This window comes from Paraburkholderia agricolaris (assembly GCF_009455635.1).
Classification (GTDB): Bacteria; Pseudomonadota; Gammaproteobacteria; order Burkholderiales; family Burkholderiaceae; genus Paraburkholderia; species Paraburkholderia agricolaris.
Map to the genome: position 1 here is coordinate 2,064,249 of NZ_QPER01000001.1, position 57,418 is coordinate 2,121,666.

The window sequence follows — 57,418 nt, forward strand, 5'->3', positions numbered from 1 at the left end:
CACGCCCGGCGGCGTTGGCGTGTTTGAAGCCGCCATGGTGTTCACGCTGAACGGCAGCGTGCAAACGCATCAGATGGTCGCGGCGCTGCTCGCCTATCGCGCAATTTACTTCGGTGTCCCGCTGATCGTCTCGGCGGCGCTGCTTGCCGGTTTCGAAGGCCGCGCGTTGAAAAGCCGTTTTTCGCTGCAGCATGCGGCGGCCGCGTCGAAACTCGCACCGCTGTTTCTGAGCCTCGTGACGTTTGTGGTCGGCAGCATGCTGGTGATTTCCAGCGCCACGCCCGCGTTCTGGCACCGCATCCGGATTCTGCGCGACGTGCTGCCGCTGTGGGTGCTCGAAAGCTCGCAGATGCTGTGCAGCGTGCTCGGCGTGCTGCTGCTGTTCGTCGCGCGCGGCTTGCTGCGGCGTCTGGATGCCGCGTGGTGGATGACGTTGCTGCTGGCGGTGTTGAGCCTCGCGCTGTCGTTGACCAAAGGACTTGCGTTTGTGGAAGCGGGCGTGCTCGGTATGCTGATCGCGCTGCTGCTGTCTACCCGTCGCCGCTTCAATCGTCATTCGTCGCTGTTCGCCGAACGCTTTACGATGAGCTGGCTGGTGTCGGTGGCGATGGTGCTCGCGCTCGCGGTGTGGGTGATGCTGTTTGCGTTCCGCGACGTGCCCTATACGCGCGACCTGTGGTGGCAATTCGCTTTCGACGAACGCGCCCCGCGTGCGCTGCGTGCGACGCTGGCCGCCAGCCTGTTCGCCGCGACGTTCGCGTTCTGGCAGTTGCTGCGTCCCGCGGCCGGCCGTTTCGTCATGCCCCCGGCGCAAGATCTGCAGGATGCGGCGCGTATTGTGCGGGCGCAGGAGCGCAGCGACGCCGGTCTCGCGCTGATGGGCGACAAGAGCTTCCTCTTTTCCGAATCGCGCCAGGCGTTCCTGATGTACGCGAAAAATGGCCGCACGTGGGCCGCGCTTCACGATCCGGTCGGTCCGCGCGAGGAGTGGGCCGGCTTGATCAGCAAGTTTGTCGCGCTTGCACACACACATGGCGGCCGCGCCGCGTTCTATCAGGTGCGCGCCAACGCGTTGCCGCTTTACCTCGACGCCGGCCTCACGCTGATGAAACTGGGCGAAGAGGCTCACGTGGTGCTCGACGATTTCGACCTGAAGGGCTCGCATCGTGCGCATTTGCGCTATGCGCTCAAGCGTGGCGAGCGTGACGGTTTTGCCGTCGAAGTGATCGATCAGGCCGACGTGCCGGCGTCGCTCGAAACGCTGCGCGAGATTTCCGACGGCTGGCTCGACAGCCGCGACGCGCGCGAAAAGAGCTTCTCCGTAGCCGCGTTTACCGACGAATACCTCGCCGCGCAATCCGTGATGCTGGTGCGCCAGAACGGCGAACCGGTGGCTTTCGTGACCTACATGACGACCGATCTGAACACCGAGGCGACGGTCGGCGTGATGCGCCACGTGGAAAGCGCGTCGCCGTATGCGATGGAGTATCTGTTCACCCAACTGGCGCTGCATCTGAAGCAGGCGGGTTTCCGTTCGCTCAGTCTCGGCATCGCGCCGCTCTCTGGCATGCAGCCGACGCCACTCGCGTCGCGCTGGCATCGGCTGGCGGGCATCGTGTGGCGCTTCGGCGGCCGCTTCTATAACTTCCGCGGACTGCGAGCTTTCAAGAGCAAGTTCCAGCCGCATTGGGAGCCGCGCTATCTCGCGGCGTCGGGTTCGATGAGCGTGTTCTTCACGCTCGCGGACCTGTCATTGCTGGCAGGAGGCCGGCGTTCATGACATTGCAATCGTTTTTCAGGCGCGCCATTGCGGCGAGCCTCGTTGCTGGCAGCACCGCTGCTTGCGCCGCAACCACCACCACTACCGCCACCGTGCCCGGCGGCCGTTATGGCGACGTAACGGTGACGCAGCCGGCCGGCCCCTTGCGCGGTCTGGTGGTGCTGTACTCGCCGGCTAGCGGCTGGAGTGCCGCCGACCAGCAAACCGCCGATGCGCTCGCCAAGGCAGGCGCGATGACCGTCGGCGTGGATACGGCGCGCTATGCGGCCAATCTGAGCGAGAAAAAAGAAACCTGTCATCAACTGGTGGGCGATGCTGAAGCGCTGAGCCATCAACTCGAACGGCAATCGCAATCGAGCCGCTATTTCGCGCCGATCGTCGCCGGTACGGGGCAGGGCGCGACGCTGGCGATGCATGTGCTGGAACAGGCGCCGTCGAATACGGTGGCCGGCGCGGTTTCGGTGGACGCCGAGCGCAATCTGGATCCGCGCTTTCAACCGTGCCCGCCGGACCCGACGATCATCCGCGACAAAGTACCGGGCTTCGTCGAAAAGGCGACGCCTGGCAACGGCGATCGCACGCAACTCGTAGCGTTGGTGACGCGGCATTTGCAGACGACCTCGGCGAGCGATGACGACGTCTCCGATCTGCCGCTGATCGAATTGCCGGCGGCGCATCCGAATGGCTTGATGGCGATTGTGATTTCCGGCGACGGCGGTTGGCGCGATCTCGACAAGACCATCTCGCTCGCGTTGCAGAGAGACGGCGTTTCAGTGGTTGGCATCGACAGTCTGCGTTACTTCTGGAGCGAGAAAACCCCGGCGCAGACGAGCCGCGATCTCGCGCGCGTGATGCAAACCTACGGCGCGCGCTGGCATGCGGAGCATATTGCGCTCGTCGGCTATTCGTTTGGCGCCGACGTGATGCCGTTCGCCTATAACCGCTTGCCCGAGGCGCTGCGCGCGAAAGTGTCGCTGATTGCGCTGCTGGGCTTTGCGCCCGACGCCGATTTCCAGATCCGTGTGGGCGGCTGGCTCGGTATGCCGGCAAGCGACAAGGCCTTGAAGGTGCAGCCCGAACTGACGCGTGTGCCGCCTGCGATCGTGCAATGCTTCTACGGTGAAGAAGAGAAGGACACCTTGTGTCCGGCGCTGGCCCTTACCGGCGTCACGGTGATTCGCACGTCGGGCGATCATCACTTTGGGCGCGACTACAACGCGCTGGAACGGCGCATTCTGGACGCCTTCAAGAAACAAAGCGGCGTGCGGTGATGCGTCCATGCGCATGACGCGTGTCGCTGGCGGCGCACGTCATACAGGCTCAGGCGGCGTTGCCCGATCTGGCTAGCAGGGATTGACAAAGGGCGCCAAGTCAACGAAGATCATTCGCATGAACTGCCTCGACATCCGTATTGCGCTGATTATTAGCACCATTCATCGAATGGTGGGTTAGCGCGCGTCTGATCGCAGTGACAATAACCCGCCCCACGAGGCGGGTTTTTTTATGTCCGCTTGCTGCCTGCCTCCTGGTGATCTCTCTGCTGATTTGTCCTTGCCGCCCAGGAGCTTGCCTTGCCGTTACACGAACTCAATCAGGTTGCCGACGCCGCCGACAGCGTGGCCTTGCGTCACGACTACCTGAAGAAAATCCTGACCGCGCGCGTCTACGACGTAGCCCGCGAGACCGAACTCGAACGCGCGCCGAATCTGTCGGCGCGCCTGTCCAATCCGGTTTATCTGAAGCGCGAGGACAACCAGCCGGTGTTCTCCTTCAAGGTGCGCGGCGCGTACAACAAGATGGCGCATATCCCGGCAGACGCGCTCGAGCGCGGCGTGATTACCGCGTCGGCGGGCAATCATGCGCAGGGCGTCGCGCTGTCGGCGGCCCGCATGGGCGTGAAGGCAATCATCGTCGTGCCGGTAACCACGCCGCAGGTGAAGGTCGACGCCGTGCGTGCGCATGGCGGAGCAACGGTCGAAGTCGTGCAGTTTGGCGAGTCCTATAGCGATGCGTACGGGCATGCGGTGAAGCTGCAGGAAGAGCGCGGCCTGACCTTCGTTCACCCGTTCGACGATCCGTATGTGATTGCCGGCCAGGGCACGGTTGCGATGGAGATCCTCAGCCAGCATCAGGGCCCGATCCACGCGATCTTTGTGCCGATCGGCGGCGGCGGACTCGCGGCAGGCGTTGCGGCATACGTGAAATCGGTACGCCCGGAGATCAAGGTGATCGGCGTACAGACCGACGACTCGTGCGCGATGGCCGCCTCGCTGAAAGCGGGTGAACGGGTCACATTGAACGAAGTCGGGCTATTCTCGGACGGCACGGCAGTCAAGCTGGTGGGCGAAGAAACCTTCCGACTGTGCCGTGACTATCTCGACGACGTGCTGCTCGTGAATACCGACGCGCTGTGCGCGGCGATCAAGGATGTGTTCCAGGACACCCGCAGCGTACTGGAGCCGGCCGGCGCGCTGGCCGTGGCCGGCGCCAAACAGTACGCCGAGCGCGAGGGCCTCGAGAACCAGACGCTGATCGCGATCACGTCGGGCGCGAACATGAACTTCGACCGCATGCGTTTCGTGGCCGAGCGTGCCGAAGTCGGTGAAGCGCGCGAGGCGGTATTCGCGGTGACGATTCCCGAGGAACGCGGCAGCTTCCGCCGCTTCTGCGAGCTGGTGGGCACCCGCAGCGTCACCGAGTTCAACTACCGGATTGCGGATGCCAGCTCCGCCCATATCTTTGTCGGCGTGCAGATCCGCAATCGCAGCGAATCGGCGCAGATTGCCGCGGCCTTCGAAGCACACGGCTTCGCCACCGTCGATCTGACTTTCGACGAACTGTCGAAGCAGCATATCCGCTACATGGTCGGTGGCCGCTCGCCGCTGGCGCATGACGAACGCCTGTTCCGCTTCGAGTTTCCGGAGCGGCCGGGCGCGTTGATGAAGTTCCTGTCGTCGATGGCGCCGAACTGGAATATCAGCCTGTTTCACTACCGTAATCAGGGCGCGGACTACAGTTCGATCCTGGTCGGCATCCAGGTGCCAGAGAGCGAGAACCGCGAGTTCGACCGTTTTCTCGCGACACTGGGTTATCCGTACTGGGAAGAGACGCAGAACTCGGCGTACCGCTTTTTCCTCGCGTAAGCCGACGTGGTGAAGGGGCGCAGGAACGGATCGGGGTTTACCTCAATGCCTCGCAAAACCATGTGCCTGGTCGCCGCTCAGCCGGCCAGGCGCGATCGCCGTCTGGGCAACGCCAGAGCGCATTTGCGCGCCATAGGACTGCCCAAACCGATGCGTTCAATATCTCCAAACTAGATAACGCATATCCGCCATATCGCGTTGCGCGATACAGCGCATGATTGTCAAACTGCGTGCAAATCAATCGCCGCATTCAGGAGACAACTCATGCGCACCCAAGTTGGCATCATCGGTGCCGGGCCTGCGGGCCTGCTTCTTTCCCACCTTCTTCATTTGCGCGGCATCGACTCCGTCGTGCTCGAATCGCGTACCCGCGAACAGATCGAATCCACCATCCGCGCCGGTGTGCTCGAACAGGGCACGATGGACCTGCTCACCGAAGCCGGCGTCGGCGCGCGCATGAAGGCCGAGGGCGCGTTGCATCACGGCTTCGAACTGGCTTTCGAAGGCAAGCGCCGCCGCATCGATCTGACCGGACTCACCGGCCATTCGATTACGGTCTACGCGCAGCACGAGGTCATCAAGGATCTGGTCGCCGCGCGCATGGCTGCCGGCGGCGCTTTGCGCTTCGGGGTGACGGATACCTCGCTGCACGGCATCGATACCGACACGCCGTCGATCCGCTATCACCACGAAGGCGAGGCATGCGAACTGCAATGCGACTTCGTGATCGGTTGCGACGGTTCGCAAGGTATCTCGCGTGCATCGATTCCGCAGGCTTTGCGCAAAGACTTCGAACGCGTGTACCCGTTTGGCTGGTTCGGCATTCTGTGCGAAGGGCCGCCGTCGTCGGATGAATTGATCTATGCACGGCACGAGCGCGGTTTTGCGCTGATCAGCACGCGCTCGCAGAACGTGCAGCGCATGTATTTCCAATGCAATCCTAAGGATTCCGTCGACAACTGGTCCGACGACCGCATCTGGACCGAATTGCACGCACGCGTCGATTCGCACGATGGTCAGAAAATCGTGGACGGCAAGATATTCCAGAAGAACATTGTCGGCATGCGCAGTTTCGTGTCGGCCACGATGCAGCATGGCCGGCTCTTTCTCGCCGGCGACGCCGCGCATATCGTGCCGCCTACCGGCGCGAAGGGCATGAACCTCGCTGTCGCCGACGTGCGTGTGTTGACCCAGGCGCTGAACGCGTTCTACGTCGAAAATCGCACGGACCTGCTGGACGGTTACAGCGAAACCGCGCTCAAGCGGATCTGGCGCGCCGAGCATTTCTCGTACTGGATGACGAGCATGATGCACCGTATTGAAGGCGCGTCGCCGTTCGAACAGCAGTTGCAGGTGGCCGAACTCGAATACGTGACCACGTCGCGCGCGGCGGCTACCGCGATGGCAGAGAACTACGTGGGCGTCGCGGCGGTATAGGGCGAATTGATAGCCAGCGTTTATAGAACACGCACCGATGTTTTTTCAGTCAGAGGAGCTGCGCAGCGCCGGAGAAATTCCGGCAAACCCTTGATGGGCAGGCTTTCGCCATTGTAGTGTCAAAAGCAACAGTGAATTCAGGATTGGGGGATTTATCCGTACCCGATCCGCTCCTAGACTTGTTTCATCCGCTGCACTACACGTCATGTTTGCAGCGCGTGCAAGTCAATCTCTGGAGGTGGTTTCATGAAATCGCTCATCAAAGCTGTTGCGTTCGCTGTTGTTTTCGGTGCCCCGATCGCTTCGTTCGCGCAATCGAATCAATCGGTCCCGCAAAACGCGCAGGGCGCGCAAGCGCAGGTTTCCGCACAGCAAGGCGCTCGTCAGGCCGATACCAGCGGTTACGGTTCGGGCAGTCACGGCACATGGCAAGCCGGTCGCGGCAACGATACGACGGTCAGTTCCTATTCGCCGCCGATTTATAACGCGCGCTAAGGGAAAAACGCAGGAACAAGCGAAGGGAATAACGAAATACCTGATTTATCGCAGCGCCGCTGGACACATTCAGCATCTGCGAGTCGACTATAAAAAGCCGGTCATCGAACCTGTTTCGATGACCGGCTTTTTTGCGTGCTCATCGTGCTCATCGTGCGCTTATTGCGCGCGCAACAGGGTCATCTCGTTGCGTAGTAAAGCGCGAAGGTCGTCGTCAGTGGGCCGCGTGCCCCAGTGGCGCGCGCCGGCCACCGATGCAATCGCGATCCACGAGTGAGGTGGAAACCATTCGCGAAGCACGGTGCCGTCCTGACGCAAACACAATTGACCGGTCTGTTCGCTGTATTCGGCGGAAATGACCGCGCCGTCGATGTGTGTGGTTACACGCCTTGGATCGTTGCGTAGCAAATCTTCGCTCCTGCAAAAGATTGGGCGCGAATGCAGGCGTGGGCCAGCCGCGTCAGCGACGCCGCTACGGCCCATGCCTTAGTGATCGCCCCGGCCGTGATCGTCGCCATGGCCGTGCCAATCGCCGTGGTCGCCGCCATGACCGTGCCAATCGCCGTGCGGGCCTTCACGATAGCCGCGTGCGTCGTGCCATTCGCGGTCGCGATGGCGCTCTTCCCACTCGCGTCGCTCCCAGTAGCGGTGGCCGTCGTAATAACGCTCGCCGTACCAGCCAGGACTCACCACGACCACCGGCGGAGCGGGCGCGTAGACCGGCGGCGGGGCATAGACCGGCGCGGGGGCGTAGGCCGCACCTGGAATACCGATGTTCACGCCTACATCGACGTGTGCCAGTGCGACAGAAGATGCGCCGACCCCCAGACCTGCAACGACAGCCATGGACAGCCAGCGGCTTCGTGAATTGCTCATGTTTTATTCTCGGTTTTTAAGATTGAGTGTGGAGTGCGCCACATCGCCGGCGCTTAGGGCGCTTAGGGTGCTTAGTAATGGTCGTGATAGTGGTCGTGATCGTGATAACCGCCCTCGGGGACGACGATGCAGCCGCCCAATGCACTGCCGAGGGTGATCGCCAGCAGGACCAGCGCGAAAATTCGTTTCATGACGATGCTCTCCCTTTTACGTGTGATCGAACTCTACTGAGCAGCGGGATTACCGGTGTGTTCGTGTGTAACAGGACGTGTCGATTTCTTTGCACGTCGGCGTCGTTCATGACAAGGGCAGGGGAAGGGGCGCGGCATGGCGATTAGCCGTTCTGATGGCGAGACGTTGGCGGGCAACCCGTTGAGCACGCTATGGAAAATGTTGAACCCGTGTGCATCCCGCCCACTCGGGCGGCCCGATGCGCGTGCGTATGAACAATTGAAGCAGGCGCGACGGAGCCTGTCTTCGAGCGTATGCAGAGCGGATACATTCAGTTGCAGACTCGCGATGCATCGCGGCATCAGCTTCTCTTAAGGTTTGATCCGTAGCATCCCGCGGGAGTACGCTTGGAACGTGTGCGTACCCTGCACAAATGCGCTCCCCATTCAATCGCTTCACTGCGGCTACATCATTTTCATGACCATGCGATCGGACCCGGCCAGTTTCTCGCGCTATGCATCAGGCTATGACGGCGTAGCCAGGTTTCTCCACTGGCTGGTGGTCTTGCTGATTGCCGCGCAGTTCGTGATCGGTTGGACCATGCCGGATATCCATAAGGGCACGCGGCCCGACGGCCTGATCGCGTGGCACCTCGGTGTGGGTGCAACACTGATTGCAGCGGTGCTGGTGAGAATCGTCTGGCGTCTTACGCACACGCCAGCACCTGCATCGCTTTCGCCTTTTTTCCGTGTCGTTTCAAACATCACGCACGGTCTTCTTTATCTCGCGCTTGTGGTTGTGCCCGTGCTGGGATGGGCCAATGCGTCTTCGCGCGGATGGTCCGTCAAGCTGCTCGGTGTGTTGCCATACCCCGGCATCGCGCCGGTCGGCTCGTCAGTCGGACATGAAATGGGCGATATCCATGGCTATCTGGCCTGGGTGTTGTTCGCGCTGATCGCGCTGCATATCGCGGCAGCGCTGTTTCATCGCCTGGTGCTCAAGGATCAGACGTTGCAGCGCATGCTGCCGTGATTCTGCCGTGATTGTGGCGATTTTGACGTCATCGCATCCGCGCGCGATCGTCATGCCCGAATGCGTGATAAGCACAGAAAAAACAAGTGTTTTACGTGCGCCGTCAACACTGGTTAGATCGAGGCATCGTCCTTGAACCCAGGAGTTGCCTCGCATGTCGAATCTCAGTCTCGCGACGTCCAACGCGTTGGACATTCATCCTGTCACCGGCCGCATTGGCGCGGAAATTCGCGGCGTGCGCCTGTCGGGCCAACTCGAACCGGCAACCGTCGAAGCGATTCGCGCCGCACTGGTGCGCCACAAGGTGATCTTTTTTCGCGGCCAGGCGCACTTGCAGGACGCGGATCAGGAAGCCTTCGCGAGGCTGCTCGGCGACCCGGTTTCGCATCCCACGGTGCCGGTGGTGGATGGCACCGACCACCTGCTCGAACTCGATTCACATCGCGGTGGCCGCGCGAATTCGTGGCATACGGACGTGACGTTCGTCGATGCGTATCCGCAGGCGTCGATCCTGCGCGGCGTGACGATTCCGGAGGTGGGTGGCGACACCGTCTGGGCCAACACCGCCACGGCTTACGACGATCTGCCGCCGCCGCTCAAAGCGCTCGCCGAGCAACTGTGGGCGGTGCACAGCAATGAATACGACTACGCGAGCTATGGCAACGTCGGAGACCGTGGCCGGGATGCCGAAGCGCTCAAACGCTATCGCGAAGTGTTCGTGTCGACGCGCTACGAGACCGAGCATCCGGTCGTGCGTGTCCATCCGGAAACCGGCGAAAAGACGCTGATACTCGGCCATTTCGTGAAGAATTTCGTCGGCCTCACGCCGGCTGCGTCGGCGCATGTGCTGGAATTGCTGCAAGCCTACGTGACGCGACTCGAGAACATTGTGCGCTGGCGCTGGCAGGCAGGCGACGTTGCGATCTGGGACAACCGCGCGACCCAGCACTATGCCGTCAACGACTACGGCGATGCTCACCGCGTGGTGCGTCGCGTGACGCTGAAGGGGGACGTACCGGTCAGTGTCGACGGACGCCGCAGTTTTACGCGCAGCGTCGAGCCGAATCCGGCTGTGAAGGCCGCTTGAATCTCGCGAGGCGTTTCGCGGTTTTAGCTCAAGCCTTCGATAGCGGCTTGCTCATCTGTCGCCGCCTCGCGATAGCCAAGCCGCGCCGAGATCGCGAGCCCCGATTGCTTGAGTAGGGCGACGTAGTGCGATTTCGTGTCGGCGCCGCAGCGCATGGTTGGAAACGAAATCGACAGGCCGGCGATCACGCGGCCAAAGCGGTCGAACACCGGCACCGCGAGACATTGCAGGCCTTCTTCCTGCTCCTCGTTGTCCTCGCCATAGCCTTGCTCACGCACCCGCGGCAGGATGCTGAGCACGGCGTCGGCGCAGGCGAGCGTCTTTTGCGTCGACTTGCGGAATTCCACGTGCGAGAGGACTTCGCGTGCTTCGGCCGGCGGCATCCACGCAAGCAGCACCTTGCCGATTGCCGTACTGTGCAGCGGATTGCGGCGGCCGATTCGCGATTGCATGCGCAGCCCGTAATCGGCGTCGATCTTGTGGATGTAAATGATGGCGTCTTCATCGAACGCGCCGAGGTGGACTGCCTCGCGCGTGACCTGGCCGATATGGCGCATCTCGATGTCGGCCTCGCGCACCAGGTCGACGCTCTCCAGCGCTTTCGCGCCGAGTTCGAACAGGCGAATGGTTAGCCGGTAACGCTCGGTTTCGACTTCCTGGGTCACATAGCCGAGCGCTTTCAGTGTCTGAATTACGCGGTGCACGGTGGTCTTCGACATATCGAGCCGCTGCGACAATTCGCTGATGCCGATCTGTCCGCTGTCGCCGATCGCGCCGAGAATCGCAAAGACCCTGCCGATCGACGAGGCCGACTCGCCCTTGTCGTTGGCGAGGCCACCCGCGCCACCCGCGCCGTCCCCATCTTGCGCGTACGCGCTGTCGTCGCCTCTGCGCTGTTTGCCCATTGCTGCCATTTCCGTCCTTCCCCTGTTGATGCCAACCTGATCAAAAATCGATCATGGCCCTGGCCGAGCGTTCTTCGGCGCCGAGAGGATACCGTGTCCCGCGATCCGTGCAACCCGTGCTCGACCCGTGCTGCTGTCACGCTAGCGCGCAAGCCAGCCGCCGTCTACGGCAAGCGTATGCCCGTGCACGTAGTCCGACGCCGATGAAGCGAGGAATACAACCGGTCCCGCGAGATCCTCCGGCGTGCCCAGCGGCCTGCCGGCACGCGGCTGAGAATTTCTTCGTTACGCTGCGTGTCGCCGCGCAGCGCTGCTGTGTTCGCGGTCGCCATGTAGCCCGGAGCGATCGCGTTCACGTTGATGCCGTGCGCGGCCCATTCATTCGCGAGCAGCCGCGTAAGACCGAGCACGCCGCTTTTCGACGCCGTGTAGGACGCCACGCGTATGCCGCCCTGGAACGACAGCATCGACGCGACGTTGATGATCTTGCCGCCGCTTTGCTGTTGCACGAACTGCCGCGCCACGGCCTGTGAAAGAAAGAACACGCTCTTCAGGTTGACGTCCATGACGGCGTCCCAGTCGGCCTCGCTGAAGTCGAGTGCGTCCTCGCGGCGGATGATGCCCGCGTTGTTCACGAGCACGTCGACGCGGCCAAATGCTTCGACGGCGGCGCGCACGATGTCCTCGACCGGGGCGATCGACGCGAGGTCGGCGCGCACATCCGCGAAGCGGCGGCCGGCCGCCTTGACATGTGCGGGCGTGGCGCCGGCGTCCGCGCGGCTCACGCCGACGATATCGCAGCCGGCCGTGGCAAGCGCGACGGCCATGCCGGCACCGAGGCCCGCATTGCTGCCGGTGACGATAGCGACCTTGCCGGTCAGATCGAAGGTGTTCACTGTGCGTGGGCTCCTATGGTGCTGAGGGTGCCGAGGGTGCCAATGGTGCCTTTCCTGCCGGTCGTATCCGGAGTGGCCAGCATGCCGCGCATCAACGCAGATCGCGCACGGCGAGGTGATCCATATCGCTGAACACCTGATTTTCGCCAACCATGCCCCAGATGAAGGTGTACGCGCGCGTGCCGACGCCCGAGTGAATCGACCAGCTCGGCGAGATCACGGCTTGCTCGTTGTGCACGAGAATGTGCCGTGTCTGGCTCGGCTCGCCCATCATGTGGAAAACGGCTGCGTCGTCGGCGATATTGAAATAGAAATACACCTCCATGCGGCGCTCGTGCGTGTGGCACGGCATCGTGTTCCAGAGGTTGCCCGGCTCGAGTTTGGTCATGCCCATCGAGAGCTGGAAGGTGGGCAATACCTCGGGGACGATGAACTTGTAGATGGTGCGGCGGTTGCTTGTTTCGGGCGCGCCGAGCGTTTCGGGCGAGGCCTGTGCGAGTGAGATCGTGCGGGTGGGATACGTCTCGTGGGCGGGCGCGCAGTTCAGATAGAACTTCGCGGGGCGCGCCGCATCGTCGCTGCCGAATGCAACGGCCTGCGCGCCCTTGCCGATATAGATGGCTTCTTCATTGCGCACCGTGTGGCGCGTGCCGTTCACGTCGACCCAGCCATCGCCGCCGATATTGATCGCGCCGAGTTCGCGGCGTTCCAGCAAGTAGTTGACGCCGATTGCCTTGCCAAGCGAGGCGGGCAGTTCGACCGCGCGCGAGGCCGGCCATACGCCGCCGACGATGATGCGGTCGATGTGACTGTAGGTGAGTTGCAGCGCGTCGCGTTCGAACACCTGCTCGACGAGAAACTGCTTGCGCAATCCCGCGGTATCCAGCGTCTTCGCGTACTCGCTATTGATGCTCTGTCTCACTTCCATTGTTGTGTTCTCCGATCGGATTGGGCGCCCTGGCAGGCCGTATTGCGGTGCCGGTCTGTTCTCGACTGTAGCGCAGATTTTAAATTATGGAACGCTGGTCCGAAAATATTGCAACGCCGCATCAAGAGTAGCAAGGCTTTCAGGCTAACAGCGGGTAAACGATGAGCGGGAAGCTTATCAAAATCGGAACGTTGTTCCTATCGCGGTGCTATATTGCGCCGAAAGGGAGTCGCCCGGCGCAAGAACGGGACATCACCCCGGGTGATCCACCCGATAACTGGACGGAAAGTCCATGGAGGAGGCATGAAGCTCAAGAAGGCCATCGACCGCATTCCAGGCGGCCTGATGCTGGTGCCATTGCTGCTCGGCGCCTGTGTTCATACGTTTGCACCGGGCGCGGGGAAATACCTCGGGTCGTTCACGAATGGCCTGATTAGCGGCACCGTGCCGATTCTGGCGGTGTGGTTCTTCTGCATGGGCGCGACCATCGACCTGCGGGCGACAGGCGTTGTGCTGCGCAAGTCGGGCACGCTGCTCGTGACCAAAATGGTGGTGGCGTGGATTGCCACGATCGTTGCTTCGCACTTCATTCCGATCGACGGTGTCAAGGCGGGCCTGTTCGCCGGCCTCTCAGTGCTCGCGATCACGACGTCGATGGACATGACCAACGGCGGCCTCTACGCGGCGGTGATGCAGCAATACGGCAGCAAGGAGGAGGCGGGTGCGTTCGTCCTGATGTCGATCGAGTCGGGGCCGCTCGTCAGCATGATCATTCTCGGCGCGACCGGTGTCGCGTTCTTCGAGCCGCGGCTGTTCGTGGGCGCGGTGCTGCCGTTCCTGATCGGCTTCGCACTGGGCAATCTGGACAGTGACCTGCGCGAGTTCTTTGGCCGCTGCGTGCATCCGCTGATTCCGTTTTTCGGCTTCGCGCTCGGCAACGGTATCGACCTTAACGTGATCGTCACGAGCGGCTTGCCAGGCATCGTGCTGGGCCTCGGGGTGATCGTCGTGACAGGCATTCCGCTGATCCTCGCGGATCGCTGGATCGCGGGCGGAAATGGGGCGGCGGGGTTGGCGGCTTCGTCGACGGCGGGGGCCGCGGTAGCGAACCCCGCGATCATCGGCGAGATGATTCCGCGCTTCAAGCCGCTGGTGCCGGCCGCGACGGCGATGGTCGCGACGGCTTGTCTCGTGACGGCGATTCTCGTGCCGATTCTGACGGCGCTATGGGTGCGCCGGCATCATGCGCGGGATGCGTTGCGCGAAGAGTTCGCGGCGGCGACAACGCCACCGCAGCCGCTGGGTGAGCGGGACGTGCACGTTTGAAGGTGGCGGGGGCGGCGGGTTCTCACCGCCCCAGCTTTTTCTCCAGCATGGCCTTCACCTCCGTCCATTCTTCATCGATGATGCTAAAGCGCACCGAGTTGCGCTTGCGGCCGTCCGGCATGATCCGTTCATGCCGGACAACGCCTTCCTGTTTCGCGCCGATCCGCAAAATCGCCGCTCGCGATTTCTCGTTGAGTTCGTCCGTAGTGAACTGCACGCGCACGCATTGCATCGCTTCGAACGCGTGACTCAGCAGCAGGTACTTCGCCTCGGTATTCACCACCGAGCGCTGCATCGATGCGCTCAGCCACGTGTGCCCGATTTCCAGCTTCCGGTTCACCCGGTCGATCTTCCAGAAGCGGGTGCTGCCGACAATCGCGCCGGTATCGCGCTTCACGATCACAAACGGCATCACCGTGCCTGCCGCGCGCCCATCGAGTGCGGTGGCAATGTAGCTGCCGACGGTTTCCGGCCCCGGCACGACCGTCAGCTTCATGTTCCACAACTGGCCGTCCGCGGCGGCGTCGAGCAGGCCCTGCGTGTGTTCCTGCTGAAGCGGCTGGAGTTCGACGCTTTGTCCGGTCAGCGTAGGTTGCATGAGGTGCGGGGCGATGTCGTTCATGAGCAGGCAGAATTTCTTTGCAAGAAAAAAGTCCGCGAACGAACGCTCGCGGACCTGGCACTACGATCAAAGCGGCGGACGAGGTCGGCAACCTCGCCCTGAGGCCTCGCGGCCTCGATGTCTTAAGCCGCCGTCACCGAAACGGATTTGGTGACCAGATAGCCTTCCATCGCTTCCGGACCGCCTTCCGACCCGTAGCCCGAATCCTTCACGCCGCCAAACGGCATTTCCGGCCAGGGCGTGGCAGGCTGGTTGATCCACAACATGCCGACTTCCATCCGTTGCGACAGCAGGTGCACGTTACTGAACGACTTCGTGAACGCATAGCCGGCCAGACCGTACGGCAGGCGATTCGCCTCGGTGATCGCTTCTTCGAGCGTGTCGAAACCGCGGATCGCGGCGATCGGGCCAAACGGCTCGTTGTTGAACACGTCCGATTCGAGCGATACGTTGGTCAGCACGGTCGGCGCGAAGAAGTTGCCCTCCGAGCCTACGCGTTCGCCGCCCGTCTCGACCTTGGCACCGGTCTTGCGCGCGTCGTCAAGCACCTTGCTCATGGCGGTGAGACGGCGCGCATTGGCGAGCGGCCCGAGGGTCGTGCCTTCGGCCAGACCGTCGCCGAGCTTGAGGCTTTCAGCATGTTTGACGAGCGCCGCGGCGAATTCTTCGCGGATGCTGTTGTGCACCAGAAAGCGGGTCGGCGAAATACAGACCTGGCCGGCATTGCGGAACTTCGCACCCCCTGCGGCCCTGACGGCCAGCGCTACGTCGGCATCTTCTGCCACGATGACGGGCGCGTGACCGCCCAATTCCATCGTCGCGCGCTTCATGTGCGCGCCCGCCAGTGCGGCCAGTTGCTTGCCGACCGGGGTCGAACCCGTGAACGTGACCTTGCGGATCACCGGGTGCGGAATCAGGTAGCTGGAAATCTCGGCCGGATCGCCGAACACCAGGCCGACCGTGCCGGCCGGCACGCCGGCTTCAACGAATGCCTGCAGCAGCGCCGCCGGCGACGCCGGGGTTTCTTCCGGCGCCTTGACGAGGAACGAGCAGCCGCACGCGAGCGCCGCGCTCAGCTTGCGCACGACCTGATTGACCGGGAAATTCCACGGCGTGAACGCGGCTACCGGACCGATCGGCTCCTTGAGCACCGTTTGCTGCACTGCCAGATTGCGTGAGGGTACGATCCGGCCGTAGACGCGGCGGCCCTCGTCGGCGAACCATTCGATGATGTCCGCGGCGGACAGCATTTCGACGCGTGCCTCGGCGAACGGCTTGCCCTGTTCCTGGGTCATCAGACGGGCGATGTCGGAAGCGCGTTCGCGCACCAGCGCGGCAGCTTTGCGCATGGTGGTGGCACGTTCGTTGGCCGGAATTTTGCGCCAGGCTTCGAAGCCGCGTTGCGCGGCGGCCAGCGCCCGGTCGAGATCGGCGATGCCGGCGTGGGCCACCTTGCCGATAGCCTTGCCGGTGGCAGGATTGATGACGTCGAGGGTTTTGCCGCTGGCGGCGTCGCACCACTCGCCGTTAATCAGAAGACGGGTATCGGTATAGCTCGAGGTGGCCATGCTGGGTTCCTGTAAGTGGGAAAACGACAGGCCGCGCGGTTGGGGTACTGGCTGAACCTGCGCGGCCAAGGCTGGACTGCCGATAGCAAACATCTTATCTGATTGCGCGCGATTGCATCGGCAGCACGCCTATCAGGCGTGCGCGGCACGGGCCTTGCTACTCCGGTTGCCGCGGCAGACAAACGCCTGTCTGAGCGTTGCCGCGCAAACAGGCGTAAAGTCAAGCAGCAGTCGCAGGAACCGGCGGGAGCCAGCAGCGTGGAATGGTGCGGCGAGTGAGCAAAAAGCGGCACTCGATGCAGCGATCGAAAGCAGCAGGTAAAAGACGGCGAATGCAACCCGTTCAACCAAGGTGCAAACGAGGAATCGACATGCCAACCGGTACAGTGAAGTGGTTCAATGACGCGAAGGGCTTTGGCTTTATCACACCGGACGACGGTGGCGAGGATCTGTTTGCCCATTTCTCGGAAATTCGCAGCGAAGGTTTCAAATCGCTGCAGGAAAACCAGAAGGTCAGCTTCGAAATCAAGCAGGGACCGAAGGGCAAGCAGGCGGCGGACATCAAGCCGGTGTGAAGCAGTAGCGCAGTAGAAGGTCCGCACGCGCCAAGGTGTGCGGACCGGCGGGTTTTGACGGGGCGCGGGCGATTCGCTCGCGCTCGTCATGCGAATTCGCCTGAATTCACCCGATTTCGCTTAAATTCGCTTACGTTCGCTTAAATTCGCGCAACGCGGGAATGTCCGTTTATGCGTAGGCGTTTCGCGCCGCGCCAATCCCCTCGAGCAATTCGTTTCGCACGCCGGCGAGCGCGTTATCACGCCGGTCGCGCGGATGCGATGCGGCAATGCCGAGGTCGCGCACCAGCCGCCCGGCGCCATGCGGGCCCGCCGTGTTGAGCAGCAGGACGCGATCGGACAGATAAAGCGCCTCATCCAGATCGTGCGTGACGATCAGCGCCGCCGTGCCGTGGGCGCGCGTCAGCGATAACAGCAGGTCCTGCAGACGCATGCGGGTCATGGCGTCCACCGCGCTGAACGGTTCGTCGAGCAGCAGCAGGTCGGGTTGCGGGAACAAGCCACGCGCGAGCGCCACCCGTTGCGCCATGCCGCCCGAAAGCTGCTTGGGCAGCGCCGCACCGGTGCCGGCCAAACCGACCTCGCCGAGCAGTTGAGCCACGCGCGGGTCCGCGCCTTGCCGTGGACCGGCGGAAAACGCGACGTTGTCGGCCACGCTCAGCCATGGCAGCAGGCGAGGTTCCTGAAAGATCACGCCGAGGCGTGGCGACGGCCCGTGCTGCGCCACGCCGTCGAGCACAATCTCGCCCTCGAAATCGCGATCGAGACCGGCCAGCACGCGCAGCAGCGTGCTCTTGCCGCATCCGCTCGGGCCGACCAGACTCACGATCTCCCCACGTGCAATCTCGAAGCTCACGCGTTCGAGTACCGCGCGCGCTTCGTAGCGCTTGCTGACGGCGCGAACCTGGAGCAGGGGTGCCTGATTCAAAAGCGCTGCGGCGTTCAACGCATACCTCGCGAAGAAGAGCGGTCGTTCGCGGTATCGCGCCATGACAGGACGTGCGCTTCGACCGCTTTCAGGATGCTGTCGCTGAGCTTGCCGAGCAGCGCGAGCAGCAGAATCGCGCCGAACACGAGATCGGGCCGGCCGGTTTCCCGGCCGTCGCTCAGCAGATAGCCGAGGCCGCGGGTGGCGGCAATCAGTTCGGCGGCGACCATGAACATCCAGGCGAGGCTCAGGCCGGTGCGCAGTCCGGTGAAGATGTGCGGCAAGGACGCGGGCAAGAGGATGCGTGTGAATAGCGCCCGCCGGCTCAAACGGTTGACTTCGCCGAGTTCGATCAGTTTTCGGTCGACGCCGCGAATGCCGGCCACAACGCTCAATTGCACCGGAAAAAACGCACCGATGGCGATGAGTGTGATCTTCGGCGCTTCGTCAATGCCCATCCACAGCAGCAGTATCGGCACCCAGGCGAGCGAGGGGATTGCACGCAGCGCCTGAAACACCGGGTCGAGCAGGGCGTCGAGCCGGCGGCTCAAGCCCATTGCCGCACCGAGCAAAAGGGCGAGTGCGGAGCCGATGCCGAAGCCCGCGAGGACCCGTATCGTGCTTGCACCGATGTGGCGGCCGAGGCGCTCGCCGCCCAGTTGCCACAGCGTCCCGGCAATCGTGCTCGGCGCCGGCACCAGGTGTTCCGGCAATACCGACGCACGCACCAGCGCTTCGATCGCCGCAAGAAAGGCAAGCGGCAGGATCAAGCCGGCAATGCGCCAGCGTTTGAGCGGGTCGCGCGGGCGTGGTGCGCGTTCCCCCTTTGCCTGCGATGGGTGATGAAGCGCGAGCGATTCGTCGTTAGCCATGGGAGTCGGTCGAATAGTTCGCAGGCACTGGGCGCGGCGGCTTATTTATCACTGATGGATCGCACTGATTGATCGCGCAGACGGGTCGCACAGATTGATCGTTTACTGGCCGCTGTTCGCGGCGATAACCGGCTGCGCTGTCTTTACGTCGATCAAGGCGTCGATTACCTGATTCAGATCCGTACCCGGCTTCACCAGTTGCTCCTGCAGGAGAATCGGTGCGGCGGCCTTGAGCGCGGCGAGTTGCTGCGTGCCCGGCTGCGGACGGCTGAAGTCGTTGCGGCTCAGTTGCAGCTTCGCGACCGGCAGCGACAGCTTCGATTCTTCCGCGACGATCTTTGCGGTTTCGTCCGGATGCGCGGCGATCCACAAGCGCGCCTTTTCGTAGACCTTGAGCACCTGCGCGAGCGTCTCCGGATGGTCGCGAATGAAATCCTCGCGAGCGTCGAGCAGGCCCCACGTATTGAAGTCGACGTTGCGATACAGCAGCTTCGCGCCGTCGTCGATCTGGGCGGCGGCCATGTGCGGATCGAGGCCGGCCCAGGCGTCCACCTGGCCGTTGGCGAGCGCGGTGCGCCCATCCGGATGCTGGAGATTGACGATCTCCACATCGTCGCGCGAAAGGCCCGCGGTGTGCAGCGCGCGCAAGGTGAAGAGGAACGGATCCGTGCCCTTGGTCGCGGCGATCTTCTTGCCCTTCAGGTCCGCGAGGGTTTTGATCGGCGAGTCCTTGCGCACGACGAGCGCGGTCCATTCAGGGCGCGAGAAAACGTACACCGCGCGAATCGGATTGCCGTTGGCTTTGGCGAGCACGGCGGCCAGACCCGCTGTCGAACCGATATCGATCGCGCCGCTATTCAGATATTCGAGCGCGCGATTGCTGCCGAGGCTCAGCACCCATTTGACCTGGGTGTGCTGCGGCGCGAGTTCCTGCTCGAGCCAGCCGTTACGCTTGATGACGAGGCTTTCCGGCGAGTAATAGGCGTAGTCGAGTTTCAGTTCGGCAGGCGGCGCGGCATACGCGATACCCGCTGCAAGAAGGCTGAAGGTGAGCGCGAGCGCGGTCGCTGCCGCCGTCAGCAGCGCGCCGCGGCCGGCTTGCAGGCGTTTCGTATGTCGTGCGTGTGACGAGATCGAAACAAGCGAAGAGAGAAAAAAGCGTGCCGTGCCCCGCGGGATGTTCATTGACTGATCCTGAGATGGTCGTTTAGTTGTGACCGGTCAATGTAGTCAATGCGCGTGCCGAACTGAACGAATAAAAACTCACAATCAAAGCAGATCGGGCGCTATGGCGGAAGTGAGCAGCGCATCGTTGCTTGCCGCCAGACGAGCCGTTGGCGGCGTGTGGTCCGTCATACGCCGCGATTGTGGCTGCAACATTGTTTCGCTATAAAGTACTCAAGCGCACCTGAGGCGAAGGCTGGGATTAACCATTTAGAACGGCCTGAACCGGGATACTTTCCTTAAGGTTTCCTTCAGCTTTGCTCCGTAGTATTTGCGCGATCCTATGTGCCCGCTTGCATTCTTGCGGGCAATCGTTCCGATAGTTTTCTGACAGAAAACTGAAAGCGCCGATCAAAGGCTTGCTGGAGCATTCATGAAAACCCTGTTCTTACAGGCGCCGTCGTACGACGGCTTCGACGGTGGCGCAGGTTCGCGCTACCAGGCCAAGCGTGAAGTGCGCTCGTTCTGGTATCCGACGTGGCTCGCGCAGCCCGCCGCGCTCGTCCCCGATAGCCGCGTACTCGATGCCCCCGCCGACGGTCTGTCCGTCGAAGCATCGCTCGACATAGCACAGCAATATGACCTGGTGGTGATCCACACCAGCACACCATCCTTCCCCACCGACGCGCTGTTTGCCGAAGACCTGAAGAAGCGCAAGCCTTCGGTGCTGATCGGCATGGTCGGCGCGAAGGTCGCGGTCGATCCGCACAATTCGCTAACCGCGAGCGAGGCGATCGATTTCGTCTGCCGTGAAGAATTCGACTTCACCTGCCAGGAAGTTGCCGAGGGCAAACCGTTCGCCGGCATCAAAGGTCTGAGCTATCGCGCGGCAGACGGTTCGATCGAGCACAACGAAGCGCGCCCGATCCTCGAGAACATGGACGAACTGCCGTTCGTGGCGCCCGTGTACAAGCGCGATCTGAAGATCGACAACTATTTCATCGGCTATCTGAAGCACCCGTACGTATCGATCTACACGGGCCGCGGCTGCCGTTCGAAATGCACGTTCTGCCTGTGGCCGCAAACGGTGGGCGGACATCGCTACCGCACGCGTTCGACCGAGAACGTGCTCGAAGAAGTGAAGTGGATTCGCGACAACATGCCTGAAGTCAAGGAGATCATGTTCGACGACGATACCTTCACCGACTTCAAGCCGCGCGTCGAGGAAATCGCTCGCGGTCTCGGCAAACTGGGCGTGACGTGGTCGTGCAACGCGAAGGCGAACGTGCCGTACGCAACGCTGAAGATCATGAAGGAAAATGGCCTGCGCCTGCTGCTGGTGGGCTACGAATCGGGCGACGACCAGATCCTGCTGAACATCAAGAAGGGGCTGCGTACCGACATCGCGCGCCGCTTCAGCGAAGATTGCCGCAAGCTCGGCATCAAGATTCACGGCACCTTCATTCTTGGTTTGCCCGGCGAGACGCAGGACACGATCCAGAAGACCATCGAGTATGCGAAGGAAATCAATCCGCATACGATCCAGGTGTCGCTCGCAGCGCCTTATCCCGGCACGACGCTCTACAACCAGGCGGTCGAGAACGGCTGGCTGGAAGAGAACAAGGTCATCAACCTCGTCAGCAAGTCAGGGGTGCAGCTTGCGGCGATCGGCTACCCGCATCTGTCGCGCGACGAGATCTATCACCAGCTCGAGAATTTCTACAAGCGCTTCTATTTCCGGCCGTCGAAGATCTGGGAAATTCTGCGTGAGATGCTCACGAGCTGGGACATGATGAAACGGCGTCTGCGTGAAGGCGTCGAATTCTTCCGCTTCCTGCGCGCCCACCAAGCGTGAGCGCCTTGCATCTGCTCGCCGTCACGCTTGCCTATGCGTGTGCGGCGAGTGCGGTTTTCGGCATCGCCTACACGGTGCTGGCGGGCGCCCTGATCGGCCGGTTTTTCGCGCGAGCGGTATCCGAGCCGAGCAGTTTTCCGCCAGTCACCGTCGTCAAACCATTGCACGGCAACGAGTGGGCGTTGCTCGACAACCTGTCGGGCTTCTGCCAGCAGGACTATCCGGGCCCTGTGCAATTCCTGTTCGGTGTGCACGATTCAGCCGACCCCGCTTTGCAAACCGTCGACGTTCTGCGGCGGCTGTATCCGCAAGCGGACATCACCGTGGTTGCGGATGCGCGCCTCTACGGTCCGAATCGTAAGATCAGCAACATCCTCAATATGCTGCCGCAGGCCCGGCACGACGTGCTGGTGTTTGCTGACAGCGACGTGGGGGTTGGGCCGGATTATTTACGCAATGTGATCGGCGAATTGCAGAAGCCCGACGTCGGTCTCGTCACCTGTGTGTATCGCGGTGCGCCCGATCCCGGCTTCTGGCCGCGCATGTCGGCCAAGGCCACCAACTACCAATTCCTGCCTGGCGTGGTCACAGGGCTCGCACTCGGTCTCGCGCGCCCATGCTTTGGGCAGACCATCGCCATGCGCCGCGACACCCTCGAAAAAATCGGCGGCTTCACCCCGTTCGTGAAGCATCTGGCCGAAGACCATGCAATCGGCGAAGCCGTGCGCATGATCGGCGAGAAAGTGGTGATCCCGCCGTTCACGATCTCGCATGCCTGCGTGGAATCGAGCGCGACACAACTGATCGCGCACGAACTACGCTGGAGCCGGACGATTCGCAGCATCGATCCGCTTGGCCATCTCGGCTCGGCGCTGATTCATCCGCTCGCTTTCGCGCTGCTCGCGATTGCCTTCTCGGGCGGTGCGGTGTGGTCGTGGCCGCTCGCGCTGCTTGCCGTATGTGCGCGGCTCGCGCTGAAACTGCTGGCTGATCGCGCGTTGCAGCAGGCGCGTCGCGACCTGTGGCTGTTGCCGTTATGGGATATCGTATCGTTTTGCATTTTTGTGGCGAGCTTCTGGTCCTCGCACGTGATCTGGCGTGGTTTCAGTTTCAAGGTGGATGGCGACGGCCTGTTGTCGGCCGTGCAGGACGGATTGACGGATGAGCAGCAGGCTGGATAAGCAATGACGCGTGGATATCTGGAAGAGGGCGGCGAAGATCATGTGGCGTGCCTGAAGCGCGCGCCAGGAGTTGCCGCGCGATGATGAAGCATCTCGGGCGCATCGCCGCGCTTGCCGGCCTGCTGGTGTCACTGTGGCTGGTCTGGCAGGACAACCCCGGTGCGGTGTTCTCCGCCTTGCGCGCGGCGGGCGTGGGCCTCCTGCTGGCGGCGATCGCGCACGTGCTGCCGATGATCGCCAATGCCTGCGACTGGCGCTCGCTGATTCGCGGCGCGAACCGGCCGGGTTTCGCCAATATGCTGCATCTGGTGTGGGTGCGCGAATCCGTGAATAGCATGTTGCCGGTGGCGCGGATCGGCGGCGAAGTGGTGTCGTTCCGCATGCTTCGGCGCTGGGGCGTGCGGCCATCGACGGCGGTGGGCAGCATTATTGTCGACATGCAGCTCACGGTGATCAGTCAGCTGCTGTTCACGATGGTCGGTATCGGCTTTCTGTTCGCGCATGCGCAGTCCGACACGCTGCGGCTCGCTGGGCAACTGGCGTGGGGCGTGGTGGTACTGACACCGCTCCTGGTACTGTTTGCACTCGTGCAGCATGCCAGCCCGTTCGAGCGCATCACGCGCATGCTCAATCGTATGACGAGCGGCAAGCTTGCCGCGCTGGTCGGACAATCGGCGCAGATCGACCAGGCCATCAAGCTGATCTGGCGCCGCCGCGGCGTGGTGTTGCGCTATCTGTTTTTCTGGCAACCGCTGCAGTGCTTCCTGACCTCGCTCGAAATCTGGCTCGCGCTGTATTTTCTGGGCGTGCACGTCACGCTCGTTGAAGCGGTGGTGATCGAATCGCTGATTCAGGCGATCAGCAGCGCGGCGTTCTTCGTGCCGGGCGGGCTGGGGGTGCAGGAGGGCGGGTTCATTCTGATCGGCGGCGCGTTCGGCCTCGATCCGTCCATCTGCCTCGCGCTTGCCGGCGCGCGGCGCATTCGCGATCTGCTGATCTTCGTGCCCGGACTCATTGCGTGGCAGTTTGCCGAGTCGTCGAATCGTGAGCCGAAGCCGGTGGCGCAGGGGGCACAGGTAACACAAACGGGGCGGACGGCCGTGGGCGAGGTAAGCGGGCGCTAGGCCGGCGCGCGCATGGCGCGCTCAGTCCTCATCTCCCGTGTAGGCGGGGAACGAAACTGCCACGGCGAGACCTTGCTCGCCGATACCCGAGCCTAGATGCAGGCTTGCTCCGAAATGCTCGGCGATTCGCGCGACGATCGAGAGCCCCAGTCCGCTGCCGGTCGCCTGATTGCCGGTCGCACGGAAAAACCGGTTCGTGAGACGAGTGAGATCGCCCGGCGCGACACCGGGGCCGTCGTCGCGCACTGTGAGCTGCACCCGGCCGACTTCATAGCGCACCGCCACTTCGACGCTGCCGCCGGCGCGCCCGTACTTGATCGCGTTATCCAGCAGATTGTCAAGCAGGATACCCATCAGAACGGGTTCCGCGTTGATCTCCGCACGCATGTCGCCGGTGAGCGTGACATGAATGTTTTTCTGCTGCGCGTTGCGTTCGTTGGCGAGCAGCGCATCTTTCGCGACCGCCGCGGGTTTGAGCGGCGCGGTGGAGAGTTTCTCGTGCACGTCCAGACGTGCGAGCAGCAGCAACTGCTCCGCGAGCCGCGCGCTGCGATCGACGCCTTGCACCACCCGCTCCATCGCCACGCGCTGTAACGCCGCGTCCGGCTCGGCCAGCGCGACTTGTGCCTGCACCTTGATGGCGGCCAGCGGCGTCTTCAGTTCATGGGCCGCGTCGGCGGTGAACGCACGTTCGCGTTCGATGGAGTGCTGCAGGCGCGACAGCACCAGATTGATCGCGTCGACGAGCGGCCGTACCTCGGTCGGCGCCCGGCCAATGTCGACCGGTTCCAGCCGGTTGATGTCGCGTGCGCGAATAGCGCCCGAGAGCACCTTGAGCGGCGCGAGGCTCCAGCCGATGCTGAACCACACCAGCAGCGCCAGCACCGGCAGCGCGATGAGCGTGGGGCGCGCGATCCGGCTCGCGACTCCGCTCACCAGGTCGCTGCGCGTATTGGCCGGTTCGAATACCCGGACCGTATGGCCGAGCGCGGTGTCGCGCAAGGTGAACGTGTGCCATGCCTGACCGCCGAGCGTCATGTTTTGCGCACCGCTTGCGAGTGGCACGGGCAGATCCCACGCGTGCAGGGCGCGCAGTTGCGGGCTGCCCGCCAAGATCTCGCCGTTTGCGCTGCGCACCTGAAAGAGCGCGTCGCGGGGCAACGCATCGTCGTCGTCGCTATCGTTCGCGCCGGCTTCGCCGCCTTGTTCTTCCTCGCGCAAATCGATGCGCGCATTGGCCAATGTGGTCAGATTCCGCTGATCGAGCAGCGCGAGAATTTGCGCGATCTCCGCGAGGCGCGCCTCTTCCCATTCACTGACTTCGCGCTTGGCCTGACGATAGCTCGAGATTAGCGCGATACCCCAGATCAGCACGATGCTGGTGAGGATCAGCAGCATCAGGCGGCGGCGTATCGATGCCGGCATCAAGCTTTCTCCACCACGTAGCCGATATTGCGCACGGTTCTGATCAGCTTGGCACCGAGTTTTTTGCGCAGATTGGACACGTGGACTTCGATCGCATTGCTTTCGATCTCTTCCTGCCAGCCGTACAGACTTTCTTCCAGCCGTGAGCGTGACTGCGGAATGCCCTGATTGGTCAGCAACTGCATCAGGATTGCCCATTCACGCGAGGTGAGGGGCACACGCGTATTGCCGATTTCGACGGTTTGCGCGGCGGGATTGACCGTCAGATCCTGATAGTGGATCAGTTCGATGCTGCGCCCTTGCGCGCGGCGCAACAGGGCCCGGCAACGGGCAATCAGCTCGGTCAGATCGAAGGGCTTGCCGAGATAATCGTCGGCGCCCGCTTCGAGGCCGCCGACACGATCCACCACCGTGCCTCTCGCGGTCAGCACCAGCACCGGCACATCCTTGCCGGCGTCGCGCAGCCGTTTCAGCAGGTCCATACCCGATACCCTGGGCAGGCCCAGGTCGAGCAGGACCAGCGCATAGGCGGTAGTATCGAGCGCAAGACCTGCCTTGTGACCGTCGCGTGCCCAATCGACCGTGAAACCGGCTTGACGCAGTCCCGCTTCAATACCGCAGCCGATCAGATCGTCGTCTTCTACGAGGAGTACGCGCATGGGGGGAAAGACTCCGTTCGATGTTCATTGCATTGCTGCGGCAACAGCTTTTCGTCGATGTGAGCTTCAGTGAGCTTCAGTGAGCTTCAGGCCGCATATCCGAAGTGTAACGATCATGTCCATGACACGCTTTATACCTCGTTCTTCCTTAAGGTTTCCTTCAGCTAGAATCGCTACCATCGCCTCTGGATTGTTACTGTCGTGTGGCCGTCATGAGCATACGGCATTACGTCGAGTTGTCAGAATATTGCAACTCAATCGTAATAACATCGACCGAAAGTACGGCCGGCGCTTTGGTGGGCGCTTTCGTCAGCGCTTTTTCCGGCGAATGGCACCCCCCACGTCGGCGTGCGTTTCGTCAGGCCACGAGATCACGCCATGAAGCCAGTCACGATCGACATGTTGCGGGCCCATCTGATGGCGGCTTCGCTCACGGCCATGGGTACTCAGGTGCTCGCCTTGCTGGCCCTGCTGGTCATGCCGGTTTCCTCGCAAGTCTTCAGTTCCACGAGTTTCCAGATCCTTGCGCTCGCGCTGATCGCGAGCGGCGTTGTCGTGATGCGCCAGTTCGCGCAAGCCGCTTTCAACTTCGCCTTCCAGAGCCGGCACGCAACCCAGGCCGGCCGGACCGTGCTGATTGACGCGGATTGTCCGTGGCGTTGGTTCGTTGTGCTTCATCTACGCTTTACGGGTAGACCGTTCGTGCTGGCCAGGCCCTGACGGACACAAGCGATGGCAGCGCATTCATTGACAGCATACCAATGGGTCCTGTTATTCGGCTGCGCGTCGGCGTCGCTTTATGCGATGCTGGCAGCGGTGGCGATGCCGTTTTTTGCCGCGCGCCGCGGACGAACGGCGAGAGCGGCGGCGGCTGCGAGCGCCGCCTCCAGGGCCGCGGATGTTTTAACTCCCTTTGCCGGTGTCGGCGTCAGCGTTCTTAAGCCGCTGTGCGGCGCCGAGCCGCGTCTGTACGAAAATCTCAGAACCTTTTGCGACCAGCGTCACGGGAATTTCCAGCTCGTGCTGGGCGTGTCTTCGCCGGACGATCCGGCCATTGCCGTGGTGCGCCGTTTGCAGGCCGCGTACCCGGGGCACGATATCGAGCTTGCGGTCGATACGCGTGTGCACGGCAGCAATCTCAAGGTCAGCAATCTGATCAACATGGCGGAGCGGGCGCGCCATGAGTTGATTGTGATTGCCGATAGCGACATCGCGGTCGAAGCCGATTATCTCGACAGCGTGGCCGCGCCGCTGGCCGATCCACGCGTGGGGGTCGTGACCTGTCTCTACGTGGCGCAGGGCGTCGGCGGTTTCTGGCCGCGAGTCGGTGCGTTGTTCATCAACGAGTGGTTTGCTCCGTCTGTGCGTGTCGCGCATGCGGTCGGCTCGCGCCGCTTCGGTTTTGGCGCGACGCTCGCGTTGCGCCGCGCAACGCTTGAGCGTATTGGCGGTTTCGACGCGTTAAAAGACTGTCTCGCGGATGATTACTGGCTCGCTGAACACGTGCGGGCACGCGGACTTCGGACGGTGCTGTCGCGTGTGATGGTGGCCACCGATGTCATCGAGCCGACCTTTTCCGCGTTATGGCAGCGTGAGACGCGTTGGCTGCGTACGATCCGTTCGGTGAACCCGCCTGGTTTTGCGTCGTTGATCATCACGTTCCCGACGCCGTGGCTGCTGGCCGGCGCATGGCTGACCCACAGCCTTGCGAGCGCGCCGTTCGACGGCGTGCATCTGTGGGCGGCGCTGGCGAGCGGCGCGGGCACGGCGGCGGGGTTTGCCGCGCGCATGCTGCTGCATCTGCGTTCCGCGCGTCATGAGCGCACCTTCTGGCGCGATCTGCCGCTGGTGCCGTTGCGCGATGTCTTGCTGATGTTCCAGTGGCTCGCGGCCGCGTTTGGCTCGCATGTGGTGTGGCGCGGCCAACGCGTGCGGGTCGACACCTCCACGTCTACCACGCAACCTGCGGCGTTGCGCGTAATGGATGTCATGGAGACGTCGGATGGCGGCTAAGCCACGTGGGTTGATCGTCACGGCCGACGATTTCGGCCTGCATCAACGGGTGAATCTGGCGGTCGAGCAGGCGCACCGGCATGGTGTGTTGACGGCTGCGAGTCTGATGATCGGTGCGCCTGCCGCGGACGATGCGGTGGCGCGTGCTCGCGCGCTCCCGGGGTTGCGGGTTGGCCTGCATCTGGTGCTGGCTGACGGCGACGCCGTCACGCCGCGCGACGGGATTGCCGCGCTGGTTGACGAGCATGGCCGGTTCGGCGACAACATGGTGCGCGACGGGGTGCGGTTTTTCTTTTTGCCGCACGTTCGCAAACAGTTGGCGCGGGAAATTCGCGCGCAATTCGAGGCGTTTGCGAAGACGGGGTTGATGCTCGATCATGTCAACACGCACAAGCATTTTCATTTGCATCCGACGGTGCTGGGTTTGATTCTGGAGATTGGCCGCGAGTACGGGATGCGGGCGATGCGGTTGCCGTTCGAGGTTAGCGCGCCGGTGTGGTTACGGCCGTGGATTTCGCGGGTGCGGGCGAGGTTGGATCGGGCGGGGATCGTGCACAACGATTATGTAGTTGGGATTGCTGATAGTGGACGGATGGATGAGGCGGTGTGGCTCGCTGCGCTTGCCGATTTGCCGCATGGGGTGGGGGAGATTTATTGTCATCCTGCGTTTGCCGGCGATCGGGTTTTGAGTGATGGGATGCGGGATTATCGGCATGCCGATGAGTTACAGGCGCTTTTGTCGCCTCGGGTTGGTGAGGCGATTCGGGGGTTGGGGGTTCGGGTGGGTGGGTTTGGGGATGTGTTTAAGGGGTGATTTTTTTGCCTGCTCGGCGGGTTCTGATTTGGGTGTTGGTCTTTTGGCCTTTGGCTTTTCCTTGTTTTGTTAGTGGTCTATTAGCGTTCCCCCTGTGCGGGGGGCACCTACTTTTCTTTGCCTGCCGCAAAGAAAAGTAGGCAAAAGAAAGCGGCTCACCCCGCTAGCTCATAAGCGGGTCCCCTGGCTTGGAGGGGGTAGTGGTGCATCTGGAATCTGTCGCCTCGCACATTCGGCGTTAGTGACAAGGCAGTCATACCTCCGGCGACGCTGCGCGCGCCGATACCCTGCTCATAAAACCGCCCCTGCGTTTCGCACACACATCTCGCGCGGCGTAAGGGCCGGTTGTGCTCGGAACCGCTATCATCGGCATCATTTCATTCGAAGTACGAACGTTTAACAGCCAGCAACCCGGCTTGCTCACTGCGCGAAACAGACCCGCTGGTTTCCCAGGCAAACCCGTCCGCGACGCACGCAGTGCGGAGTGGGAGCTGATGAGTCCTTTGTCAACGGCGCGGAGTGTGCGGGAACACAGATTCCAGATGCACCACTACCGCTACTGTGCGGGGGACCCGCTTAAGAATTAGCGGTTTGAGCCGCTTTCTTTTGCCTAGGCGGTTTCAAAATACAAGTGCAACAGCCTCAGTTAGGATGCGTTGCATGGGAAAAATATACGAACATCTGAGCGTCGAAGAGCGCGGCGTGATCTTTGCGATGAAGATGGAGAATCGCAAATCAAGCGAGATTGCGCTCGCTTTGCAGCGCTCGCGCAGCACGATCAGTCGGGAGTTGAGGCGCAATAACTGGAAGCCGAAGCACGAACGCGGCGCACTGGGCAGGCCGCCGGTTGCGGGTGGATACAATGCAACATCGGCCGGGCGCAGGGCTGCACAGCTTCGTCATAAGCCGCGTCGCGAACGCAAGCTACAGCCTGAAGGAGCCCTGTGGGCTGAAGTGCGTCAGCATCTGGACGAGTGTCACTCGCCCGAACAGATTTCTGCCGAACTCAAACGTACCCATCCAGACGAACCTGCCTTGAATGCCTCACACGAAACCATCTACAACGCCATCTACGCCATGCCGCGTGGCGAACTCAAGCGCGAGTTGGTGGGTCTGTTAAGACAGGGGCGTAGCACGCGCAAGCCGCGCACGCGAGGCGAAGACCGACGGGGCAAACTGGTCGATATGGCTAGCATCCATATCCGGCCTCCGGAGGCCAATGAGCGGCGGATTGCCGGACATTGGGAGGGGGATCTGATCAAGGGTGCGGGCAACCGTTCGGCAGTGGGCACACTGATCGATCGCAGCACGCTGTTCGTGATGCTGGTGAAGATGGAGGACAGCACCGCCGAAGCCGCGCTCAAGGCGTACAGTGCGGCGTTTGCGCCGCTCGATCCGGATTTGCTGAAGACCCTGACTTACGATCAGGGCAAGGAAATGGCGCTACACAAGAAGCTGGCCGAAACAACCGGTATCAAGGTGTATTTCTGTGATCCGCATAGTCCCTGGCAACGCGGTATCTGCGAGAACACCAATGGGTTGCTGCGCCAGTTCCTGCCGAAGGGCGTGGACCTGTCAAAGTTCACGCAGCGCGAACTCGATGCCATCGCGCTGAACCTGAATCGGCGACCTCGCAAAACACTCGGCTGGCGCCGGCCCGGCGAGGTCTTCATTGATAACTGCGCCAGACAGGGAATTGTTATCGACCCGGCTGTTGCACTTGGTATTTGAAACCGCCCTACTTTTCTTTGCGGCCCCTCCATGTCAGGCTAGTTGTCGCCTCACTCGAACGATTGATGTAAAGATGGAGGGCGGACAGCGAATGGAATATGAGACGCTATTCAGCAGAGACGCGGGAATGGGTAGTCAAACAGATGATGCCGCCGTTCAATCGTGCGGTCATCGAGCTGGCAGGGGCGACGGGCATCACGACGGTGACACTGCGTGCCTGGCGGCAGAGCGCGAGACAGGCTGGGGGATTCATGCCGGGCAATGGCAAGACAAGCGATCAATGGTCGAGCGCCGACAAGTTCAGGGTGGTGCTGGAGACGGCATCGCTGAACGAGGTGGAGACCTCAGAATACTGCCGTAGCAAGGGCATTTATCCGGAGCAGATCCGGCAGTGGCGTCAGGCGTGCGAGCAGGCCAACGTGCCGGAGGCGAAACTCACGGCTGCCCAGCGCAAGGAAGTGAAGGCTCACCAGAAGCGCATCCGTGAACTGGAGCGCCAGCTCAAGCGCAGCGATGCGGCCCGTGCGGAGGCGGCGGCGTTGCTGAACCTGCGAAAAAAAGCCGACGCGATCTGGGGCAAGGAAGAGGAAGACTGATCAGCAGCCCGGATCGCGATGAAGCCATGCAGTTGATCGATGAAGCCGTACGGCAAGGGGCATGCCGCTCGCGAGCATGCGAGCAGTTGGGGCTCAGCATACGCAGTGTCCAGCGCTGGCGCCTGTTGCCGCATGACGGGCGCACTCAGGTGAAGCGTGCAGCGCCGCCCAACAGGCTGAGTGAAGCCGAGCGGCAGGCCGTACTCGATGCGGCCAACCGCCCGGGCTACGCGAGCCTGACGCCGCACCAGATCGTGCCGAAACTGGCCGATGAGGGGGTTTATCTGGCTTCCGAATCGACGTTCTACCGGGTGCTGAAAGCGGCAGGACAGGGCCAGCGCCGGGGCCGCGCGCGTGCCCCGCAACGACGCACGCTCACGACGCATTGTGCCGATGGTCCGAATCAGGTGTGGTGCTGGGATATCACCTGGATGCCGACCACGGTAAGGGGCCGGTACTTCTACTGGTACATGATGAAGGACATCTACAGCCGCAAGCTGGTGATGAACGAGGTCTGGGAGCAGGAGTCGGCCGAGCACGCGAGCGTGCTGCTGGCCAAGGGGTGTCTGCGTGAAGGCGTCGCCGGGCGTCCGCTGGTGCTGCACTCTGATAACGGCAGTGCAATGAAAGGCGCCACCATGCGCGCGGCGATGATCGATCTGGGTGTGCAGCCTTCGTTCAGCCGGCCGCGTGTGAGCAACGACAACGCTTTTGCCGAATCGCTGTTCCGAACGGCGAAGTACTGTCCGTTGTGGCCAGAGCAGCCGTTCGACACGCTGGAGGCGGCTCGGCAATGGGTGCAGCGCTTCGTGCAGTGGTACAACGAAGAGCACTGTCACAGCGGTCTGAAGTATGTCAGCCCGGGCCAACGTCACCGGGGCGAAGCCAGTGACCTGCTGGCCCGACGGCGAGCGCTGTACCGGAGCGCACGCATGCGAAACCCGGCGCGCTGGTCAGGAGCTATCCGGAACTGGCATCTGGCAGACGCGGTCTATCTGAATCCGGAACGAACCTCGGCCTCGGCCCAAATGTACAGGCAGGCAGCGTAACGGTTCACGCGACAACTACCTTGACACACACCGCGGCAGGCAAAGAAAAGTAGGTGCCCCCCCGCACAGGGGGAACGCTAATAGACCACTAACAAAACAAGGAAAGGCCAAAGGCCAAAAGACCAACACCAGAACAGACCACGATCACAGCAAGGAAAGGCCAACACCCAAAAACCACACCCAAAACCAAACCAAAACCACCTCGCCGAGCAGGCAATCACCACCCCTTCAAACACCTCCCTTCTTCATCAACAACTTCAACACCACAGGCAAAAGCAACAACACCAACGGCAACTGCACAATCAACCCAGAAATAATGGCAACTGCCAGCGGTTGCTGCATGGCCGACCCTTGCCCAAGGGCAAAAGCAAGCGGCAGCAATGCCAAAATAGCCGCAATAGTCGTCATGGCAATCGGCCGCAACCGATTCCGCCCCGCCGCGATCAGCGCCTCCTCAAACCGGACACCTTCATCCCGAATCAACCCCTGCAACTCCGATACATAAAAAATCGCCACCTCGGTCACGATGCCGATAATCATCGTCATCCCCATCATCGCGGAGATGTTCAACTCGATCCCGGTGACCCATAACCCGATAAACACCGCGCCCGCTGCCAGCAACGGCATCGCCATCACCGCTAGCGCAACGCGAAAACGCTCGTACAGAAACAGCAGCAAGCCAAACACCAACGCAATCGCCGCGCCGAACACCGTCAACAAACCCTTGAAAGCAATCTGCTGCTGCTGGTACAAACCACCCAGTTCGTAATACACGCCAGCAGGCAACAAACTTCCATCGCTCAACACGCGCTGCACGTCCGCGATCGTCGAGCCCAGATCGCGGCCGTCGATCCGCGCAGTCACCGCCACCATCCGCTTGAGATTGTCGCGGCTGATTTCCGGTTGGCCCGTCACCGTCACCTGATCGGCAACGCGATTCAGCGCGAACAGATGGCCGTCCGGCGCGCGAATCTGCAACTGCCCCAGTTGCGTATCGGTGAGCTTCAATGCGCCAGCCACGCGCACCCGCACGCCCACTGTCTTCGGCCCGCTCTGAAACTGCGTCGCAAGGTTGCCCTCCACCATGTCGGACACAGCCTGCGCAATCGACTGCGGGTCCATTCCCTCCGCCGCCGCAGCCTCCGGCCGGATGTGCAGTTCAAGCGCGTCGCCCGCCGGATTGATGCCATCGTTGACATCCACCACGCCCTGAATCTTGCCGATTCGCGCGGCCACGTTGCGCGCGGTCGTGTCGAGCGTGGTCTGGTCGTCGGAGTAAATCTTGATCTGGACCGGCTGGGGCACCGCGGTGAGGTCGCCGATCAGATCCTCCATCAACTGCGCAAGTTCGATATTCACGCCGGGCACCTGCGTCTCGATCTTCGAACGGACTTCTTCCATCACCGTTTCAATCGGCTCACGGCCACTCGATTTCAAGCGGATGAAGAAGTCCCCCTTATTGGGTTCGTTCAGATCGCCGCCAAGACCGGCGCCGGTACGGCGCGAGTAAGTCGCGATGTTCGGATTCGCGCGGATGATGCCCTCGATCTGCTTCATCAGCCGGTCGGTTTCGGTCACGGACGTGCCCGGTTCGGTGTGGTAGTCGAGCACGAAACCGCCTTCGTCCATGCTCGGCATAAACCCGCTGCCCACTCGCGTGAACGCGAATGCGGCCACCACGATCAGCGGCACCACGCCGAGCAGCACGAGAGGCGGTCGCGCCGTCACGTGCTCGATCAGAAAGCCGTAGCGCCGGTTCATCCATGAGGCGAAGCGGGTTTCCTTGTGTTCCTCGGCGTCCTTCGGCGTCAGCCAGCGGTCGCACAGAATCGGCACGGCGAGCCACGTGACGAGAAACGAAATGAACAGCGCGCTTGCCATCGTCACCGAGAGCGCCTTGAAGAACGCGCCCGTCACCCCCGACAGAAACGCGAGCGGCACGAAAATGATCAGCGTCGCCGCCGACGATCCGGCAAGCGGTCGCGTGAACTCGAGCGCCGCCGCCATCACGCGGCCATGGAACTTGTGCGCACCGCCTTCACGCATGCGTCGCACGATGTGTTCGATCATCACGATGGCGTCGTCGATCACGAGGCCGACCGCGGCAGCCATGCCGCCGAGCGTCATGATGTTGAAGCCCATGCCGAACACGTCGAGCAGCAGGATCGTGGCGGCCATCACGACCGGCACCAGGGCGACCGCGATCGCCGTGATCTTCCAGTTGCGCAAAAAGGCAAACAGCGTGAACGCAGCCAGCACCACGCCGATCATGATCGCGTCGCGCACGCTGGTCGCCGAGGCGATCACCAGCTCGCTCTGGTCGTACCAGTTCGACAGGTGCACGCCCGCCGGCATCTGATGCTGGAAATCTGCGAGTTTCGCGCGGATCGCCTTGGCCATCGCCACGCTGTTCGCGCCGGGCTGCTGGTAGACGTTGAGCAGCACGGCGTCCTGACCGTCGGCCGTGACGCGCATCCATTGCGGTACGACGCCCTGACGAACGGTCGCGATGTCGCCGAGGCGGATTTGCGTCGCGCCATTGCTTGACACCACCACGTTGCGCAGTTCGTCGAGTCGCGTGATCGTGGTGTTGGCAATCACGAGATACAACTTGTCGTGATCCTCAATGCGGCCGTTGGCCATCAACACGTTGCTCGCGCCGATCGCTTTCGAGACGTCCGGAAGGGACAGCTTGTAAGCGGCAAGGCGCGCTGGATCGATCGCGACTTCAAATTCGTCCTGCGCGCCACCCGTCACATCGACACGCGCGACCCCTTCCACTGAAGACAGCAACGGCCGCATCTGGAACTGCGCGAGATCGCGCAGCGCCGACAGCGACTGCTGTTTCGATGTCAGGCTATATGCGAGTACCGGGAACACGGTCGGGTCCATGCGCCGGACCTGCATCGAGGTGCCCTGCGGGAGCGTCGCGAGAATCTCGCTGATCGCCGACTGAGCCTGCAACGTGGCTTGCGCCATGTCGGTGCCCCAGTCGAAATTGATCGAGATTTCCGCCGCGCCTCGGCTCGTGGTCGACTCGACGTCGCGCACGTTCGGCACGCGGCGCAGCGCTTCTTCGACCGGCATTGTGACGAGCGTGGCCATCTGTTCAGCGGGGCGGTCACCCGCGTCCAGCGAGACGACGGCACGCGGAAACGCGACGTTCGGGAACAGCGAGATCGGCAGCCGAAATGCGGTCAGCGCGCCCGCGATCGCCAGCAACGCGATCACGAACAGCAGTGAGCGCCGGTGCTTCTGCATCCATTGACCGAAATTCATTGCGGCGCGCCTCCGCTGACGCGCACTGCCATGCCGTCCTTCAACTCATAGTTGCCACTGACGACGAGGCCTGCCGTGCCGTCGATCGAGCCGTCCACCCCGTAGCGGTCGCCGTTCTCGATCTGCGTGACCACCGCCACGCGGCGAGCCCTGTTTTGTGGCGTGATCTGGAACACGTACGCGCCGGTCCCGTCTTTCAGCACGGCGGCACGCGGCACGACCCAATGCGTGCCGCTGCGCGTCGCGATGTCGGCGCTGACTCGCGTGCCCGGAATGAACGCGCTCTGTTCGAGCGGTACGTTCGCGCCGACGTCGACGAGCTGGCTTTGCTGATCGACCGATGCGCCGACCAGCGTCACGTGTCCATCCGCCGAGGATTTCGCGAGCGCGGTGGAGAGGCCGTGCAGCGTGACGGTATCGCCGGCATGGATCGCGGCGGCGTCCGAGGGCTCGACGCCGAGCATCACGTTCGCACGCGTATCGCGGCCGGCGCCGCCGGCCAGTTGCAGGATCGCGGCGCCGGGTTGTACCTGATCGCCCTGTGCCGCGGATACCTGCAAAACCACGCCGTCGATCGGCGCCGCGACGATCTTGTTGCCGCTCGCGACACCCGTCTGGTTTTGCGCGGCGAGTGCCTGCTGTGCATCGTCGGCGGCCTTGCGGGCCGTGGCGAGTTGCGATTGCGTGGCGAGTCCTTTGCCGTACAGCGATTGCGTGCGCGCGAGTTCGCCTTGCGCCAGCGTCACGGCGCTTTTCGCCTGGGCCGCGGCGAGCACCGCGGCAGGATCGGCCTGGACGACGAATAGCGGTGTGCCTCGCGTCACGCGCTGGCCGGCCTGGACGCGCATCTGCACGATCCGCGCGAGGTACGGCAGATTAACGGTGGTCAGATTCGACGCGGACGCCGCGACGATGCCATAGGCTCGGACCGGTTGCGCAATGACGGCGCGTTGCACCCGTACGATTTGCACGGATACGACGGATTGATCGGCCGCATCGCCGGTGGCGGATACACCGGATGCACCGGCTGCACCGGCTGCGCTGGCCGCATCTGCCGTATGAACGGCTGCGCTCATCAGTGCGACGCAGGCAAATGAAATCGCATAAGAGGCGATGCGCGGCCGCCGTGCCGAAAGAGGGCTATTTCGCATGAGTTTCGCTAAAGGTCTGAGCAGAGGAAAAAGCGTCGGGGATCGCGCTGCCCAACAGCGCCTGCAAACCGACGCGTTGTTCGGCGAGCGATTCGCGCAGGGTGGCGACGTCGACCCGTTTGGTGAGCGCCGCGCTTTGCGCGTCGGTGTAGGCGCCGAGCGCAAGATCGTGCTGTGCATAGGCCGCGGCCGCGTGTTGCGCGGCGAGGTCGACATCGGGCAGCGCAGCCTCGGTTTGTTGCAACTGCTGCGTGAGAATCTCGCTGTCGGCACGTATATGAGCGACATCGGCATAGGCCTGATTCAGGCGCGATTGATATTCGTCACGCAGGCGCTGACGGGTTGCTTTTTCAATCGCGACGTTGCCTTGATTGCGATTGAAAATCGGCAGGCTCAGATTGATCTGGAAGCCGCTGGTGTATATGTTCGAGGTGTCGCGCGCCCGCACGAAACCCACGGAAAGGCTCGGGAACTGGCTGAGAATCGCCGCACGGTACTTCTGCTCCTGCGCTTCATAGCCCGCCTGAAGCGCGATCAGATCCGGGCGCCGCTGCGCGAGTTTCGCGAGCGCTGCATCAAGCGTGGCGTCGGACAGTGCGCTTATGTCTTCGCTGCCTGCGAGTTGCAGTTGCACGTCGGGCGAGAGGCCGAGCAGCGCGTTCAGATCATGATGAGTCTGTTCCGCGGCCCGTTCGGCGTCGGTGTACTGTTTGCGCGCATCGCTGTAAGCGGTGAGCGCGGCGGTCAGTGTGTCGTCGGTCAGATTGCCGTCACGGTGCGCTTCGGCCATGCGTTCGTAGCGCGTACGCGCGAGCTCGTGCTGCTGTTGCAGCAGCGGCAGGGTGTCCTGCTGGAAGCGCGTCTTGATGAACAACTGCCGCGCCTGGGCGACGATCTGCCATTCCTGCCACAGCAGGCCGAGATCGGTTTTAGCCACCGTCGCATCGGCGGATTGCTTATTCGCGCTGCGCAGCACGATCGCCATCACGTCGATGCTCAGACCATAATTGAATGCGCGCGTGGCGCCGGCCGCGCCGGGGTAATCGCTCGACACACTCAATTGCGGGTCGGGCAGCAGTCCGGCCGAATAAGCCTGCGCCCGGGCGATGCCGAGATCGTCGCGCGCCAGCTTCAGGTCGGGATTATTCGCTACCGCCAACATCGCGACTTCGTCGATATCGAGTCCATCGGACGGATCGAAGCGATGCGCGGCCAGTTCGGGCAACGGCATGGTGGCTGGATCGATCCGGATGCGGTCGAGCGAGTTAGCGGAGGTCGAGGTGTCCTGCGGCGCGAGCGGCTCGCGGTGATACCACGTGCAGCCGCCGAGCAGCATGGCGCAGAGAGGCACGAGCACGAGCACGCGCAACGGTGCAGCGGGCGCGGCCGCTGAACTGGGCACTGAGGCGGCCACTGACGCGGCCACTGAAGCGACCCTTGCGGCGGCATTGAAAACGGGCAAAATCCGGCTCCTGAATGAAAAGTGGGACAGCCGCGAGCGGATGTCGCAGAACAGGTGCCGATTCTGCTGAGGGAGAGCTTAAGGAACGCTTAGCTGAAATTTAAGCGTCTCATCAGCCTCCCTTCAGCGTCGCTTAAGCTTCCGCTAAGGATGGCTTAAGGAAGCGTTAAGCTAGCGGGCTGGACAATGCAGGCAAACTGGAAAGAGGAGAGGCCATGCGTCTGCTACTGGTCGAAGACGACACCATGATTGCGGAAACGGTATTGGGCGCCATGCGCCGTTCGGGCTACGCGATCGACTGGGCCGACGACGGCCGCGCGGCGGAATTATCGCTGGGCAACGGCGTGTACGACCTCGTGCTGCTCGATCTCGGCTTGCCGAAGAAAGACGGCATCGACGTGCTCAATGCCTATCGCAAGAGCGGCGGTGCCGCGCCGGTGATCATCCTGACCGCGCGCGACGCGGTCGAAGATCGGATTCGCGGTCTCGATGCGGGCGCCGACGACTATCTGATCAAACCATTCGACCTCGACGAACTGGCCGCGCGAGTCCGTGCGCTATTGCGGCGGCGCACCGGCCAGAAGCAACCCATCTATGCGCACGGCGAACTCACACTCGATCCCGCCGCGCATGAAGTGACCAAAGACGGCGACCTGCTGCCGCTCGTGCCACGCGAATTCGCGCTGCTGCAGGCATTGATCGAAGAACCCACACGCGTGTTCACCAAGGCCGAGCTGGAAGAGAAGCTGTACGGCTGGGGCGAGGAGGTGGGCAGCAACACGATCGAAGTGCATGTGCACAGCCTGCGCCGCAAGATCGGCGCGGAGCAGGTGGTGACGGTGCGGGGCGTGGGCTACCGTCTGAAGAGGTGCTGATGACGTCGATTCGCCGCTGGCTGCTGGGCTGGCTGATTTTCGGGCTGGCCGCGGCCTCGGGCGTGGCCGGCTTCGGCATCTTTCACACCGCGCGGGAGGAAGCGAGCGAACTGTTCGACTACGAGTTGCGCACGGTCGCACTGTCGTTGCCGTCGAATCTGGCCGGTGCGGGCGACGGCGAGCATCGCAACCCCGATCTGGGTGATCTGGCCGACGATCGGGTCGTCATCGAAATCTGGGACCGTTCCGGCGCACTCATTTATCACTCGATGCAGGCGCCGGTATTCTCGCGCTTGCCTGAAGGCTTCAGCACAGTCGAACGAGGCGAGAGCCATTGGCGCACATTTGGGGTGCAGCAGCGCGATCGCTATATCCAGGTCGCGCAGCCGATCTCCGTGCGCGAGGACCTCGCGCTGCAACTGGCGCTGCATACGCTGTGGCCGCTCGGTGTGTTGTTGCCGGTGACGATCGTGCTGGTGTTGCTGGTGGTCGCAAAGGGGCTGGCGCCGATCGGCGGCCTGACGCGCGCGCTCACAACCCGCTCGCTCGATTCGCTGGCGCCCTTGCGTCTGGATGGCAGCGTGCCGGTCGAAATCAAACCGCTGGTGGCGTCGCTCAACGATCTGCTGCAACGTCTGAACGTTGCGTCGCAGGCACAGCGCACGTTTATCGCGGATGCCGCGCATGAATTGCGCTCGCCGCTTGCCGCGCTGAAGCTGCAATTGCAGGCGGCTTCCCGCGACGGCTCGCTGAAGGGCGAGGGGCAAACGCTGGAGCGCGTCGAGGAGCGGGTCAACCGGATCATTCACCTGGTGCAGCAGTTGTTGACGCTCGCACGCGAAGATGCGCATCCGGTAACGTCGATGGTGCCAGTGAGCTTGCGCCGGATCGGCGAACAGGCGGTGGGGGATCTGTCGCTGCTCGCGGAGACGAGGGAGATCGATCTCGGGCTTGAGTGCGAAGACGCTCGCGCGGGCTACGATGCTTATACGGTGCTGGCGGAACCGCACGGGATGAGCGTGTTGCTGGGGAATCTGATCAACAACGCGATCCGGCACACGCCGCCAGGCGGCCGTGTGGATGTGATTCTCAAGCGCGCCGGCGAGCGGGTGGGGTTCGATGTGGTGGATAGCGGCTCGGGGATACCGGAGGCCGAGATCGAGCGGGTTTTCGACCGGTTCTATCGCGGTGAAGAGGCGCGGGGCGAGGGTAGCGGGCTCGGGTTGGCGATTGTGGCGCGGATCGCCGCGCGGCATCAGCTTGAAGTTTCCCTACGCAATAACGTAGGGCGGCCAGGCTTGTGTGTATCGGTTTTTGGCCTGACGGCGCACGAGCCGGTAGCGCCTGTTGCGGTCAAAAGCTGATCGTTTGCCGCCATCGGTGCGCGGCGCATCGCCGGGTGTCGGGAGCGTGGCGCAACACGCTGCTACAATCCTGTCTTTCTCGATTGATTGTGCGCTATGGGTTTCGAACAACTTGCTGAATTGAAGAAGCAACTGGCGGCGGCACGCGCCGAAGCTGCGCCTGCGGCCAAGCCAGTCGCCAAGCCCGGCGCGAAGCCTGCTCGCAAGCCGTCGCCGCCGCGCCGTGCCGCGCCCGCTCACAAGCATCAGGCCGACGCCAGACCGGCGGCCGAAGCAAAGCCTGCGGCTGACGCGAGGCCTGTGGATCCGGTGGTGAAATCGATCGGGAGACTGCAAAAGCGTTTTCCCAATGTGTTCCCGAAGAACCCGGCGCCCAAGCTCCCGCTCAAGGTCGGCATCTTCGAGGACCTCGTGGTTCACGCGAAGGATCTGTCGCTGAGCGAAACCGAATTGCGCGATGCGATCAAGACGTGGTGCCGTGGCAGCCGCTACTGGAAGTGCCTGGTCGAAGGCGCCGCGCGGGTCGATCTGACGGGCGCTGAAGCGGGCAAGGTAACGGCGCAGGAAGCAGCCGGCGCGCAGCGTCTGCAGGCGCATCGTGCGGGCCGGGGCGCGGCGAAAGCAGCGGCCTCGGCGGCTGCAACATCTGCCGATGCCTCGGTTGCTGCGGATGCTACAGATGCCGCAGCGCAGGCAGCGTCCGCTGCGCAAGCTGGCGTGCCAACGCAGCCGGAGCAGACCACTTCGGCAGACACCCCGGCCGCAGAATCGGCAACGCCGCCGGCAGCCCCGTCGGCCTCCGCCGAAGCGTAAGACGCCAGCCGCCCCGCCTAGGGGCGGCTGCCTTGTGCCGCCGCCAGCCGGCTGCGCACAAAGCCGACGTGCTCGCGCAGCACATAGAACGCGTCGGCGTATGCAAGCGGCATACGCAAGCGATCAAGCGACGCCTCGATATCGTCGAGTTCCACGAAAAGCTGTTTGCGCTCCGTCTCGGTCGAGTCGGTGAGTGCATCGCGTTCGATTGCAATCAGCGCCCCGTAATAGCGATAAATGCGCGAGCGTACGCGCCACCGGTAAAGCGCCGGGATCAATCGCATTGCCGGAAACAGCAGCACTGCCATTGGCAGCAACAGAACCAGCGTGCGGTCGCCGATGCTGGCGAGCCAGAACGGCAGCGTCCGGTATAGAAAACTCTTGCCGGTCTTGTAGTAGCGCTGTGCGTCTTCGCTGATCTGATATTCGTGGGCAACCGGACTCGGGAATTCCCCCGCGTGCTGCAACAGCCCTGGCATGCCGTGTACCTCCTGCGCGGCCTCGATCAACAAATCGGAAATGGCCGGATGCAGACCGGTCCGGGCCACCAGTTCGGCTGTCGGACTGATCAGATGGATGGTGTCGGGTGGAATTCTGCGCTTGAGATCCAGCACGCCGGGCGGCAGATCGATCTCGTCGAGATAGGGGAAGAGGCGCGTATAGGCGCTGGCCTCATCGAAATTCATCACCGAGATGCCGGGTACTTTCAGGAGCCGCAGCATCAGGCCGCGGGTGGCCGAATCACCGTTCAGGATCGCGGCGTCGACCTCGCCCGCCACGAGTTGGGTGGCGGCTTGCATGCCGTCGCTGGGCACCAGCCTGGTGTCGCCGCCTGGCGCGATGCCGTTTGCTTCCAGCAGTTTGAGAGAGAGCAGACGTGTGCCGCTGCCTTCACGGCCGATTGCAATCCGTTTGCCTTCCAGTTCTGAAAGCTCGCTGAGCCCTGTGCCGCGATAGAACACCACGACGGGAACATAGAACACGCTGCCGAGCGACATTAGCGATGACGTATCGAGCCCATCGGCGACGCCGCCTTGCACGAGTGCGAGATCGACGTGTTGTTTCGGGTCTAGCAGACGATGCAGGTTCTGCACCGAGCCATCGGATTCCAGCACCTTGAGCGTGATGCCGTTGCGGGCGAGGATCTTTTTGTACTGATCCGCGGTGGCGAGGAACGAACTGTCGTGGGGCCCTGCGCTCATCGTGATGGTTTTCGGCGGTGCCGGATCGACCAGCCAGACGATGAGGGTGACCATCAGCACGACGATCACGGCCACGACGATGTATGACACGGTGTGATCGCGCCACTCCGCATGCGATGGATCGCCGGGCAAGTGTGGCAGACGCGGGCGATGCGCTTTCATGGGCACTCCGTACCAGGAGCCGGGACGAGGCATTGTCGGCGAGGACACATAGGCCACGCCTCGACACGTGACCGTCATTTGTTCGCGGCGTGCATACAGCGAAAGCAAAATGCAAGATTAAAATTACTCAACGCATTCCAAATACAGTATGCCGCATCGAACCGAGCCGCAGGGAGCGGCCCCACACGGCCATATGCACAACCCGCGGCGATTGCAACCTGTGCCCCCCACGCACTAACGGCATAACGGGACGAAGTACCGCCACGGCGCGCGCAGCGCCGCCGGAGGTATGACGCCCTTGTCACCAGGGCTGAATGCGAGAACACAGATTCCAGATGCACCACTACCGCGGCTGTGCGGGGGACCCGCTTATGAGCTAGCGGGGTGAGCCGCTTTCTTTGCTTATCTTTCTTTGCGGCGGTGTATAGACCGGAGACATGGTTGACAAACGTGCGGAGACATCATTGACACTTTATGGTCAGTGATTGTCGCTCCTCAGGTCAAGGGTGAGGATGCGGTGATGGGCAAACCAGAATTCAAATACGCCGTCTTCGCCCGGCTTTGCGCGTGCCGCAACCGGCAGTCCATAAAGTGCATTCGAGACCTTGAGGTGCCGTCCTTCAAAGCGTAGCCGGCCATCCGATTTAACCAGCAGCACCACGTCATCCGGGCCGTACTCCGGCTCCGGCAGGATCGATGGATACGCCCGGGGGCTCGGCCGGTAACGGCTGATGGGCGTGTCCATGCCGATCGCCTCATGCGGGCGCTCGCAGTTATATACGGTGCGCCAGCGGTCCAGTTCCTGTTGCACGTGCTGCTGGGTAGCGAAGCTTCGTCCGTTCAGTACTTCAGCCTTCAGCGTACGGTGAAACCGCTCGTCCTTGCCGTTGGTCTGCGGGTGGTAAGGCCGGCTGTAACTGATGCGGATACCCAGCCGGATCAGCCAGACGGCCAGCTCGGTGAGCTGACCCGGACTGCCAGGCGAACCCCACGGCGAGCCGTTATCGGTATTGATGCGTAACGGCAGGCCATAGTGTCCAAACGCCTCCCGTAATCCTGTCTGCACGGTAGCGGTGTCGGTGGGTCCACAGGCGCGCAGCAGGATGCTGAAGCGCGAGTGGTCGTCGAGTACCGTCAGGGGGCTGCAGCGCTCCTTCCCGAGGGTCTCAAAGTGCCCCTTGAAGTCCATCTGCCAGAGTACGTTAGGCTGCTCGTGCTCAAAGCGCTTCCAGGGTTGGCTCATCGCTGAATCGGCCGGCAGGATCAGGTTGTGCCGGTGCAGGATGTCGGTCACGGTGCTGGGCTGCGGCACCGCCTCAAGGCCCAGATCACGCAGGCGCCGGCTGATCTTGCGGCCGCCCCAGCGCGGATGGGCCTGGCGCAGCCGTACCACTTCCTGCTCCATCGCAGTGGGGGTCTTCGACGGACTGCTGAGCGGGCGTCGGGATTGATCTGCCAGCGCATGCTCGCCGCGATGGAGCCATTTGTAGCCGGTCTGCCGGCTGATGTTAAAGCGCTGGCACAGCTCGGTCATCGTCAGCGTGTCCTGACTGGCCAGATGAACAAATTCCTGTCGGAGGCTCATAGTGTCTCTTGCGTTCCAGGGCATGGTCGGGACCGGGTGTTTTAGTACCCGGAAGTGTCAACCATGTCCCCGCACACCTGTCAGCTATGTCTCCGGTCTATACACGGCGGCAAAGAAAGTAAGTGCCGCCCCGCACAGGGGCAACGCTAATAGACCACTAACACAGCAAGGAAAGGCCAAAGGCCAAAAGACCAACACCACGACCACAAAAAAATTCAAAACTTATGCCGCATCCCAATCCTCACAACAGCCTGCTTATCATCAGCCGACGCAGAAGGCCCATTAACAGCGGCCACAGCCTGCCGCCCAGTCGAATCCGTGCCGGAGGCCTTCTGATAAACCCCAATCAGATACACATCGGTACGCTTCGAAACAAAGTAATCGACCCCCGAAGCGACCTGCTGATAGGTCGCCCCCGTCAGCCCCTTAACTGAACTTCCCTTCGTATAGTCATACGCCACACCGCACAGCAGATCAGGCGTGATCTGATACTTGAAACTCACTTCCGCATTATTCAACGTGGAATTGCCACTCAACCCGGCAGGATTCGGCCCCGAAGCAAGATCCCCGAGATCGCGAAAACTCGTATTCGAATACGTCGCGCCGAACGTAGCGGCACCGAACAGATAAGACGCCCCAGCACCAATCACATGCAGCGATTTCGCCGACGCGTATCCGGAATAGACCGGCGACACCATATTGCTGCCAGGCAGGCCATTCACGCTAGCCGCGGGACTACCGGTACTGCCGAAGAACGACGTGTTCGGATTGGCGACATCGAGATAACCGACACCAAGCGCCAACGGTCCATTCACATACCCGGCCGACACCGACCAGATCCGGTTACGCGAGAAGTCGCCCGCCACGCCGCCCAGGCTGTACATGCCTTCAACCGTCAATCCGCCATAAGTGTTGCTGGTGAACTTGATCGCATTGTTCGTCGAGTTCGTGTTGTTGAAGTTGTCGAGATCGCCGGGATGCGCAACCATATAGCCACCCCACTGATCGCCGACCTCGAACGGTCCAAGGATATCGACGTTCGTATCGTATTGACGGCCGAGCGTCACCGTGCCGAACGGACCCGACAAACCCACCCAGGCCTTCTTGCCGAACAGCAGTCCCCCCTGGCCGAGCTTGCCGGTGCTGGCGTCGAACCCATTCTCCAGCATGAAGATCGCTTTCATGCCGCCGCCAAGGTCTTCCACGCCGCGCATGCCCCAGCGGCTTTGCTGCATCACGCCGCTGAGCAGGCGAACCGCGCTGTGACCCGAGATGCTGCCGTTGGCGTTGACCGTCGCCGCGTTGCTCGTATAACTCACCCCTTCATCGATAATGCCGTATAGCGTGACGGCACTCTGTGCATGAACCACGGCCGGAAAGGGGGCGGCGAGGCATACTGCCAGTAGCGTTTTTTTCATGTGGTCTGACGCTCAAGTTAGAGAAGTGCGAAAAGTGACGGACGTGTGGGCTCCCGCGAGCCACGCGTTGTTTGCCTGCCAGCAGCCGGCGGCGAAACCGGCTACTGGAAAAAACTCAGAGTGAGCGGCGGTTAATGACGCCCGGCGATAAGCGGCGGCCGAATCCTCTCGTGTGCCGCGGCGGCCTCATAGGCGTGACCGAATTGCAACAGACCCCAGTCGTCGCGAAAGCGTCCGGCGATTTGCAGGCCGATTGGTAAGCCCGATGCGCTAAAGCCGCAGGGCAGAGCGAGTACCGGCGATTCGGTGGAAGACAGATACCAGCAGATGCGCATCCAGTCGATGTACGAGTCGTAGCGTGTACCCATGAATTCTGTGGGCCAGCGCAGATCGGCGTCGAAAGGCAGCATCTGCGTGGCGGGCAGCACGTAGTACGCGTGGTTGTCCATGAAGCGGCGCATGCGCTCGAACAACGCTGTCTTTCGCACGAACATGTCGCCCAGATCCGCTGCGGACAGCGACCTGTGCAGGCGGCACTCGGCTTCGATTTCCGGCTTCAGCTGGGCGCGTGCATCGGCATCGAGCCGGTCGACAAGGCTGCCGATCATCCACGCGCGCTCGATGCGAAACACGTCCTCGGCATCGCCGAGATCGGGGTCGGCGAATTCCACCTCGCAACCCATCGACTCGAAGATCGCCGCCTGTGCCTGCACGGTTCGCTGAATCTCGGGGTCGACAGCAAGACCGGCGAGCTGCACCGACATGGCGATGCGCGTGCCGCGAAAGTCGCGTTGCAATGGCTGCGCGAAACGTGAACCGGGCTCGCTGATCTCAGTCGCAGTTTCGCCGGAAGGACCGGAAATCGCGCTGAGCAGCAAGGCCGTGTCGGCGACATCGCGTGCCATCGGCCCGTCTACGCCGAGCGTCGCCCAGCCGTTCGAATCCGGCGCACGCGGCACGCGTCCCGGTGACGGGCGCAAACCCACCACTGCATTCCACGCGGCCGGATTGCGCAGCGAGCCGCCCATGTCGCTGCCGCAAGCGAGCGGATTCATGCCGCAGGCGACGGAGGCGGCTGCGCCGCCGCTGCTGCCGCCCGCGGATTTGCTCAGGTCCCACGGATTGCGCGTCACGCCAAACACGTCGTTGAAGGTGTGCGAACCCGAGCCGAGTTCAGGCGTGTTCGACTTGCCGATCATCAGTGCACCGGCGGCATCGCAGCGGCGCGCGATCAAGGCGCTGTGTTCAGGCACGTGATGTTCGAAGATTTTCGAGCCGAAGGTGGTGCGCACGCCGCGCGTCGCGGTCAGGTCCTTTTGCGAAACCGGCAGGCCATGCAAGGGACCTTGCCAGACGCCGCGCGCCCATAGCGCGTCGATATCCGCGGCACGGCTTTTCAAGGTGGCTTCGTCGGCGAGGGTGACGAGTGCATTGACCTGCGGGTTCACGGCATTGATACGCGACAGGTGCGCATTCAATATCTCGACGGCACTCACGGCTTTTTTTCGTTGCAGATCGAGCAAAGTGAGGGCGGACAGGTCGCAAAGTTCGCTACCTGCGGCGAGCGGTGCATCGGCATGAAGAGTGTCTGACATGAGAATTTCGTGGTGTTGAAAGGTGAATGACGTGCTTGTGTGCGCCTAGATGTCCTGCCGGGTGCGGTCGGCCACGAACAGCAGCGCGACCAGCGAAAGCACGCCGCAGACGATGACGTACCAGGCGGGCGCAGCCGGATTGCCGGTCGCCTGGATCAGCCATGTCACGATAAATTGTGCAAAGCCGCCGAAGATGGATACGCCCGCGGCGTACGCAATCGAAAGCCCGGTTGCGCGCGTGCTGCGCGGGAACATCTCCGGCAGCATCGCGCCGTTCGCGCCTGCGTTGACGGAATGCAGCGCGGCGAGTGCGCACACCACCAGATACAAGGTGCCCGTCGAAGGCGAATGCTGGATCAGATAGAACCCCGGCAGAATCAGCACGGTCAGAAGCACGCGCGAAATGAAGGCGACGCGTTTGCGGCCGAACATGTCGGACCAGATGCCGCCCACCGGGGACATCACCAGCATCACCGCGCCGGCCAGAATTCCGCACCAGAGCGCGGCGTCCATCGGCAGATGCAGCACCTTGATCGCATACGTCGACATGTAATAGATCACGATGAAATGCGCCGAGGTGCCGCCGACCACCAGCAGAAGGGCCACCAGGACGAGACGCCAGTCCCGTTGCAAAACGGTCTTCAGTACACCGGCGGAATCGCGCGCGGAGTCGGCAGGCGCGTCCGCTTCACCGCCCAGCCGCGAGCGCAGATACAGGCCGAGCGGTGCGATCAGCACACCCGCAAGAAACGGAATGCGCCATCCCCAGGATTCGAGCGACGCCTTGTCGAGGTAGTGCGACAGCAGAAAACCCACCAGCGAGCCGGCCAGCGCCGCTGCACCCTGGCTCGCGAACTGCCAGCTCGTGATGTAACCGCGCCGGCCGGAAGAAGCGCGTTCCGCGAGCAGCGTAGTTGCGACACCGACCTCACCGCCGGCGGAAAAGCCCTGCAGCAAACGCGCGGCGACGATCGCGAGCGGCGCGGCGATGCCGATTTGCGCGTAGGTGGGCATCACACCGATCAGGCCGGTGCCGACGGCCATGGTTACGAGCGTCAGGTTCATCGCTGCAATGCGGCCGAAGCGGTCGGCCAGCACGCCGAATAGCACCCCGCCGAGCGGCCGTGCAATGAAGCCGATGCCGAATGTGCCGACGGAGAGTAATAGTTGCTGTTGCGACGAGGCAAGCGGGAAGAACAGTTTGCCGAACAGCACGGCGAAGAAGCTGTAGACGGTGAGATCGAAGAACTCGAACGCGTTGCCGATGGTAGTCGCGACGATCAGTCCGCGGGTCGATGCGCCGTGCCCCGCACTTTGACTGGCATCGTACAGCGGGGAACTGAGTGAAGATGACTTCATGAACGGGATCCCTCTGGAGGTGAATCAATCCGTGATGCTTCGATAGCACGGCGCACTCGGTTCGAGAGCGCTTCTATCGAGCAGACTATCGAGCAGAGCGCCTTCAATGACGACGACAGGAAAAGTCTAGGGAGTCAAAAAAGCGTTCTGGATTTGCTTTTTCTTATTGTGATAACGCTGGGTTATCGCGCCCGGCTGGGGCTGGCGTCGAGGCTCACGGGTCCGCACGGCAATGGGTATTTGGGAGCATGGCCGGCATGTTTCTCGCGGTGTACCATCGATTCAGGCTGTCAGCCGCTGACTGAAGCTGACCGTGGTCATTTTTCTCTAATCGCTTATCCGGCCGCTTATCCGTGAAATACAACCAGTTGCGCGCATTAGTGGCGATAGCCCAGCACGGCAGCATTCGCGCTGCTGCCAGAACGGTGTGCCTGTCCCAGCCCGCGTTGACCAAGGCGATTCGCGAGCTCGAACAGGAATTGGGCGTGCCACTGGTGTTGCGCAGCGCGCGCGGTGCGCAACTCACCCAGTTCGGCCAGGCCGTGTGTGCGCGCGCAAGACTCATCCTCGCGGAGATGCAGCACGCGAAGGACGATGTGATTCAACTATCCGGTCAGGCGGGTGGTACCGTGTCGTGTGCGGTCACTCCCCTGGTATCGCTCAAGTTTCTGTCGCGCGCCATTCACTCGTTCCGGCAGCGCATGCCGAAGACGCGGCTCTCGGTTCAGGAGGGTTTTCTGACGGCGGCATTGGCCCGCTTGCGCGACGGCTCGCTCGATTTCGTGATCGCTATCGTCGATGAAAAGAAGCTCGCGCCGGAATTCGTGTTCCGCTCGTTGCTCGAAGGCGAGCTGATCATTTCTGCTCGCAAAGGGCACCCGTTGGCGAAGGCCGAATCGATCGCGGAGCTGGAAGGCACGGAGTGGATGTTGAACACCACGCCCGAAAGCATCGGTCAGTCGCTCCAGGATTTTTTTGTGCGGCATGGCGCAAAGGCGCCAAACGTGGTGGTGGAGTGCAGCTCGTTCAGTGCGAGTTTTTCGCTATCGGTGAAAAGCAATCTGCTGTCATGTTGTCCGAAGAGCTTTCTGGAAACCGACTGGATTCGCGAGCGGATCATATCGATACCCGTGCGTGAACCATTGCCGCGCGTGTCGGTGGGCATCATCTCGCGGCGCGACGCGCTGAACACATCGGCCTGCGATTATCTGATCGACTGTTTCGTCGAAGCGGTCGCGGCGGTGCCGTCGTTTCAATTCGATACCGATAGCGCAGGCGTTGTTTGAGCGAGCCACGCGCCATCGTTTCACTCCAATAACCCGGCTGCGCTCACTGGGGCGCCGGGCGCTTGATGCGGTGGAAGTTGCGATCGAAATAGATCAGGCCGTCGCCGTCCGCGCGTACGCTGATACAGGTGGTTTTGACGAACATCACCGAGTGCGAACCCACTTCCTTCAGGTCGACAATCTCACCCTGGAGACTCGCAAGCGCATCGCGCAAGACCGGCACGCCATGCGTGCCGTCGTCCCAGATCGGCCAACCAAAACGTTCTTCCATCGGCACCTGCGTCATGCCTGCGAAATGACGCGCAAGCAGTTCGTGTTCGCCCGGAAGCACGTTGATGCAAACATGACGGTTGCGCTCGAAGGTGGCGTGCATCGCACTCGAACGGTTCAGGCAGACGAGCAGCGTAGGCGGTGTATCGGTGACGGAACACACCGCGCTTGCAGTCACCCCGCAGCGTCCATGCGGGCCGGCCGTGGTGATCACGTTCACGGCTGCGGACAGATGCGCCATGGCTTGACGGAATTGCTGTTTTGTCGCCAGCTCAGTGTCGGCGACAGGAATCGATTGCGGATTCGGCTTCATGGTCTAAAGTCCTCGGGAGTCGCGGCAGGGATCTGGATTCAAGCGTAATCAATCCAGGTGCGGAAAAAAATCCGCGTGAGCGGTGAGCAGGGGCGCGTCTTTCCCAATCTGTCTAAAGCTTTCCCTAATGCGTGTTCGAACCGCGAGCGCGTGAGGGGCAGGCATGGGACATTAATCCGCGCTACAGGGTAACTATCGCTTTGCAGCACTTTTTCCACTGGTTATCATGAGCCGGCATGACGCTTCGAGTCGCACCTTCGAGTCGCACACTCCCGAACCGCTCCGGCTTACTCCATGTCCCACCCGTCTCAGTCCGCTCCGTCCCCCGCACCGATCGTCTACATCGTCGACGACGACAACGGCATGCGCACCTCGCTCGCATGGTTGCTCGAATCGGTGGGCGTGAAGTCGGCGGGTTTCGCCAATGCCAGCGAATTCCTGAGCGCTTTCGATCCTGGCGTGCCCGCGTGTCTGGTACTCGATGTGCGTATGCCGCAGCAAAGCGGCTTCGACGTGCAAGCGGAGCTGAACCGCCAAGGCGCGACGCTGCCGATCATTTTTGTCAGCGGCCACGGCGATATTCCGATGTCGGTGCGCGCGTTGCAAAACGGTGCGATCGATTTCGTCGAGAAGCCGTATAACTCGCAGCAGATGCTCGATCGCGTGCAACGCGCGTTGAAACTGGCCGAATCTCGTCACGCCGCCGACCAGAAGCAGCGCGAGTTGAGGAAGCGGCTGGAATCGCTGACGGCACGCGAAAAAGAAGTGCTGCGCGGCGTGATCGACGGCAAGGGCAGCAAGCGCATCGCCTCCGATCTGTCGATCAGCGTGAAGACCGTCGACGTACATCGCGCAAGCATCAAGGACAAGCTCGGCGCGGCGTCGATCGCGATGCTGGTACGTGACGTGATGGCCGTGTGGGACCAGGACGGATTCAACGCATGAACAAGCCGCCATTCACGTCCCAGCACGCACCGTTGGCAAAGTAAGCATTCTCAGCCGCCAGCATGATCGCGACATCGGCGACATACTCCGCGGAGCCCAGACGTCCCGCAGGGATGTTCGCGATGACTGCCTTCAGCTTGTCGGGTGCGACGCTCTCGTGCACGATCGGCAGATCCATCGGTCCGGGTGAAATCGCATTGACAGTCACGCCCGCTGCACCGAGGTCGCGCGCGAACACCTTGGTCAACGTGATCACGCCGCCTTTGGCCGCCGCATAGTGCGCGCCGGTTGCCGATCCCCCGTTCTGACCGGCCAGCGAGGCGATGTTGACGATGCGACCCACGCCGGCATCGGCGAAATGCTGGCCGAATACCTGGCAGCCGAACAGCACGCTGCGCAGATTCACGTTGATCACCTGATCGAACTGCTCGCCGGTGATCTCCATCACGGGGACGACTTTGGATGCGCCTGCATTGTTGATCAATGCGTCGATGCGGCCCCAGCGTTGCAGGATTGCATCGCGGGCGGATTCGAATGCGTGTTTCGAGGTGACGTCGAGATTCAGCGCGAAGGCGCTTGAACCGTCCGCGCTCAATTCATGGGCGAGGGCTTGCGCGGCGTCGACCGCAATGTCGCCGATCGCAACCGCGTAACCCGCTGCGTGAAAACGCGTGGCAATGGCGGCGCCGAGACCGCGTGCGGCGCCGGTAACGAGTACAACTCGCTTCTGCATTGTTTCTACTCCTTGAGAAAACTGCGGCTTCTATAGCGGCCTGGTGCGTTGCCGGTTTCGTTGGGCGACTTCACGCGGCGAGTGCCGCTTCGAAGCGCGCTGCTATCGCACAGACCTGTTCATCCGCACCTTTGCGTCCGACGATCTGCAAGGCCGCCTTGAGCGGCGAACCGTCGACAGGCAAGGGCAAGCTCAGTGCCGGATGGCCGCTCAGATTGAACGGCCGGATCAGCGACGACATGCCGATGACCGAGGTGCCGCTGCGCACCTCAGCGAGCGTGATGGGCAGCGCGGGCAGCGTGGGAAGAATCAGTACGTCCACGCTTTCGAGCGCGTGATCGACCGCCGCGGTGAATTGCCGTCGTACCGATTCCGCCGCATCGCGTTGCGCGCTTGTCGTTTTAGCCGCGGCGCGCAGCCGTGCGTCGAGGTCGGCGCCGAGCTTGCCGCTTGCCACGAGGTGGCCGAACGCTTGCGAGGTCTCGACATTGATGATCGCGAGGCCCGCTTCGAAGGCTTCGGCAAAGCCCGTGAGTTTTACCGTGTGAGCATTGCAGCCGCTCTGGTTCGCTGCGCGCGCAACGGCGCCGAGGATTGCCGGTGTTGCGTCGACCTCCACGATACCGACGTTGCACATGCCGGTTTGCGGCGCCTGGGCGGCATGCAGGTCGAAGTTGGCGGTGATTGCCTGCATCGCGGCGACGATCATCCGCATGTCGCGCGCGAACGGTCCGACACAATCGAGCGTCGATTCACGTGGCGCCACGCCGCGCCGGGATACGCGCCCGTAGGTCGGCTTCAAACCGATCACGCCGCAACATGCAGCGGGGCCGCGAATCGAGCCGCCGGTGTCCGTGCCGAGCGCGGCATCGGCCAGTTTCAAGCCGACGGCCGCCGCCGAACCGCTCGACGAGCCGCCGGGAATACGCGCGGCGTCCTGCGGATTTTGCGGCGTGCCGGTGTAGTCGTTGATACCGGTCATGCCGAACGCGAGCTCGTGCATATTGGCCTTGCCGACAATATGCCAGCCGGCATCGAGCAATCGTGCCACGACTTCCGCGTGCTGGTCCGCCGGAGGCGTATCGGCCAACGCGCGACTCGCGGCCGTGGTTGCGTAGCCGGCGATATCGATCGTGTCCTTGATCGCGATGCTGGGGCCGGCGCCACCTAACGACAAGGTCTGGATAAACTCATTCATGGATTCGGTTTCCTCGCATTGACTTGCCAGGGCGCATCGAAAAGACGTTCGGTGCGAAAGTGTTTGATGAGCCAGTCGCGGCCGTTACCGGCGGATGCGAAATCCACCTCTAGCCGCGCCGAGATCAATTCTGCCGGCGCGTCGACATAGCCGGACGCCTGCAGCATGATCCAGCGGCCCCTCGCGGTTGTGCCTTGCACCTCGATGGTTTCCGACGTGAGGAAGTGCACATTCACCGCGAAATGCGGCGACGGCGGCAAGTAGCGCGTCAGCATCGCGAGAATTTGCGCGTGGCCGTTGAGGCGGCCGAACTTGCTCGCGTACTGCGGGCCGATGCCTTCCCAGATCGCGTCTTCAGCAAAGAGAGCCGCAAGCGTCTCACCTTCGAGCGCCCCCGAGGGCACATCGCATAGCGCCATATAGCGCGCCATCGTGCGGCGCACCGCGGATTCGGCTTCGAGCGCGGCGAGCCGTTCGGTCAACATGGCCAGCGTAGCGGGCGTCCCGTTCATCGCATCGTGCTCCGGCATTGTCGTCAGGCCGCGTTGGCATGCTGGGGCGGCACGGCCAGCGCGCGGCCGACGCGCGCTTCGATCTTGCCATAGCGCCACAGGTTGTACTCGCCGACCGGGGTAGTGCGAAACAGATTGCACACCGCGACCGTCGTATCGAAGTCGCGCACGTCGGCCATGATGTAGAAGGTCCACGGTGCGTTGTCAGCGCTGCCGACGGTAAGCCGGTCGTCGTCCATGATGCCGAGCACGTCGACACCCTCCATCGATTCGAGCGCGGCCAGCATCTTGCCGTAGGCCTGCCAGACTTCACCGATCTTCTCGCGCGGCAAGTCGAAGAAATTTTGCGTGACGCCGCAGCAGAACAGAACACGCAAGGGCAGCTTCGGGTTATCGGACATTGGGTAGTTCTCCATGAAATCGTTTGAAGGGCAAAGGCGAAAAATAGCTTACAGGTAGCCCGGAATCGGCGGAACGCCGACGAACACCGCGCCGGCGCCGTCGTAGTTGCCTTCGCCGAGAAACGCGTGCTGGGTGACCACCATCGCGTCGCGCAGCAAGCGTTGCAACGGGTGCGTGCGGTAGATCGCCATCGTGCCGCCGAGCCGGTAGGCGCGCTGCACGACCTCGGCGCCTTCGCGGGCGATCTGCGTTGCGGCAAGGCGCAGCAGGCTGGTTTGCTCCGGTGTCACGGGGTTGCCGGCCAGGATCGATTGCCAGACCGTGTCGGTGGCGTCGTAGAAGAACGCACGGGCCGAACGCAATTGCGCCTCGGCTTTCGCCAGTTCGATCCGGTAGTACGCGCGGTCGGCGAGTTGCGGCGCGCCGGTCGTGGTCTTGCGGCCGCCGGCCATCTGGTTGGCGACATCGAGTGCGGCGCGCGCGAGGCCCAGGTTGACCACGGCCAGCACCTGCGCCGCGTAGGCGATCGTCGGGTAGCGATACAGCGGTTCGTCCACGCACGGTTCGCCGCCGCGCACGAAGGTCCAGTCGTCGGCGACGAACTGATCGGTGACGCGCAGATCGTGGCTGCCGGTGCCTTGCATGCCGACCACATCCCAGTTTTCGACGATCTCCACCTGATGCGGACGAAACACGGCGGTGCGAGGTTTGCCGGGTACGCCCGGGGCGCCGGTACTGATGCCCACGCCGAGCCAATCCGCGCCCTTGCAGCCGCTCGCGAACTTCCAGGTGCCGTTCACGCGCCAGCCGCCGTCGGCGGGTTGCGCGGGTTGAACCGGGAAGAGGCCGCCGGCAAACACCTGATCGGGGCCGTCGGCGTAGATGTGCGCCTGAGTGGCGAGCGGCAGCGCCGCGAGATACACGTTGGCCGAGCCGAAACTCGCCACCCATGCTGCCGAGCCGTCCGCGACCGCGATGCGTTCAATCATGTCGAGGAACGCGGTGGGCGCGAGCGCGTCGCCGCCAAAGCATCGCGGTGTGGCCGCGCGATACACGCCCGCCTGTTTGAGTTTTGCAATCAGGTCGCGCGGCACATGTGACAGGCGCTCGAACTCTTCGCGACGCACGGCGATTTCGGCGATGACATCGGCGAGCGGCAAGCGTGTTGCATCGCGGCTGGCGTGCGCGTCGGCGGCAACAGTGTCGGTGGCGGTGTCTGACATGGCGGGGCATCTCCTTGATTCGTTATGGGCTGAAACTCGAGGCAGCAGGTCGTGGGCGCTGAAATGGGTGACGATGCGTGCAGAGTGAGGTCAGTCTAGAAATGCAAAAAGAACGCTTCAATTGGGACGCGGGAGGCGTTTTTAGGTAATGCGCCGGGGGCAACTAAAGAAATCTTCAGACGCGAATCCGGCGAACTGGTGTTATGTTCCATGCCATACGTGATCGAATTTTTCTGCCGTCCCGCCCGATGAATTTCCCCGCCGAAGAAGATTTCCACCGCCTGCTCGACGCGCTCACGCTGTGCGTGTTGCTGCACGACGCCGACACGAAGGCAATTGTCTGGGCCAATCGCGCGGCCTGCGAGGCGCTCGGCTTTACGCTCGAAGAACTGCTGCCGCTCAAGGCAAAAGACATGACCCGGCCGGTGCCGAAGTACCGGCGCGAGATCGGCGTCGGCGCCATGGACCGTGCGATTACCGAGGGCCCGCAGGTCTACGAGTGGTGCTACCGCTCGCGTAACGGGGCCGATATGTTGTCCGAGGCGATTGCCACCTACGTGCCGCTGCGTGAGCGAGCGGTGGTAATGGTGCAGTTCCGCGACATCAGCGTCGAGGACACGCTCAAGCAGACGCTGCGCCGCTACGAATCGCGGTTGCGGGAATTCATGCAGGATCTGAGCGAGGGCGTCGCCGTTCTGACACCCAGGGGCGAAGTGGAGTTCGTCAGCGAATCCGGACGGCGCGTGCTGGGTCTGGAAGAGGGCGCGCCAATGGGCGACGTGCTCGACTATTGCAGCGAGTCCGATCGCGACCGGCTGCTCGAACAGCTCGCCGGCGCGCCGCGTATTCAGCCTTCGGCGCCGCAGCGTTATCGCATCACGCGCCGCGACGGCACGCCCTGCTGGTTGCGCATCACATGCAGAAGAATCGAAATCGAAGACGACCTCAACGGCCGCCTGCTGCACTTTCGCGATATCACGGACGAAGTCGCCGTTGAAGAGGCGCGCCGTCACGAGGCCCGGCTGCTGGAATACGCGGGGCGCTACAACGCGATGGGAGAAATGGCAACCGCCATTGCACACGAGTTGAGTCAGCCGCTCGCCGCGGTACGTAATTTCATCGAAGGCGCGATCCGGCGGCTCGCCCAACCCGATTCCATCGACGACGCGTTGTGGGGCCTGCGTAGCGCCGATCGTGAGGCCGAGCACGCAGCGGTCATCATCAAAAGCGTGCGGGATTACATCGTCAAGCGGGAGTCGAGCGAGACGTATGCGGATTTGCGCGACATCGTCGCGGACGTCGCGTACTTCGTCGAATTGCGGGCGAGAGAGGCGGGCGTGACAGTCTCGATCGAGCAGGCGCCTGAAGCCTTGCCGGTGTACTGCGAGCGTGTGCTGATCGGCCAGGTGGTGCTGAATCTGGCGTTCAATGCGATCGAGGCGCTGACCCAATGCCCGGTGGAAGGCATTAATGCGGTCACACAGCGCCGTGAGTTGCGCCTTGTCACCAGCTTGCGGGGCAAGCTCGTGCTGGCGCAGGTGATCGACAACGGCCCTGGCGTGCCCGCCGACGCTCATGCCCGGCTGTTCGACGGTTTTTCTTCGTCGAAGGCGGGCGGCAATGGGATCGGTTTGTCGCTGTGCAAGAACATCGTCACGCGGCATGGCGGCGAAATCTGGGCCAAACCGGCGCGGCAAGGCGGCCTTCAATGCAGCTTTACGCTGCCGCTTGTCGTCGCGCCTCGCGGCTGATCGCATTTCAATCATGCGTCGTGTTGACGTGTTTCGGAATGGTCGCAAGGGTGATCGCGGTGATGAGGCCGAAGCCGATCAGCATCAACGCAACCGGCCACGGCGCATGCACCTTCGAATACAGCGCGATTGCGACCAGCGGCGCGAGTCCGCCGGAAAATACCGAAGCGATTTCGTGGCCCAGCGCCATGCCCGAATAGCGGACCTCGGTAGGAAAGAGTTCGCCCATCAATGCGGGCTGCGTGCCGATCATCGCGCCGTGGCAGAA

General features: G+C 62.5%; 49 protein-coding genes and 1 pseudogene (2 of these 50 only partly in view). 23 read left to right on the plus strand and 27 right to left on the minus strand.

The window, feature by feature from the left end; all coding sequences use genetic code 11:
* From mprF to GH665_RS09325, 5 genes are all read left to right on the plus strand, one after another.
* Window positions 1-1,780, plus strand: the 3' portion of a protein-coding gene (gene mprF, locus GH665_RS09305; protein WP_246216175.1) for a bifunctional lysylphosphatidylglycerol flippase/synthetase MprF. 773 nt of this gene lie to the left of the window's left edge; only the last 1,780 of its 2,553 coding nucleotides appear in the window; its start codon lies beyond the left edge, outside the window; the stop codon is at window positions 1,778-1,780.
* The gene (locus GH665_RS09310; RefSeq protein ID WP_153135610.1) at window positions 1,777-3,051 is read left to right on the plus strand and encodes a virulence factor family protein; all 1,275 of its coding nucleotides are present in this window, start codon (window positions 1,777-1,779) and stop codon (window positions 3,049-3,051) included. The genes mprF and GH665_RS09310 overlap by 4 nt, the downstream gene beginning before the upstream one ends.
* 300 nt (window positions 3,052-3,351) lie before the next feature.
* On the plus strand, window positions 3,352-4,923 hold the full coding sequence (gene ilvA / locus GH665_RS09315; RefSeq protein WP_153135611.1) for a threonine ammonia-lyase, biosynthetic: 1,572 nt from the start codon (window positions 3,352-3,354) through the stop codon (window positions 4,921-4,923).
* 264 nt (window positions 4,924-5,187) lie between these two features.
* Complete coding sequence (locus GH665_RS09320; RefSeq protein ID WP_153135612.1) at window positions 5,188-6,360, plus strand: 4-hydroxybenzoate 3-monooxygenase; 1,173 nt, start codon at window positions 5,188-5,190, stop codon at window positions 6,358-6,360.
* 246 nt (window positions 6,361-6,606) lie between these two features.
* The gene (locus GH665_RS09325) at window positions 6,607-6,855 is read left to right on the plus strand and encodes an OmpH/Skp family outer membrane protein (RefSeq protein ID WP_153135613.1); all 249 of its coding nucleotides are present in this window, start codon (window positions 6,607-6,609) and stop codon (window positions 6,853-6,855) included.
* A gap of 159 nt (window positions 6,856-7,014) precedes the next feature.
* On the opposite strand, the gene GH665_RS09330 is transcribed toward GH665_RS09325, so the two are convergent.
* Window positions 7,015-7,263, minus strand: coding sequence for a hypothetical protein (locus tag GH665_RS09330; RefSeq protein ID WP_153135614.1), 249 nt, complete (start codon window positions 7,261-7,263; stop codon window positions 7,015-7,017).
* A gap of 78 nt (window positions 7,264-7,341) precedes the next feature.
* The gene (locus GH665_RS09335; protein ID WP_153135615.1) at window positions 7,342-7,731 is read right to left on the minus strand and encodes a hypothetical protein; all 390 of its coding nucleotides are present in this window, start codon (window positions 7,729-7,731) and stop codon (window positions 7,342-7,344) included.
* A 648-nt stretch (window positions 7,732-8,379) separates the two neighbouring features.
* Between GH665_RS09335 and GH665_RS09340 the strand changes: the two genes are divergently transcribed.
* Window positions 8,380-8,934: a cytochrome b gene (locus GH665_RS09340; protein WP_246216176.1), complete on the plus strand. Its 555-nt coding sequence runs from the start codon at window positions 8,380-8,382 to the stop codon at window positions 8,932-8,934.
* Between the two features lie 154 nt (window positions 8,935-9,088).
* Window positions 9,089-10,021, plus strand: a complete 933-nt coding sequence (locus tag GH665_RS09345; protein ID WP_153135616.1) for a TauD/TfdA dioxygenase family protein — start codon at window positions 9,089-9,091, stop codon at window positions 10,019-10,021.
* Window positions 10,022-10,044: 23 nt separating this feature from the next.
* On the opposite strand, the gene kdgR is transcribed toward GH665_RS09345, so the two are convergent.
* From kdgR to kduI, 3 genes and pseudogenes are all read right to left on the minus strand, one after another.
* Window positions 10,045-10,935, minus strand: coding sequence for a DNA-binding transcriptional regulator KdgR (gene kdgR, locus GH665_RS09350; protein ID WP_153135617.1), 891 nt, complete (start codon window positions 10,933-10,935; stop codon window positions 10,045-10,047).
* Between the two features lie 132 nt (window positions 10,936-11,067).
* A pseudogene (gene kduD / locus GH665_RS09355) lies at window positions 11,068-11,822 on the minus strand (2-dehydro-3-deoxy-D-gluconate 5-dehydrogenase KduD).
* Between the two features lie 91 nt (window positions 11,823-11,913).
* On the minus strand, window positions 11,914-12,750 hold the full coding sequence (gene kduI, locus GH665_RS09360) for a 5-dehydro-4-deoxy-D-glucuronate isomerase (protein ID WP_153135618.1): 837 nt from the start codon (window positions 12,748-12,750) through the stop codon (window positions 11,914-11,916).
* 303 nt (window positions 12,751-13,053) lie between these two features.
* Here kduI and kdgT point away from each other — a divergent pair, with 303 nt between their 5' ends.
* Complete coding sequence (gene kdgT, locus GH665_RS09365) at window positions 13,054-14,076, plus strand: 2-keto-3-deoxygluconate transporter (RefSeq protein ID WP_120343024.1); 1,023 nt, start codon at window positions 13,054-13,056, stop codon at window positions 14,074-14,076.
* Between the two features lie 22 nt (window positions 14,077-14,098).
* Here kdgT and GH665_RS09370 read toward each other — a convergent pair whose 3' ends face one another.
* Both GH665_RS09370 and GH665_RS09375 read right to left on the minus strand, forming a co-directional pair.
* Window positions 14,099-14,698: a GNAT family N-acetyltransferase gene (locus GH665_RS09370; protein WP_153135619.1), complete on the minus strand. Its 600-nt coding sequence runs from the start codon at window positions 14,696-14,698 to the stop codon at window positions 14,099-14,101.
* Between the two features lie 122 nt (window positions 14,699-14,820).
* The gene (locus tag GH665_RS09375) at window positions 14,821-16,266 is read right to left on the minus strand and encodes an NAD-dependent succinate-semialdehyde dehydrogenase (protein WP_153135620.1); all 1,446 of its coding nucleotides are present in this window, start codon (window positions 16,264-16,266) and stop codon (window positions 14,821-14,823) included.
* Window positions 16,267-16,637: 371 nt separating this feature from the next.
* On the opposite strand from GH665_RS09375, the gene GH665_RS09380 reads away from it, so the two are divergent.
* Window positions 16,638-16,841, plus strand: coding sequence for a cold-shock protein (locus GH665_RS09380; RefSeq protein ID WP_007181784.1), 204 nt, complete (start codon window positions 16,638-16,640; stop codon window positions 16,839-16,841).
* A gap of 169 nt (window positions 16,842-17,010) precedes the next feature.
* On the opposite strand, the gene GH665_RS09385 is transcribed toward GH665_RS09380, so the two are convergent.
* From GH665_RS09385 to GH665_RS09395, 3 genes are all read right to left on the minus strand, one after another.
* Window positions 17,011-17,832, minus strand: coding sequence for an ABC transporter ATP-binding protein (locus tag GH665_RS09385; RefSeq protein ID WP_153135621.1), 822 nt, complete (start codon window positions 17,830-17,832; stop codon window positions 17,011-17,013).
* Entirely contained in the window at window positions 17,784-18,641 is an 858-nt protein-coding gene (locus GH665_RS09390) for an ABC transporter permease (protein WP_153135622.1), read from the minus strand. The genes GH665_RS09385 and GH665_RS09390 overlap by 49 nt, the downstream gene beginning before the upstream one ends.
* Window positions 18,642-18,743: 102 nt before the next feature.
* A complete protein-coding gene (locus GH665_RS09395) occupies window positions 18,744-19,826 on the minus strand; it encodes an aliphatic sulfonate ABC transporter substrate-binding protein (RefSeq protein ID WP_153135623.1) in 1,083 nt (360 codons plus the stop codon).
* Between the two features lie 412 nt (window positions 19,827-20,238).
* On the opposite strand from GH665_RS09395, the gene hpnJ reads away from it, so the two are divergent.
* From hpnJ to GH665_RS09410, 3 genes are all read left to right on the plus strand, one after another.
* Window positions 20,239-21,660, plus strand: a complete 1,422-nt coding sequence (hpnJ, locus tag GH665_RS09400; RefSeq protein ID WP_120343030.1) for a hopanoid biosynthesis associated radical SAM protein HpnJ — start codon at window positions 20,239-20,241, stop codon at window positions 21,658-21,660.
* On the plus strand, window positions 21,657-22,841 hold the full coding sequence (gene hpnI / locus GH665_RS09405) for a bacteriohopanetetrol glucosamine biosynthesis glycosyltransferase HpnI (RefSeq protein WP_153135624.1): 1,185 nt from the start codon (window positions 21,657-21,659) through the stop codon (window positions 22,839-22,841). The genes hpnJ and hpnI (GH665_RS09405) overlap by 4 nt, the downstream gene beginning before the upstream one ends.
* Window positions 22,842-22,921: 80 nt before the next feature.
* Window positions 22,922-23,965, plus strand: coding sequence for a flippase-like domain-containing protein (locus GH665_RS09410; RefSeq protein WP_153135625.1), 1,044 nt, complete (start codon window positions 22,922-22,924; stop codon window positions 23,963-23,965).
* A 21-nt stretch (window positions 23,966-23,986) separates the two neighbouring features.
* Here GH665_RS09410 and GH665_RS09415 read toward each other — a convergent pair whose 3' ends face one another.
* Window positions 23,987-25,390: an ATP-binding protein gene (locus GH665_RS09415; RefSeq protein ID WP_425496032.1), complete on the minus strand. Its 1,404-nt coding sequence runs from the start codon at window positions 25,388-25,390 to the stop codon at window positions 23,987-23,989.
* Window positions 25,390-26,049, minus strand: a complete 660-nt coding sequence (locus GH665_RS09420) for a response regulator (protein ID WP_153135627.1) — start codon at window positions 26,047-26,049, stop codon at window positions 25,390-25,392. The genes GH665_RS09415 and GH665_RS09420 overlap by 1 nt, the downstream gene beginning before the upstream one ends.
* Window positions 26,050-26,427: 378 nt before the next feature.
* Between GH665_RS09420 and GH665_RS09425 the strand changes: the two genes are divergently transcribed.
* From GH665_RS09425 to GH665_RS09445, 5 genes are all read left to right on the plus strand, one after another.
* Window positions 26,428-26,769: a hypothetical protein gene (locus GH665_RS09425; protein WP_153135628.1), complete on the plus strand. Its 342-nt coding sequence runs from the start codon at window positions 26,428-26,430 to the stop codon at window positions 26,767-26,769.
* A gap of 12 nt (window positions 26,770-26,781) precedes the next feature.
* Window positions 26,782-28,062 carry a bacteriohopanetetrol glucosamine biosynthesis glycosyltransferase HpnI gene (gene hpnI / locus GH665_RS09430; protein ID WP_153135629.1) on the plus strand — a complete coding sequence of 427 codons (1,281 nt, stop codon included), beginning with the start codon at window positions 26,782-26,784 and terminating at the stop codon, window positions 28,060-28,062.
* Entirely contained in the window at window positions 28,052-28,876 is an 825-nt protein-coding gene (gene hpnK, locus GH665_RS09435; RefSeq protein WP_153135630.1) for a hopanoid biosynthesis-associated protein HpnK, read from the plus strand. The genes hpnI (GH665_RS09430) and hpnK overlap by 11 nt, the downstream gene beginning before the upstream one ends.
* Window positions 28,877-29,536: 660 nt before the next feature.
* Complete coding sequence (locus GH665_RS09440) at window positions 29,537-30,607, plus strand: IS30 family transposase (protein ID WP_153135631.1); 1,071 nt, start codon at window positions 29,537-29,539, stop codon at window positions 30,605-30,607.
* A 98-nt stretch (window positions 30,608-30,705) separates the two neighbouring features.
* Window positions 30,706-32,252, plus strand: a protein-coding gene (locus tag GH665_RS09445) for an IS3 family transposase (protein ID WP_408279059.1) whose coding sequence is annotated in 2 segments (ribosomal slippage) — window positions 30,706-31,171 and window positions 31,171-32,252 — 1,548 coding nt in all. Because the reading frame shifts where the segments join, the coding sequence is not laid out codon by codon here.
* A gap of 228 nt (window positions 32,253-32,480) precedes the next feature.
* On the opposite strand, the gene GH665_RS09450 is transcribed toward GH665_RS09445, so the two are convergent.
* The 3 genes from GH665_RS09450 to GH665_RS09460 all read right to left on the minus strand — a co-directional run bounded on the left by GH665_RS09450 (window position 32,481) and on the right by GH665_RS09460 (window position 38,144).
* Window positions 32,481-35,531: an efflux RND transporter permease subunit gene (locus GH665_RS09450; RefSeq protein ID WP_153135632.1), complete on the minus strand. Its 3,051-nt coding sequence runs from the start codon at window positions 35,529-35,531 to the stop codon at window positions 32,481-32,483.
* Window positions 35,528-36,607 carry an efflux RND transporter periplasmic adaptor subunit gene (locus GH665_RS09455; protein ID WP_246216178.1) on the minus strand — a complete coding sequence of 360 codons (1,080 nt, stop codon included), beginning with the start codon at window positions 36,605-36,607 and terminating at the stop codon, window positions 35,528-35,530. The genes GH665_RS09450 and GH665_RS09455 overlap by 4 nt, the downstream gene beginning before the upstream one ends.
* 64 nt (window positions 36,608-36,671) lie before the next feature.
* On the minus strand, window positions 36,672-38,144 hold the full coding sequence (locus GH665_RS09460) for a TolC family protein (RefSeq protein ID WP_425496033.1): 1,473 nt from the start codon (window positions 38,142-38,144) through the stop codon (window positions 36,672-36,674).
* Between the two features lie 215 nt (window positions 38,145-38,359).
* On the opposite strand from GH665_RS09460, the gene GH665_RS09465 reads away from it, so the two are divergent.
* From GH665_RS09465 to GH665_RS09475, 3 genes are all read left to right on the plus strand, one after another.
* Window positions 38,360-39,019, plus strand: coding sequence for a response regulator (locus GH665_RS09465; protein WP_153135634.1), 660 nt, complete (start codon window positions 38,360-38,362; stop codon window positions 39,017-39,019).
* On the plus strand, window positions 39,019-40,383 hold the full coding sequence (locus tag GH665_RS09470) for a sensor histidine kinase (RefSeq protein WP_153135635.1): 1,365 nt from the start codon (window positions 39,019-39,021) through the stop codon (window positions 40,381-40,383). The genes GH665_RS09465 and GH665_RS09470 overlap by 1 nt, the downstream gene beginning before the upstream one ends.
* Window positions 40,384-40,479: 96 nt before the next feature.
* Window positions 40,480-41,196: a ProQ/FinO family protein gene (locus GH665_RS09475; protein WP_153135636.1), complete on the plus strand. Its 717-nt coding sequence runs from the start codon at window positions 40,480-40,482 to the stop codon at window positions 41,194-41,196.
* A gap of 17 nt (window positions 41,197-41,213) precedes the next feature.
* On the opposite strand, the gene GH665_RS09480 is transcribed toward GH665_RS09475, so the two are convergent.
* The 5 genes from GH665_RS09480 to GH665_RS09500 all read right to left on the minus strand — a co-directional run bounded on the left by GH665_RS09480 (window position 41,214) and on the right by GH665_RS09500 (window position 48,517).
* Window positions 41,214-42,560, minus strand: coding sequence for a TAXI family TRAP transporter solute-binding subunit (locus GH665_RS09480; protein WP_153135637.1), 1,347 nt, complete (start codon window positions 42,558-42,560; stop codon window positions 41,214-41,216).
* Window positions 42,561-43,038: 478 nt separating this feature from the next.
* Window positions 43,039-44,169, minus strand: a complete 1,131-nt coding sequence (locus GH665_RS09485; protein ID WP_153134442.1) for an IS481 family transposase — start codon at window positions 44,167-44,169, stop codon at window positions 43,039-43,041.
* 191 nt (window positions 44,170-44,360) lie between these two features.
* Window positions 44,361-45,563 (minus strand): porin, encoded by a 1,203-nt coding sequence (locus GH665_RS09490; RefSeq protein ID WP_153135638.1) that lies wholly within the window; start codon window positions 45,561-45,563, stop codon window positions 44,361-44,363.
* Between the two features lie 131 nt (window positions 45,564-45,694).
* Window positions 45,695-47,158 carry an amidase family protein gene (locus GH665_RS09495; RefSeq protein ID WP_153135639.1) on the minus strand — a complete coding sequence of 488 codons (1,464 nt, stop codon included), beginning with the start codon at window positions 47,156-47,158 and terminating at the stop codon, window positions 45,695-45,697.
* A gap of 45 nt (window positions 47,159-47,203) precedes the next feature.
* A complete protein-coding gene (locus GH665_RS09500) occupies window positions 47,204-48,517 on the minus strand; it encodes an MFS transporter (protein WP_153135640.1) in 1,314 nt (437 codons plus the stop codon).
* Between the two features lie 353 nt (window positions 48,518-48,870).
* On the opposite strand from GH665_RS09500, the gene GH665_RS09505 reads away from it, so the two are divergent.
* Window positions 48,871-49,803 carry a LysR substrate-binding domain-containing protein gene (locus GH665_RS09505; RefSeq protein ID WP_153135641.1) on the plus strand — a complete coding sequence of 311 codons (933 nt, stop codon included), beginning with the start codon at window positions 48,871-48,873 and terminating at the stop codon, window positions 49,801-49,803.
* Window positions 49,804-49,846: 43 nt separating this feature from the next.
* On the opposite strand, the gene hpaC is transcribed toward GH665_RS09505, so the two are convergent.
* Window positions 49,847-50,386, minus strand: a complete 540-nt coding sequence (hpaC, locus tag GH665_RS09510) for a 4-hydroxyphenylacetate 3-monooxygenase, reductase component (RefSeq protein WP_153135642.1) — start codon at window positions 50,384-50,386, stop codon at window positions 49,847-49,849.
* Window positions 50,387-50,680: 294 nt separating this feature from the next.
* On the opposite strand from hpaC, the gene GH665_RS09515 reads away from it, so the two are divergent.
* Window positions 50,681-51,331, plus strand: coding sequence for a response regulator transcription factor (locus GH665_RS09515; protein ID WP_153135643.1), 651 nt, complete (start codon window positions 50,681-50,683; stop codon window positions 51,329-51,331).
* Here GH665_RS09515 and GH665_RS09520 read toward each other — a convergent pair.
* The 5 genes from GH665_RS09520 to GH665_RS09540 form a co-directional block, all read right to left on the minus strand.
* Window positions 51,321-52,064, minus strand: coding sequence for an SDR family NAD(P)-dependent oxidoreductase (locus GH665_RS09520; RefSeq protein WP_153135644.1), 744 nt, complete (start codon window positions 52,062-52,064; stop codon window positions 51,321-51,323). The two genes, GH665_RS09515 and GH665_RS09520, sit on opposite strands and share 11 nt — an antisense overlap.
* Window positions 52,065-52,134: 70 nt before the next feature.
* Entirely contained in the window at window positions 52,135-53,262 is a 1,128-nt protein-coding gene (locus tag GH665_RS09525) for an amidase (protein ID WP_153135645.1), read from the minus strand.
* The gene (locus tag GH665_RS09530; RefSeq protein ID WP_153135646.1) at window positions 53,259-53,774 is read right to left on the minus strand and encodes a nuclear transport factor 2 family protein; all 516 of its coding nucleotides are present in this window, start codon (window positions 53,772-53,774) and stop codon (window positions 53,259-53,261) included. Before GH665_RS09530 ends, GH665_RS09525 begins: the two co-directional genes overlap by 4 nt.
* Window positions 53,775-53,797: 23 nt before the next feature.
* Window positions 53,798-54,175: a hypothetical protein gene (locus GH665_RS09535; RefSeq protein ID WP_028198661.1), complete on the minus strand. Its 378-nt coding sequence runs from the start codon at window positions 54,173-54,175 to the stop codon at window positions 53,798-53,800.
* A gap of 48 nt (window positions 54,176-54,223) precedes the next feature.
* Window positions 54,224-55,399: an acyl-CoA dehydrogenase family protein gene (locus GH665_RS09540; RefSeq protein ID WP_153135647.1), complete on the minus strand. Its 1,176-nt coding sequence runs from the start codon at window positions 55,397-55,399 to the stop codon at window positions 54,224-54,226.
* A 248-nt stretch (window positions 55,400-55,647) separates the two neighbouring features.
* Here GH665_RS09540 and GH665_RS09545 point away from each other — a divergent pair, with 248 nt between their 5' ends.
* A complete protein-coding gene (locus GH665_RS09545) occupies window positions 55,648-57,150 on the plus strand; it encodes a PAS domain-containing sensor histidine kinase (protein ID WP_153135648.1) in 1,503 nt (500 codons plus the stop codon).
* A gap of 7 nt (window positions 57,151-57,157) precedes the next feature.
* Here GH665_RS09545 and GH665_RS09550 read toward each other — a convergent pair whose 3' ends face one another.
* Window positions 57,158-57,418, minus strand: partial view of an MFS transporter gene (locus tag GH665_RS09550; RefSeq protein WP_153135649.1) — the final stretch only. 1,056 nt of this gene lie beyond the right edge of the window; only the last 261 of its 1,317 coding nucleotides appear in the window; its start codon lies off the right edge, out of view; it ends in the stop codon at window positions 57,158-57,160.

Coding starts and splice junctions, on each gene's coding strand:
- GH665_RS09310 (WP_153135610.1), top strand. CDS start 1,777: ATGACATTGCAATCGTTTTTCAGGCGCGCCATTGCGGCGAGCCTCGTT.
- GH665_RS09320 (WP_153135612.1), top strand. CDS start 5,188: ATGCGCACCCAAGTTGGCATCATCGGTGCCGGGCCTGCGGGCCTGCTT.
- GH665_RS09325 (WP_153135613.1), top strand. CDS start 6,607: ATGAAATCGCTCATCAAAGCTGTTGCGTTCGCTGTTGTTTTCGGTGCC.
- GH665_RS09335 (WP_153135615.1), bottom strand. CDS start 7,731: ATGAGCAATTCACGAAGCCGCTGGCTGTCCATGGCTGTCGTTGCAGGT.
- GH665_RS09340 (WP_246216176.1), top strand. CDS start 8,380: ATGACCATGCGATCGGACCCGGCCAGTTTCTCGCGCTATGCATCAGGC.
- GH665_RS09345 (WP_153135616.1), top strand. CDS start 9,089: ATGTCGAATCTCAGTCTCGCGACGTCCAACGCGTTGGACATTCATCCT.
- kdgR (WP_153135617.1), bottom strand. CDS start 10,935: ATGGCAGCAATGGGCAAACAGCGCAGAGGCGACGACAGCGCGTACGCG.
- kduI (WP_153135618.1), bottom strand. CDS start 12,750: ATGGAAGTGAGACAGAGCATCAATAGCGAGTACGCGAAGACGCTGGAT.
- kdgT (WP_120343024.1), top strand. CDS start 13,054: ATGAAGCTCAAGAAGGCCATCGACCGCATTCCAGGCGGCCTGATGCTG.
- GH665_RS09370 (WP_153135619.1), bottom strand. CDS start 14,698: ATGAACGACATCGCCCCGCACCTCATGCAACCTACGCTGACCGGACAA.
- GH665_RS09375 (WP_153135620.1), bottom strand. CDS start 16,266: ATGGCCACCTCGAGCTATACCGATACCCGTCTTCTGATTAACGGCGAG.
- GH665_RS09380 (WP_007181784.1), top strand. CDS start 16,638: ATGCCAACCGGTACAGTGAAGTGGTTCAATGACGCGAAGGGCTTTGGC.
- GH665_RS09385 (WP_153135621.1), bottom strand. CDS start 17,832: ATGGCGCGATACCGCGAACGACCGCTCTTCTTCGCGAGGTATGCGTTG.
- GH665_RS09390 (WP_153135622.1), bottom strand. CDS start 18,641: ATGGCTAACGACGAATCGCTCGCGCTTCATCACCCATCGCAGGCAAAG.
- GH665_RS09395 (WP_153135623.1), bottom strand. CDS start 19,826: ATGAACATCCCGCGGGGCACGGCACGCTTTTTTCTCTCTTCGCTTGTT.
- hpnJ (WP_120343030.1), top strand. CDS start 20,239: ATGAAAACCCTGTTCTTACAGGCGCCGTCGTACGACGGCTTCGACGGT.
- GH665_RS09410 (WP_153135625.1), top strand. CDS start 22,922: ATGATGAAGCATCTCGGGCGCATCGCCGCGCTTGCCGGCCTGCTGGTG.
- GH665_RS09415 (WP_425496032.1), bottom strand. CDS start 25,390: ATGCCGGCATCGATACGCCGCCGCCTGATGCTGCTGATCCTCACCAGC.
- GH665_RS09420 (WP_153135627.1), bottom strand. CDS start 26,049: ATGCGCGTACTCCTCGTAGAAGACGACGATCTGATCGGCTGCGGTATT.
- GH665_RS09425 (WP_153135628.1), top strand. CDS start 26,428: ATGAAGCCAGTCACGATCGACATGTTGCGGGCCCATCTGATGGCGGCT.
- hpnI (WP_153135629.1), top strand. CDS start 26,782: ATGGCAGCGCATTCATTGACAGCATACCAATGGGTCCTGTTATTCGGC.
- hpnK (WP_153135630.1), top strand. CDS start 28,052: ATGGCGGCTAAGCCACGTGGGTTGATCGTCACGGCCGACGATTTCGGC.
- GH665_RS09440 (WP_153135631.1), top strand. CDS start 29,537: ATGGGAAAAATATACGAACATCTGAGCGTCGAAGAGCGCGGCGTGATC.
- GH665_RS09450 (WP_153135632.1), bottom strand. CDS start 35,531: ATGAATTTCGGTCAATGGATGCAGAAGCACCGGCGCTCACTGCTGTTC.
- GH665_RS09455 (WP_246216178.1), bottom strand. CDS start 36,607: ATGAGCGCAGCCGTTCATACGGCAGATGCGGCCAGCGCAGCCGGTGCA.
- GH665_RS09465 (WP_153135634.1), top strand. CDS start 38,360: ATGCGTCTGCTACTGGTCGAAGACGACACCATGATTGCGGAAACGGTA.
- GH665_RS09470 (WP_153135635.1), top strand. CDS start 39,019: ATGACGTCGATTCGCCGCTGGCTGCTGGGCTGGCTGATTTTCGGGCTG.
- GH665_RS09475 (WP_153135636.1), top strand. CDS start 40,480: ATGGGTTTCGAACAACTTGCTGAATTGAAGAAGCAACTGGCGGCGGCA.
- GH665_RS09480 (WP_153135637.1), bottom strand. CDS start 42,560: ATGAAAGCGCATCGCCCGCGTCTGCCACACTTGCCCGGCGATCCATCG.
- GH665_RS09485 (WP_153134442.1), bottom strand. CDS start 44,169: ATGCCCTGGAACGCAAGAGACACTATGAGCCTCCGACAGGAATTTGTT.
- GH665_RS09490 (WP_153135638.1), bottom strand. CDS start 45,563: ATGAAAAAAACGCTACTGGCAGTATGCCTCGCCGCCCCCTTTCCGGCC.
- GH665_RS09495 (WP_153135639.1), bottom strand. CDS start 47,158: ATGTCAGACACTCTTCATGCCGATGCACCGCTCGCCGCAGGTAGCGAA.
- GH665_RS09500 (WP_153135640.1), bottom strand. CDS start 48,517: ATGAAGTCATCTTCACTCAGTTCCCCGCTGTACGATGCCAGTCAAAGT.
- hpaC (WP_153135642.1), bottom strand. CDS start 50,386: ATGAAGCCGAATCCGCAATCGATTCCTGTCGCCGACACTGAGCTGGCG.
- GH665_RS09515 (WP_153135643.1), top strand. CDS start 50,681: ATGTCCCACCCGTCTCAGTCCGCTCCGTCCCCCGCACCGATCGTCTAC.
- GH665_RS09520 (WP_153135644.1), bottom strand. CDS start 52,064: ATGCAGAAGCGAGTTGTACTCGTTACCGGCGCCGCACGCGGTCTCGGC.
- GH665_RS09525 (WP_153135645.1), bottom strand. CDS start 53,262: ATGAATGAGTTTATCCAGACCTTGTCGTTAGGTGGCGCCGGCCCCAGC.
- GH665_RS09530 (WP_153135646.1), bottom strand. CDS start 53,774: ATGAACGGGACGCCCGCTACGCTGGCCATGTTGACCGAACGGCTCGCC.
- GH665_RS09535 (WP_028198661.1), bottom strand. CDS start 54,175: ATGTCCGATAACCCGAAGCTGCCCTTGCGTGTTCTGTTCTGCTGCGGC.
- GH665_RS09540 (WP_153135647.1), bottom strand. CDS start 55,399: ATGTCAGACACCGCCACCGACACTGTTGCCGCCGACGCGCACGCCAGC.
- GH665_RS09545 (WP_153135648.1), top strand. CDS start 55,648: ATGAATTTCCCCGCCGAAGAAGATTTCCACCGCCTGCTCGACGCGCTC.